Origin of the sequence: Kribbella pittospori (genome assembly GCF_004331465.1) — a bacterium.
In the GTDB taxonomy this organism is placed as follows: domain Bacteria; phylum Actinomycetota; class Actinomycetes; order Propionibacteriales; family Kribbellaceae; genus Kribbella; species Kribbella pittospori.
On the sequence record NZ_SJKB01000001.1, the window covers coordinates 282,861 to 338,774 of the forward strand.

Annotated in this window: 56 protein-coding genes (2 of these 56 running past the window's edge); 37 read left to right on the forward strand and 19 right to left on the reverse strand. The window is 68.4% G+C overall.

Going from position 1 to position 55,914, the window contains the following annotated elements; all coding sequences use genetic code 11:
- The 12 genes from E0H73_RS01395 to ligD form a co-directional block, all read left to right on the forward strand.
- Positions 1–585: the 3' portion of a glycine--tRNA ligase gene (locus E0H73_RS01395; RefSeq protein WP_131350157.1), read on the forward strand. 801 nt of this gene lie to the left of the window's left edge; 585 of the gene's 1,386 nt are visible here — the last part of the coding sequence; the start codon falls outside the window, past its left edge; it ends in the stop codon at positions 583–585.
- A gap of 1 nt (position 586) precedes the next feature.
- Entirely contained in the window at positions 587–1,279 is a 693-nt protein-coding gene (locus E0H73_RS01400; protein ID WP_131350159.1) for a hypothetical protein, read from the forward strand.
- Between the two features lie 3 nt (positions 1,280–1,282).
- Positions 1,283–2,404 (forward strand): tRNA dihydrouridine synthase DusB, encoded by a 1,122-nt coding sequence (gene dusB, locus E0H73_RS01405; protein ID WP_131350161.1) that lies wholly within the window; start codon positions 1,283–1,285, stop codon positions 2,402–2,404.
- Positions 2,405–2,719: 315 nt separating this feature from the next.
- Positions 2,720–3,574 (forward strand): helix-turn-helix domain-containing protein, encoded by an 855-nt coding sequence (locus E0H73_RS01410; RefSeq protein WP_165555449.1) that lies wholly within the window; start codon positions 2,720–2,722, stop codon positions 3,572–3,574.
- Positions 3,575–3,629: 55 nt separating this feature from the next.
- Positions 3,630–4,937, forward strand: coding sequence for an FAD-binding oxidoreductase (locus E0H73_RS01415; protein ID WP_131350165.1), 1,308 nt, complete (start codon positions 3,630–3,632; stop codon positions 4,935–4,937).
- Positions 4,938–4,955: 18 nt separating this feature from the next.
- Positions 4,956–5,552, forward strand: coding sequence for a dihydrofolate reductase family protein (locus tag E0H73_RS01420; RefSeq protein ID WP_131350167.1), 597 nt, complete (start codon positions 4,956–4,958; stop codon positions 5,550–5,552).
- Positions 5,549–6,469 (forward strand): NAD-dependent epimerase/dehydratase family protein, encoded by a 921-nt coding sequence (locus tag E0H73_RS01425; protein ID WP_131350170.1) that lies wholly within the window; start codon positions 5,549–5,551, stop codon positions 6,467–6,469. Before E0H73_RS01420 ends, E0H73_RS01425 begins: the two co-directional genes overlap by 4 nt.
- A 160-nt stretch (positions 6,470–6,629) precedes the next feature.
- Positions 6,630–7,013: a PPOX class F420-dependent oxidoreductase gene (locus tag E0H73_RS01430; RefSeq protein ID WP_131350172.1), complete on the forward strand. Its 384-nt coding sequence runs from the start codon at positions 6,630–6,632 to the stop codon at positions 7,011–7,013.
- 408 nt (positions 7,014–7,421) lie between these two features.
- Entirely contained in the window at positions 7,422–8,348 is a 927-nt protein-coding gene (locus E0H73_RS01435; RefSeq protein WP_165555450.1) for an acetylxylan esterase, read from the forward strand.
- Positions 8,349–8,351: 3 nt separating this feature from the next.
- Positions 8,352–9,200 carry an acetylxylan esterase gene (locus E0H73_RS01440; RefSeq protein ID WP_131350176.1) on the forward strand — a complete coding sequence of 283 codons (849 nt, stop codon included), beginning with the start codon at positions 8,352–8,354 and terminating at the stop codon, positions 9,198–9,200.
- Positions 9,197–10,498 (forward strand): hypothetical protein, encoded by a 1,302-nt coding sequence (locus E0H73_RS01445; RefSeq protein WP_131350178.1) that lies wholly within the window; start codon positions 9,197–9,199, stop codon positions 10,496–10,498. Before E0H73_RS01440 ends, E0H73_RS01445 begins: the two co-directional genes overlap by 4 nt.
- Positions 10,479–11,453 (forward strand): non-homologous end-joining DNA ligase, encoded by a 975-nt coding sequence (ligD, locus tag E0H73_RS01450; protein ID WP_131350180.1) that lies wholly within the window; start codon positions 10,479–10,481, stop codon positions 11,451–11,453. The genes E0H73_RS01445 and ligD overlap by 20 nt, the downstream gene beginning before the upstream one ends.
- Before the next feature lie 181 nt (positions 11,454–11,634).
- On the opposite strand, the gene mug is transcribed toward ligD, so the two are convergent.
- Positions 11,635–12,135: a G/U mismatch-specific DNA glycosylase gene (mug, locus tag E0H73_RS01455; RefSeq protein ID WP_202867162.1), complete on the reverse strand. Its 501-nt coding sequence runs from the start codon at positions 12,133–12,135 to the stop codon at positions 11,635–11,637.
- Positions 12,136–12,306: 171 nt separating this feature from the next.
- Between mug and E0H73_RS01460 the strand changes: the two genes are divergently transcribed.
- The 6 genes from E0H73_RS01460 to E0H73_RS01485 all read left to right on the forward strand — a co-directional run bounded on the left by E0H73_RS01460 (position 12,307) and on the right by E0H73_RS01485 (position 21,234).
- The gene (locus E0H73_RS01460; RefSeq protein ID WP_131350182.1) at positions 12,307–13,023 is read left to right on the forward strand and encodes a Clp protease N-terminal domain-containing protein; all 717 of its coding nucleotides are present in this window, start codon (positions 12,307–12,309) and stop codon (positions 13,021–13,023) included.
- A 9-nt stretch (positions 13,024–13,032) separates the two neighbouring features.
- Positions 13,033–14,310: a serine hydrolase domain-containing protein gene (locus E0H73_RS01465; RefSeq protein ID WP_131350184.1), complete on the forward strand. Its 1,278-nt coding sequence runs from the start codon at positions 13,033–13,035 to the stop codon at positions 14,308–14,310.
- A gap of 45 nt (positions 14,311–14,355) precedes the next feature.
- Positions 14,356–15,753: an ATP-binding protein gene (locus tag E0H73_RS01470; protein WP_131350186.1), complete on the forward strand. Its 1,398-nt coding sequence runs from the start codon at positions 14,356–14,358 to the stop codon at positions 15,751–15,753.
- A gap of 1 nt (position 15,754) precedes the next feature.
- Entirely contained in the window at positions 15,755–17,713 is a 1,959-nt protein-coding gene (locus E0H73_RS01475) for a vWA domain-containing protein (protein ID WP_131350188.1), read from the forward strand.
- A 285-nt stretch (positions 17,714–17,998) separates the two neighbouring features.
- Positions 17,999–20,653 (forward strand): pyruvate, phosphate dikinase, encoded by a 2,655-nt coding sequence (ppdK, locus tag E0H73_RS01480; RefSeq protein WP_420323413.1) that lies wholly within the window; start codon positions 17,999–18,001, stop codon positions 20,651–20,653.
- A 302-nt stretch (positions 20,654–20,955) separates the two neighbouring features.
- Positions 20,956–21,234: a YciI family protein gene (locus tag E0H73_RS01485; RefSeq protein WP_131350192.1), complete on the forward strand. Its 279-nt coding sequence runs from the start codon at positions 20,956–20,958 to the stop codon at positions 21,232–21,234.
- Here E0H73_RS01485 and E0H73_RS01490 read toward each other — a convergent pair.
- The gene (locus E0H73_RS01490; RefSeq protein WP_131350194.1) at positions 21,231–22,451 is read right to left on the reverse strand and encodes a type II toxin-antitoxin system Phd/YefM family antitoxin; all 1,221 of its coding nucleotides are present in this window, start codon (positions 22,449–22,451) and stop codon (positions 21,231–21,233) included. The two genes, E0H73_RS01485 and E0H73_RS01490, sit on opposite strands and share 4 nt — an antisense overlap.
- Before the next feature lie 175 nt (positions 22,452–22,626).
- On the opposite strand from E0H73_RS01490, the gene E0H73_RS01495 reads away from it, so the two are divergent.
- Entirely contained in the window at positions 22,627–24,153 is a 1,527-nt protein-coding gene (locus E0H73_RS01495) for a helix-turn-helix domain-containing protein (protein ID WP_131350196.1), read from the forward strand.
- On the opposite strand, the gene E0H73_RS01500 is transcribed toward E0H73_RS01495, so the two are convergent.
- Positions 24,118–24,972, reverse strand: coding sequence for an alpha/beta hydrolase (locus E0H73_RS01500; protein WP_131350198.1), 855 nt, complete (start codon positions 24,970–24,972; stop codon positions 24,118–24,120). The genes E0H73_RS01495 and E0H73_RS01500 overlap by 36 nt on opposite strands.
- Positions 24,973–25,056: 84 nt before the next feature.
- On the opposite strand from E0H73_RS01500, the gene E0H73_RS01505 reads away from it, so the two are divergent.
- Positions 25,057–25,683, forward strand: a complete 627-nt coding sequence (locus tag E0H73_RS01505) for a TetR/AcrR family transcriptional regulator (protein WP_131350200.1) — start codon at positions 25,057–25,059, stop codon at positions 25,681–25,683.
- Here E0H73_RS01505 and E0H73_RS01510 read toward each other — a convergent pair.
- Positions 25,623–26,885, reverse strand: coding sequence for an MFS transporter (locus tag E0H73_RS01510; protein WP_131350202.1), 1,263 nt, complete (start codon positions 26,883–26,885; stop codon positions 25,623–25,625). The two genes, E0H73_RS01505 and E0H73_RS01510, sit on opposite strands and share 61 nt — an antisense overlap.
- Positions 26,882–27,430, reverse strand: coding sequence for a winged helix-turn-helix domain-containing protein (locus E0H73_RS01515; protein ID WP_238163748.1), 549 nt, complete (start codon positions 27,428–27,430; stop codon positions 26,882–26,884). Before E0H73_RS01515 ends, E0H73_RS01510 begins: the two co-directional genes overlap by 4 nt.
- Before the next feature lie 72 nt (positions 27,431–27,502).
- On the opposite strand from E0H73_RS01515, the gene E0H73_RS01520 reads away from it, so the two are divergent.
- The 3 genes from E0H73_RS01520 to E0H73_RS01530 are packed head-to-tail and all read left to right on the forward strand — an operon-like array spanning position 27,503 to position 30,625.
- Positions 27,503–28,108 (forward strand): RibD family protein, encoded by a 606-nt coding sequence (locus E0H73_RS01520; RefSeq protein WP_131350206.1) that lies wholly within the window; start codon positions 27,503–27,505, stop codon positions 28,106–28,108.
- A gap of 32 nt (positions 28,109–28,140) precedes the next feature.
- On the forward strand, positions 28,141–29,367 hold the full coding sequence (locus E0H73_RS01525; protein ID WP_131350208.1) for a deoxyguanosinetriphosphate triphosphohydrolase: 1,227 nt from the start codon (positions 28,141–28,143) through the stop codon (positions 29,365–29,367).
- Positions 29,368–29,377: 10 nt separating this feature from the next.
- Positions 29,378–30,625 carry an NAD(P)/FAD-dependent oxidoreductase gene (locus E0H73_RS01530; RefSeq protein ID WP_131350210.1) on the forward strand — a complete coding sequence of 416 codons (1,248 nt, stop codon included), beginning with the start codon at positions 29,378–29,380 and terminating at the stop codon, positions 30,623–30,625.
- Here E0H73_RS01530 and E0H73_RS01535 read toward each other — a convergent pair.
- Both E0H73_RS01535 and E0H73_RS01540 read right to left on the reverse strand, forming a co-directional pair.
- The gene (locus E0H73_RS01535) at positions 30,622–31,485 is read right to left on the reverse strand and encodes a TolB family protein (protein WP_131350212.1); all 864 of its coding nucleotides are present in this window, start codon (positions 31,483–31,485) and stop codon (positions 30,622–30,624) included. The two genes, E0H73_RS01530 and E0H73_RS01535, sit on opposite strands and share 4 nt — an antisense overlap.
- A gap of 10 nt (positions 31,486–31,495) precedes the next feature.
- Complete coding sequence (locus tag E0H73_RS01540) at positions 31,496–33,130, reverse strand: glycoside hydrolase family 99-like domain-containing protein (protein ID WP_131350215.1); 1,635 nt, start codon at positions 33,128–33,130, stop codon at positions 31,496–31,498.
- Between the two features lie 64 nt (positions 33,131–33,194).
- Here E0H73_RS01540 and dnaG point away from each other — a divergent pair, with 64 nt between their 5' ends.
- Both dnaG and E0H73_RS01550 read left to right on the forward strand, forming a co-directional pair.
- The gene (gene dnaG / locus E0H73_RS01545) at positions 33,195–35,093 is read left to right on the forward strand and encodes a DNA primase (RefSeq protein WP_131350217.1); all 1,899 of its coding nucleotides are present in this window, start codon (positions 33,195–33,197) and stop codon (positions 35,091–35,093) included.
- Between the two features lie 45 nt (positions 35,094–35,138).
- Positions 35,139–35,546, forward strand: a complete 408-nt coding sequence (locus E0H73_RS01550; protein ID WP_131350219.1) for a VOC family protein — start codon at positions 35,139–35,141, stop codon at positions 35,544–35,546.
- Here E0H73_RS01550 and E0H73_RS01555 read toward each other — a convergent pair.
- The gene (locus E0H73_RS01555; protein WP_131350221.1) at positions 35,530–36,150 is read right to left on the reverse strand and encodes a nucleotidyltransferase domain-containing protein; all 621 of its coding nucleotides are present in this window, start codon (positions 36,148–36,150) and stop codon (positions 35,530–35,532) included. The two genes, E0H73_RS01550 and E0H73_RS01555, sit on opposite strands and share 17 nt — an antisense overlap.
- Before the next feature lie 22 nt (positions 36,151–36,172).
- On the opposite strand from E0H73_RS01555, the gene E0H73_RS01560 reads away from it, so the two are divergent.
- Together E0H73_RS01560 and E0H73_RS01565 are read left to right on the forward strand one after the other, a co-directional pair.
- The gene (locus tag E0H73_RS01560) at positions 36,173–36,643 is read left to right on the forward strand and encodes a GNAT family N-acetyltransferase (protein ID WP_238163749.1); all 471 of its coding nucleotides are present in this window, start codon (positions 36,173–36,175) and stop codon (positions 36,641–36,643) included.
- Positions 36,644–36,813: 170 nt separating this feature from the next.
- The gene (locus tag E0H73_RS01565; protein ID WP_238163750.1) at positions 36,814–37,239 is read left to right on the forward strand and encodes a DUF1269 domain-containing protein; all 426 of its coding nucleotides are present in this window, start codon (positions 36,814–36,816) and stop codon (positions 37,237–37,239) included.
- Positions 37,240–37,316: 77 nt separating this feature from the next.
- Here E0H73_RS01565 and E0H73_RS01570 read toward each other — a convergent pair whose 3' ends face one another.
- The 3 genes from E0H73_RS01570 to E0H73_RS01580 are packed head-to-tail and all read right to left on the reverse strand — an operon-like array spanning position 37,317 to position 39,868.
- Positions 37,317–38,441, reverse strand: a complete 1,125-nt coding sequence (locus E0H73_RS01570) for a CU044_5270 family protein (RefSeq protein WP_131350223.1) — start codon at positions 38,439–38,441, stop codon at positions 37,317–37,319.
- Complete coding sequence (locus tag E0H73_RS01575) at positions 38,434–39,069, reverse strand: RNA polymerase sigma factor (RefSeq protein WP_131350225.1); 636 nt, start codon at positions 39,067–39,069, stop codon at positions 38,434–38,436. Before E0H73_RS01575 ends, E0H73_RS01570 begins: the two co-directional genes overlap by 8 nt.
- A gap of 55 nt (positions 39,070–39,124) precedes the next feature.
- Positions 39,125–39,868 carry a helix-turn-helix transcriptional regulator gene (locus E0H73_RS01580; RefSeq protein WP_165555451.1) on the reverse strand — a complete coding sequence of 248 codons (744 nt, stop codon included), beginning with the start codon at positions 39,866–39,868 and terminating at the stop codon, positions 39,125–39,127.
- Positions 39,869–39,952: 84 nt separating this feature from the next.
- On the opposite strand from E0H73_RS01580, the gene E0H73_RS01585 reads away from it, so the two are divergent.
- Positions 39,953–40,720, forward strand: a complete 768-nt coding sequence (locus tag E0H73_RS01585; protein WP_131350229.1) for a phytanoyl-CoA dioxygenase family protein — start codon at positions 39,953–39,955, stop codon at positions 40,718–40,720.
- Between the two features lie 4 nt (positions 40,721–40,724).
- Here E0H73_RS01585 and E0H73_RS47875 read toward each other — a convergent pair whose 3' ends face one another.
- The gene (locus E0H73_RS47875) at positions 40,725–43,631 is read right to left on the reverse strand and encodes a helix-turn-helix transcriptional regulator (RefSeq protein WP_165555452.1); all 2,907 of its coding nucleotides are present in this window, start codon (positions 43,629–43,631) and stop codon (positions 40,725–40,727) included.
- 126 nt (positions 43,632–43,757) lie between these two features.
- Between E0H73_RS47875 and E0H73_RS01595 the strand changes: the two genes are divergently transcribed.
- The 3 genes from E0H73_RS01595 (at position 43,758) to E0H73_RS01605 (ending at position 45,474) form a co-directional block, all read left to right on the forward strand.
- Positions 43,758–44,585, forward strand: coding sequence for a methyltransferase domain-containing protein (locus E0H73_RS01595; protein WP_131350233.1), 828 nt, complete (start codon positions 43,758–43,760; stop codon positions 44,583–44,585).
- A gap of 10 nt (positions 44,586–44,595) precedes the next feature.
- The gene (locus E0H73_RS01600) at positions 44,596–45,099 is read left to right on the forward strand and encodes a pyridoxamine 5'-phosphate oxidase family protein (RefSeq protein WP_131350235.1); all 504 of its coding nucleotides are present in this window, start codon (positions 44,596–44,598) and stop codon (positions 45,097–45,099) included.
- Between the two features lie 147 nt (positions 45,100–45,246).
- Positions 45,247–45,474 carry a hypothetical protein gene (locus E0H73_RS01605; protein WP_131350237.1) on the forward strand — a complete coding sequence of 76 codons (228 nt, stop codon included), beginning with the start codon at positions 45,247–45,249 and terminating at the stop codon, positions 45,472–45,474.
- Between the two features lie 15 nt (positions 45,475–45,489).
- Here the strand turns inward: E0H73_RS01605 and E0H73_RS01610 are convergent, their stop codons facing one another.
- The 3 genes from E0H73_RS01610 to E0H73_RS45695 all read right to left on the reverse strand — a co-directional run bounded on the left by E0H73_RS01610 (position 45,490) and on the right by E0H73_RS45695 (position 48,021).
- Positions 45,490–46,854, reverse strand: coding sequence for a chloride channel protein (locus tag E0H73_RS01610; protein ID WP_131350239.1), 1,365 nt, complete (start codon positions 46,852–46,854; stop codon positions 45,490–45,492).
- A 251-nt stretch (positions 46,855–47,105) separates the two neighbouring features.
- Complete coding sequence (locus tag E0H73_RS01615) at positions 47,106–47,654, reverse strand: hypothetical protein (RefSeq protein ID WP_131350241.1); 549 nt, start codon at positions 47,652–47,654, stop codon at positions 47,106–47,108.
- A gap of 193 nt (positions 47,655–47,847) precedes the next feature.
- Entirely contained in the window at positions 47,848–48,021 is a 174-nt protein-coding gene (locus E0H73_RS45695) for a hypothetical protein (RefSeq protein ID WP_165555453.1), read from the reverse strand.
- A 139-nt stretch (positions 48,022–48,160) separates the two neighbouring features.
- Between E0H73_RS45695 and E0H73_RS01620 the strand changes: the two genes are divergently transcribed.
- On the forward strand, positions 48,161–50,512 hold the full coding sequence (locus E0H73_RS01620; protein WP_131350243.1) for an arylsulfatase: 2,352 nt from the start codon (positions 48,161–48,163) through the stop codon (positions 50,510–50,512).
- Positions 50,513–50,538: 26 nt separating this feature from the next.
- On the opposite strand, the gene E0H73_RS01625 is transcribed toward E0H73_RS01620, so the two are convergent.
- Complete coding sequence (locus E0H73_RS01625) at positions 50,539–50,988, reverse strand: MarR family winged helix-turn-helix transcriptional regulator (protein WP_131350245.1); 450 nt, start codon at positions 50,986–50,988, stop codon at positions 50,539–50,541.
- Positions 50,989–51,058: 70 nt separating this feature from the next.
- On the opposite strand from E0H73_RS01625, the gene E0H73_RS01630 reads away from it, so the two are divergent.
- Positions 51,059–51,496: a MarR family winged helix-turn-helix transcriptional regulator gene (locus tag E0H73_RS01630; protein ID WP_131350247.1), complete on the forward strand. Its 438-nt coding sequence runs from the start codon at positions 51,059–51,061 to the stop codon at positions 51,494–51,496.
- On the opposite strand, the gene E0H73_RS01635 is transcribed toward E0H73_RS01630, so the two are convergent.
- Positions 51,493–51,675, reverse strand: coding sequence for a hypothetical protein (locus E0H73_RS01635; RefSeq protein WP_131350249.1), 183 nt, complete (start codon positions 51,673–51,675; stop codon positions 51,493–51,495). The two genes, E0H73_RS01630 and E0H73_RS01635, sit on opposite strands and share 4 nt — an antisense overlap.
- A 71-nt stretch (positions 51,676–51,746) precedes the next feature.
- Entirely contained in the window at positions 51,747–52,301 is a 555-nt protein-coding gene (locus E0H73_RS01640) for a hypothetical protein (RefSeq protein ID WP_131350251.1), read from the reverse strand.
- A 280-nt stretch (positions 52,302–52,581) separates the two neighbouring features.
- Between E0H73_RS01640 and E0H73_RS01645 the strand changes: the two genes are divergently transcribed.
- Positions 52,582–53,298 carry a hypothetical protein gene (locus tag E0H73_RS01645; protein WP_131350253.1) on the forward strand — a complete coding sequence of 239 codons (717 nt, stop codon included), beginning with the start codon at positions 52,582–52,584 and terminating at the stop codon, positions 53,296–53,298.
- 51 nt (positions 53,299–53,349) lie between these two features.
- Here E0H73_RS01645 and E0H73_RS01650 read toward each other — a convergent pair whose 3' ends face one another.
- A complete protein-coding gene (locus E0H73_RS01650; RefSeq protein WP_131350255.1) occupies positions 53,350–54,000 on the reverse strand; it encodes a TetR/AcrR family transcriptional regulator in 651 nt (216 codons plus the stop codon).
- A 93-nt stretch (positions 54,001–54,093) separates the two neighbouring features.
- Between E0H73_RS01650 and E0H73_RS01655 the strand changes: the two genes are divergently transcribed.
- The 3 genes in view from E0H73_RS01655 to E0H73_RS01665 are tightly spaced (each overlapping or abutting the next) and all read left to right on the forward strand, a layout consistent with a single transcriptional unit that may run on beyond the window.
- Positions 54,094–54,591 (forward strand): (2Fe-2S)-binding protein, encoded by a 498-nt coding sequence (locus E0H73_RS01655; RefSeq protein ID WP_131350257.1) that lies wholly within the window; start codon positions 54,094–54,096, stop codon positions 54,589–54,591.
- Positions 54,588–55,577 carry an FAD binding domain-containing protein gene (locus tag E0H73_RS01660; protein WP_131350259.1) on the forward strand — a complete coding sequence of 330 codons (990 nt, stop codon included), beginning with the start codon at positions 54,588–54,590 and terminating at the stop codon, positions 55,575–55,577. The genes E0H73_RS01655 and E0H73_RS01660 overlap by 4 nt, the downstream gene beginning before the upstream one ends.
- Positions 55,574–55,914, forward strand: the beginning of a protein-coding gene (locus E0H73_RS01665) for a xanthine dehydrogenase family protein molybdopterin-binding subunit (RefSeq protein WP_131350261.1). It continues 1,942 nt past the right edge of the window; 341 of the gene's 2,283 nt are visible here — the first part of the coding sequence; it begins with the start codon at positions 55,574–55,576; its stop codon lies beyond the right edge, outside the window. The genes E0H73_RS01660 and E0H73_RS01665 overlap by 4 nt, the downstream gene beginning before the upstream one ends.

Consider the following 55,914-nt stretch of genomic DNA (forward strand, 5'->3'; position numbering starts at 1 on the left):
GACATCGAGTACAAGTTCAACTTCGGCGGCAAGGAGTTCGACGAGCTCGAGGGCATCGCGAACCGGTTCGACTTCGACCTGTCCACCCACTCCAAGCAGTCCGGTGCCGACCTGTCGTACTTCGACCAGGAGAAGGGCGAGCGCTGGACGCCGTACGTGATCGAGCCGGCGGCCGGCCTGACCCGCAACGTGCTCGCGTTCCTGCTCGACGCCTACACCGAGGACGAGGCGCCGAACGCGAAGGGTGGCGTGGACAAGCGCACGGTGCTGCGGTTCGACCCGCGGCTCGCGCCGGTGAAGGCCGCCGTACTGCCGCTGTCGCGCAACGCCGAGCTGTCCCCGAAGGCGAAGGACCTGGCCGCCGAACTGCGGAAGAACTGGAACGTCGACTTCGACGACGCCGGTGCGATCGGCCGCCGCTACCGCCGGCAGGACGAGATCGGTACGCCGTACTGCATCACCGTCGACTTCGACACCCTCGACGACCAGGCCGTGACGATCCGGGAGCGCGACTCGATGAAACAGGAACGGGTGGCCCTCACCGAGGTCACCGGCTACCTCGCCCAGCACCTGGTCGGCTGCTGACATGGCCGCTCGGCGGTTCCTCGGGCGTGAGCACGTGCGCTTCGGACTGACGGTCTTCGGCCTGTCCGCGGTGATGGTGTTCGTGCTGGCAGCATGCTCGGACTCCAAGCCGCAGGCGGCCGACGACAGCCCTGCTCCGTCGACGCCCCCGGCAAGCTCGAACTCGCCGATCCCGACCGCGTCCACGCCGGCGCTGACCCCGCTGCCGACGCCGTCGAAGCCGTGGCCGACGCCGAAGGTGACCGGCGAGCCGGCGAGCGACGCACCGCTGGCCGACCGGATCCGGTTCGCGATCGCCAAGCAGGCACAGATCGCGGCCGGCAAGTCCGCCACCACCACTGTGAAGTGCCCGGGCATCGAGGACGTGGAGAAGCCTGGCAATCACTCGTTGACGTGCACCGTCAGGTATGGCGGGAAGCCGTACACCGGGACGCTGACGGTCGACGCGAAGCAGTACTCGGCGTCGTACAAGTTCACCTCCGACTCGGTCGCGATCGTGAAGGCGAAGGTCGTGGACGCGGTGCTGCGTACGGCGCCCGATGCGGCCAAGGTGACCTGCACGATGGCTGATGTTGCCGTGGTCAAGCATTCCGGCGAGCCGATCGCCTGCGACGTCACCACGATGTCGAACGCGGTCCAGCCGTACAAGGCGCAGATCTCCGGCAACGGCCAGGTGCTGGTGGCGAAGGCCTGAACCATGCTGCAACTGGGCAACCTCACGATCGACACACCCGTGGTGCTGGCGCCGATGGCCGGCATCACCAATGCGGCGTACCGGAGACTCTGTGCGGAGCAGGGCGCCGGGCTGTACGTGTGCGAGATGATCACGTCGCGCGGGATCGTCGAGGGTGACCAGAAATCGCTCGACATGCTCACGTTCGACGAGCGTGAGGCCGTCCGCTCGGTGCAGTTGTACGGCGTCGATCCAACGTACATCGGCCGTGCCGTGCAGGTGTTGTGTGATTCCTATGGGGTTGCGCACATTGATCTGAACTTCGGGTGTCCGGTGCCGAAGGTGACCCGCAAGGGCGGCGGCGCCGCGCTGCCGTGGAAGCGCAACCTGCTCGGCGCGATCCTGCGCTCCGCGGTCCACGCCGCGACTCCGTACGGCGTACCGGTCACGATGAAGACTCGGATCGGTATCGACACTGACCACCAGACGTATCTCGACGCCGGTCGGATCGCGGAGGACTCGGGGGCTGCGGCGATCGGGTTGCACGGGCGTACGGCGGCGCAGGCGTACTCGGGTCAGGCGGACTGGTCGGCGATCGCTGCGCTGGTGGAGCACGTTGGTATCCCTGTGCTTGGGAACGGTGACATCTGGGAGGCCGGCGACGCGTTGCGGATGGTCGCGGAGACTGGGTGCGCTGGGGTCATCGTTGGGCGTGGATGCCTTGGTCGGCCGTGGTTGTTCCGGGACCTGGCGGTTGCGTTCTCGGGTGGGGAGGCGCTAAATCTGCCGACCCTCGGTGAGGTTGCTGTTGTGATGCGCCGGCATGGTGAGCTGCTGGCTGACTTGATGGGGGAGCCGCGGGGTCTGCGGGACTTCCGGAAGCACGTCCCGTGGTACCTGAAGGGCTTCCCGGCCGGCGGTGAACTCCGCGCCGCGCTTGGCATGGTTGAGTCGTTGGCGCAGCTGGACGAGTTGCTGTCCCAGCTCGACCCGACTGTCCCGTTCCCGGTCGCCGAACTCGGTGCACCCCGAGGTCGCCAAGGCAGTCCCCGCGACCACATCGTCCTCCCACAAGGCTGGCTCGACGACACCGACGGCCTGACCGCCGACCTAGCCGAAGCCGAACTAGGCGTCTCCGGCGGCTAACAAACGACACGGCCTTCGGCCGCGGTTGTTGCCTTGGCGCCTTCGGCGGGCGCGGCTCGTCACACCGCCGGAAGTGCTCGGCGGAACAGATCTGATCGTCGGGGAGGATAGGCCCTCCGCGGCGGCTGTTGCTTGCACCTCCGGCCCAACTGGTGCCTGAAAGGGCAGGCTTCGGTCAGGAAGTTGTTTGGGCTTGGGGGTTCTGTGATGGACGCGGTTTTGGCTGCGTCGAGGTCATGGCTTCCTGGGCATGCACGCTGTTCGAAGGGCTTGACGGTGGGTGGGGTTGGCCGGTTCAGTGCCAGGATGGCGGGTGTGGAGTCGTACGTTGAGCGGCCGCCGTTGCCTGGGTTGGCGGGGGTGGTGCGGACGGTTTGGATTCAGCGGACCGGCGAAGCGGCGTACGTGCAGCGGCATTTGCCGACCGGGGGCGTGGAGATTCACTTTCCGATTGGGGGGCGGCCGCAGTTGGTGGGGCCGCTGACCGGGCCGGAGGTTGAGGTCATTCCGGCGCACACGACGATCGTGGGCGTGCGGTTCCATCCGGGGACGGCGCCGCCCTTGCCGACGGTGCTGGATGACCTGGTGGATCAGCGTGTGGGCCTCGCGGACTTGTGGGGGAGTCTGGAGGACCGGCTTGTTGAGGCGATCGCTCGGGCTGCGACGCCCGAGCGGGCGTTGATGTTCTTGCAGGCCCACCTGCTGCAGGAGTTTCGGACTGCGGTGCGCGTGGATCCGTTGGTGGGTGAGGCGGTGCAGGCGTTGATGCCGTGGCGGCCGCTCAACATCGACACGCTGGCCAACCATCTGGCGCTCTCAGCTAGCCAGCTGCGTCGTCGGTGCCTGCATGCGGTGGGGATGAGCCCCAAGGTGCTCCAACGGACCTTGCGGTTCCAGGGGTTTCTCGCGCTGGCGCAGGCCGGCGCAACCCCCACAGGCCGGCTTGGTGCGGACGGTACGGCGGGACTGGCGATCGACGCCGGGTACGCCGACCAAGCGCACCTCAGCCGGGAATGCCTCCGCCTGACCGGCCTCACCCCGAGCCAACTCCTCGGCCTCAACCCGAGCCAGCCACTCGGCGGCACCGTCGACCGGTGCATGTGCGGCCACGACCACTCCGCGTCGTACAAGCCGTTCCTCGCCACCCGGAGGCAGCCGCTCCGGGTCTGACCCGTGCGCGATTCGTTCAAGACCCGGGCAGAGCGCCGGTCATAGCGTCGGACTCATGACCGACTGGATCGACGCACTCGACGGTGAGCTGTTCAGGCCCGAATCAACGGGCTACGACGCGATCCGTCGCCCGTTCCACCCCGCCTACCGGGACGTGCGGCCCGGGCTCGTGGCTCTGTGCCGCTCGGTCTCGGATGTCGTCAGCGTGATCAAGTACGCCGCGACCACCGGGGACCGCATCGCCCCTCGCGGCGGCGGGCACTGCTTCGCCGGCCGATCGTCGACGGACGGGATCGTGCTCGACCTGTCCGGACTCGACACCATCTCGGTGGCACCCGACGGGATCGCCACGATCGGAGCCGGCGCCCGTCTGGCACAGGTGTACGCCGCTCTGCATGCCCACGACCGAACCGTGCCAGGCGGATGTGGTCCGACCGTCGGCGTCACAGGCCTCACCCTCGGCGGCGGGATCGGTCTGCTCGGGCGCAAGTACGGGCTGACCTGCGATCGCCTCGTCGGTGCACAGGTCGTACTAGCGGACGGCAGCGTCGTGGAGTGCGACGCCGACCACGAACCAGATCTCTTCTGGGGCCTGCGCGGTGCGGGCGGTGGTCAGTTCGGTGTCGTCACCTCGCTGCGTTTCGACACCGTTCCTGAGCCGATCACCACCCGCATCGAGGCGCGTTGGTCCGGCATCGCTCTTCACGAACTGATCTCGGCCTGGGAAGACTGGGCACCGGACGCCCCGGACGAACTCACCGTCAACCTCTCCCTTGTGTCGGACCCCGGCGTACCCGTCCAGGCCACACTCTTCGGCGCGTCGATGCTCGACGAGCTGACGACCCGGGAGCTGATGCAGCAGTTCATCGATCGGGCGGGCGCGAACGCGACGATTGACCTGCGCGCCGGGCTGCCGTACGGCCAGCTGAAGAGCACCTTCGGCGACCCACTCGACGAACCCGAACGCCTCACCCGGCTCAGGTCGGAGTTCTTCTCCGACTCGATGGCCGACGGCACCATCGCGGCTCTCCTGACCCAGTTCTCACCGCCAACGGGCCGACGAGAGCTAGCTTTGACCGCAATGGGCGGGGCCTACAACAGGATTGTCGACAATGCGACGGCGTTCGCTCATCGCAGCACGCGCTTCCTGCTCGAGCACATCGCCGACGCGGACGATCCCTGGATCGACGAGTCCTGGGCGACCGCACACGCCGATGGGTCCGGCCGCGTCTACCCCAACTTCCCCGACAGCGCGCTCGACGACTGGGCATCGGCGTACCACGCGGGCAACTATCCGCGGTTGGCAGCGATCAAGCGCGCCTACGACCCGCACCGATTCTTCGACTTCCCGCAAGCCATCTGATCACCACGGAGGACAGACATGAGCAAGGTCATCAGTGCCCATTCGGTTTCGGTCGACGGGTACATCACCGGTCGCGATCCCGGCGCCGGGCGAGGGCTCGGCGACGGGGGAATGCTGTTCAACTGGTACTTCGACGGGGACACGCCGAGCCAGGTGTTCGACGGCTTCAAGCTGAGCGAGGCGAGTGTCCGGTTCTTCGACGCGAGTGCCGAACGCGTCGGCGCCAGCCTGGCCGGTCGCAACACGTACGACGACTCCGGCTGGGTCAACGGCGGGGCGCCGCACCCGACCGCGCCGCTGGTCGTCGTCAGCCACCGTCCGGTGCCGGGGATGAGCGATCCCCGTCAAACCCTGATCACGACCGGGATCGAGGACGCTGTCGCCGCGGCTCGCGAGGTTGCCGGCGGCAAGGACGTCGCCATCATGGGCGGCGGTGCGGTGACATCGGCGCTCGCGGCCGGTCTCGTCGACGAGGTGATCCTCCACCAGGTGCCGATCCTGCTCGGCGCCGGTCGCAGCTTCTTCCAGGAACTCCCGGAACACGTGGAACTCCGCCTGCTTGAAGCTATCCCAGCCCCCGGCGTGACCCACCTGCACTACGAGGTCGTCCGATGATCCTCGTCACCGGCGGGCTCGGCATGATCGGCGCCCACACCGCCCGCGCGCTCCTCGACCTCGGACAGGAGGTTGTCGTCACCACTCACCGCCGTACCGAGGTCCCGTCGTTCCTCGCCGGCCGGGTCATCGTCGAACCCCTCGACGTCACCGACCGGGACGCCTTCCTTGCCCTCGGCACCCGTCACGACATCAGCGACATCGTCCACCTCGCGGGCAGCGTTCCCGGCGAGAACCCGGTGGACTTCTTCCGCACGGATACCCCCGGCCTGCTCAATGCGCTTGACGCCGCCCGCGCGTGGGGAGTCCGCAGGTGTGCCGTCGCCAGCAGCCTCGGCGTGTACATCGGCCGGTCCGAGACCCGCTGGCGTGAGGGCCTTGATCTGCCCATGGCAGAGTTGCCGCACCTGATCATCGCGTTCAAGAAGGCCGTCGAACCACTCGCCATGCACAGTCTGCAGGGCAGCGGCGTCCAGCCCGTCGTACTCCGGATCGGGACCATCTGGGGACCGCTCGTCGACCCGGAATCGCCGTTCTTCTATATCCCGCCGTACATCAGCGCCGTACTCCGCGGTGAGGAGCCGAAGCCGCTGTACGCCGACGATGGTGGCGACTGCTGCTACGCGCCGGACGCCGGGCGTGCGATCGCACTCCTGACGACCGCGCAAACCCTGCCGCACAACGTCTACAACGTGTCCAGCGGCCGGCCGTACACCAATCGCGACTTCGCGGACGCATTGCAGACAATCACACCAGGCCTGCAACTCGACCTCCTGCCCGGCCGGCAGGGCGGTCCCGGTGAGAACCCGTACCTCGACATCACCCGGCTCACTGACGACACCGGCTTCACTCCCGCCTTCGACGTCGCCCAGTCCGTCGCCGACTACGTCGCCTGGCGCGCCAAGAACCCCCGCTGAAGAAACCCCCGCTGGCGGAGAACCCCCGCTGGCGGAGAACGCCCGCTGCCGGAGAACCCGGCTGGCGGAGAACCCCGGCTGAGCAAGAACCCCGGCTGAGCAAGAACCCCGGCTGACGGAGAACCCCCGCTGAGCAAGAACCCTGATGAAGGAGAGTCCCATGCTCGACCCGAAAGTACGCAGCGTCCTGGACGGCACCTCGATCGCTCACCTCGCCACGATCTGCGCCGACGGTTCGCCGCACAGCACTCCCGTGTACGTCGGCGCCCGCGGTGACCACATCGTCTTCTTCACCGGGCCGACCATGCGCAAAGCACGCAACCTGCGCCGCGACCCCCGGATGGCGCTGTCCATCGCACCTGTCGACAATCCGTTCGAGCCGGTCGTGATCCGCGGCCGGGTGGTCGAATGGATCGAGGGCGACGAGGCCTGGGAGATTGTCGACAATCTGGCTGTCAAGTACGCCGGCGCACCGTACCCCCGCGGCGAGGAGCGCGTCGTCGCCGTCATCGAGCCCGAGCACCAAGCGGTAGGAATCGGCTGAGGCCCAGCCGCGGGAGCCGGCTGACGTCCAGCCGAGGAGTCGGCTGGGGCGCCACCGCGGGGGTCGGCTGGGGCTCAACCACAGGAGTCGGCTGAGGCCAGCGACGGTAGTCGGTTGAGGCCCAGCGGCGGGAGTCGGCTGAGGTCCAGCGGCGGGGTCGGCTGAGGTCAGCCGAGGAGTCGGCTGGGGCCCCACCGCGAGGGTCGGCTTAGGCTCACAGGAGTCGGTTGAGGCCAGCGACGATAGTCGGTTGAGGCCCAGCGGCGGGAGTCGGCTGAGGCCTAGCGGCGGGGTCGGCTGAGGTCAGCCGGTCGGGGCTGATGAACTCGTCTTGGTTCGGATCGGCGGCGGTTGAAGGGCCGGGTGCGGACGCATGCTCTACCTAGCACCCGATCGAGAGGAATGCTCTTGAGAGACCCTGAGAACGCCATCGTCGAGGTCGAACTGCCGGACGACTTCGACGCCTTCTGGGCGGCCGGCCTGGCGGACTGTGCGTCGTACCCGCTGGAGCCGGTGCTCACCGAGATGCCGGCACTCTCCACGGACAATGTGATTGTCTACGATCTGCGCTACACCAGCTTCGGCGGATTGCGGATCGCCGGCTGGTACACGACCCCGCGCGACCGACCCGCGCCGTACCCGGCGCTCGTGACAATCCCCGGCTACATCTCCGAGCCGACGATCCCGAAGGAATGGTCCGACCTCGGGTACGCCGCTATCGCGGTGGCGCCCAGCGGCAAGCTCCGGTCGAACGACGTGTTCAACCCGGGCTACCCGGGACTGCTGACGCATAACATCGTCGACCACAACACGTACGGGTACCGCGGCTTCTACCTCGACGTCGTACGGGCGGTCGACGTATTGCTCGGTCGTCCAGAAGTCGACAATGCGCGGATCGGACTGCAGGGATCGAGTCAGGGCGGTGGGCTCGGGATCAGTACGGCGGCGCTGCGGCCCGACGTGATCAAGGCCGTCGCGGCCGGAGCGCCGTACTTGTGCGGGATCATGACCGCGCCGACGCTGACCCGGTCGTACCCGTACGAGGAGATCAACGAGTACCTGCGGGTGCACCCCAAGGACGTGGACCGGGTGCGGGAGTCGGTCGCGTACTACGACGGTCTCAACTTCGCGCCGAAGGTGCAGGCGCCGACGCTGCTGTATCTCGGGCTGGAGGACGACGTCTGCCCGCCGGAGACCGGGTTCGCGCTGCATCGGACGCTGACCTGCGAGAAGACGCTGCACACCTTCCCGCACTGCGCACATCACGCCGGGCTGCCGGGCGTGATGCGGATCGTGGAGGACTTCCTTGCCGAGCACCTGCAACCGGGACGGTGACTGATGGATTTCGACAACTACTGGGCCGCGGTCGACAACGAACTGGCCGCGATTCCCGCCCGTCCGGTGCTCGACGTCGTACCGGCGCGGACGACCGACGAAGCGACCAGCTACACCGTCCGCCTGACGAGCACCGGCCCGTACCGCGTTTTCGGCCACCTGAGCATCCCCACCGGTGACGGCCCGTTCCCCGCGCTACTGCAGACGCCGCGGTACGGCAGCGTCAACCACGTGCCGCATCCGAACGACCGGAGCCGGTACGTCGTGTTCGGTCTGATGCATCGCGGTCAGCGCTTGGCCGACGAGGGGTTCTCGGCATCGTACCCAGGATTGTTGACAATGGGCATCGATGATCCGCCGTCGTACATCTATCGCGGGATCGCGGCGGACTGTCTCCGAGCGGCAGAGTTCCTGCTGGGGTTGTCGGAGGTCGATCCGGCGCGCGTGGCGGTGACCGGCGACGACCTGGCCGTGCTGACGGCCGCGCGGCGGCCCGGTTTCACTGCGCTCCGGGTGACGGATCTGCTGTTCTACCGGGCGATGGAGGCGCGGTTGAGGTCCAGTTCGTATCCGCTCGAGGAGCTCCACGATCACCTGCGTGCCGGTTCGTCGGTGCAGATTGTCGACAACACTCTGTCCTACTTCGATCCGTCCCGGCATGCGCCCGCGGTGACGGCGACGAGCCTGGTCGCGGCGGACGATCCGGACTGGTGTGCGTCGCTGATCAATGCTCTGCCTGCTGCGAGTGTCTACAAGCTGACGCACCTCGATGGGACGGACAACGACTTCCTCGACGCGTGGTTGGCCGAGCTGTCCGGGGTCCGGCCGATGTCAAGGTTCCTGGTCTCATGAGCGATCCGCTCGAGACCGGTGAGGCGGTCGGCCTGCCGCCGGCCCGGCCGGCGGTAGATCCGCAGGCCGGGCCGGCGGTAGATCCGCAGGCCGGGCCGACGGTAGATCCGCAGGCCGGGCCGACGGTAGATCCGCAGGCCGGGCTGACGGTAGATCCGCAGGCCGGGCTGACCGTAGATCCGCAGGTCGGTCCGGCCACCACGGTGGGCGGGCTCGGCGTGCGGCCGGTGATCAATGCGTCCGCCACGCTGACCATGCTCGGTGGATCGTTGATGCCGGCCCCGGTTCTGAAGGCGATGAACGACGCGGCCGCTCAGTTCGTCGATCTCGACGAACTGCACACTCGCGTGGGTGAGCGGCTGGCCGAGCTGACGCACAACGAGGCGGCGTACGTGACCTGCGGTGCGGCGGCGGCGATCACGCTGACCGTTGCCGCCTGCATCACCGATCAGGCGCAGGCGTTCCCGGTCGACACCGAGGTGGTGATGTTCGCCTCGCAGCGGAACGGCTACGACTACGGCGTCCAGTTGACCGGAGCTCGGATCGTCGAGATCGGTCCGTCGGTCGACGAGCTGCGAGCAGTCCTCACTCGCAAGCCGGCCTGTGTCCTGTGGTTCGCCGGGACCCACTTCGCGGCCGGCGCGCTCGCCGTGGAAGACGTGGCCGGCGTCGCCGCGGAGGCCGGTGTACCGGTGATCGTCGATGCGGCCGCGCAGATCCCACCGGTCTCGACGCTGTGGCGATTCACCCGGGATGTAGGGGCGGACGCGCTGATCCTCAGCGGTGGGAAGGGGCTGCGCGGTCCACAGGCCAGCGGCCTCGTGCTGGGGCGCCGCTGGGTTGTGGACCGTTGCCGGCTGCATGCATCGCCGAACCAGGACATCGGGCGCGGCATGAAGGTCGGGAAAGAGGAACTGCTTGGGTTGCTCGCCGCGGTCGAGTGGACGCTGGAGCAGGACGAGGCGACGGTGCTCGCCGGCTACGAGCGGATTGTCGACAACTGGATCCGCGGATTGCAGGGAATGCCGGGGGTGATCGTCACCCGCGGCTATCCGAGTGAGGCGGGGCAGCCGCACAGCCGAGCGGTTGTGCGATTGTCGACAACCTCCGGCTGGACCCGGGACGACCTGGTCTCGGCGTTGTGGGACGGCGACCCGCGGATCGCGGTCGGCACCTTTCGGATGCCCGACGACGCGATCGCGCTCAACCCGCAGACGCTGGAGCCCGGCGAGGACGAAAAGGTTCTCGAAGCCCTCGTCGGCCTTCTAAGCTCTGGGAATGGCGAGCAAGCCGGATGAGACGCGGGACGGGGTCGACCTGACCAACTTGGATCAGCCGTTGTTCGACGGGGCTGACGCGACCAAGCGGGATCTGGTCGACTATCTGGATGCGGTGCACGAGCGGATCCTGCTCGAGTTGCGGGAGCGGCCGTTGTCGGTGATCCGGATCCGGCCGGGGCAGCCGAAGTTCATGCAGAAGAACGTGCCGAAGTACACGCCGGACTGGGTCAAGACGGTGCCGGTGTGGGCGGAGGCGTCCAAGCGCGAGGTGTCCTACGCGTTGTGCGACGACCGGCGGACGCTGCTGTGGTTCGCGAACCAGCGCGCGGTCGAGTACCACCCGACTCTGATGCGCGCAGACCACTGGGACCGCATCACGCATCTTGTGCTTGACCTCGATCCGCCGGAGGGGGACGAGACGTTCGCGAAGGCGGTGCAGGCGGCGTTCCTGGTCCGGCAGGCCTTGGCCGACGCCGGGCTGTCGGGTGCGGTCAAGACGAGCGGCGCGAAGGGCGTGCACGTGTTCGTGCCGATCGACGAGTCGGTGTCGATCGAGGACGCGGCCGCCGCGACCCGGGCGATCGCGGCGCGGGCCGAGCGGATCGACCCGGACGTCGCGACGACGGCGTACATCAAGGAGGACCGGGGCGGGAAGGTGTTCGTCGACTCGACGCGGTCCGGTGGGGCGACGGTGGTCGCGGCGTACAGTCCGCGGGTCCGGCCCGGTACGCCGGTGTCGTTCCCGGTCGGCTGGGACGACCTGGACCGAGTCACTCCACGCGACTTCACCGTTCGCACCGCGGTCGAGCAGCTCGGAGACGCCGACCGCTGGGCCGACCAGCTCCCAGCTCCCCAGTCCCTCCCCGAAGACCTCCTCGAGGAAGGCCGCGCCATCCCCATCGCCCGCGTCATCGCCATGCACGAAGGCAAACGCCGCAAACGAGCCAAGGAGAAGGCCGAGAAGGAGGACTAATCCTCGCTCGCCGTTGTCAGTTCGAGCGCGAGCTGACGTACGTCGACCACCGGGTGGTTGCGTAGGGCAACTAGCAACGCCCGCCACGTGGAGGGCCAGCCTGAGTAGCTCGCTCGCACGCATGTGCCCAATCCTGCCCACCCCTGGTGTCAGGCCAGTCGGGCAGGGTCGCGTCGGCCTCTCAGCTGACCCGCTCGAGTTCGGCGAACGCGGCGGAGAGCTTCGGCAAGGTGTAGTGCGCGTTGAGTCCACTCGGGTTCGGCAGGACCCAGACGCGGGTGTCGCCGATGATCCGGTCTTGCTTGCCCATGGCAGCCTTCCGCTCGCCGAAAGCATCCCGGTACGCCGTGACGCCGACGATCGCGAGCCACTCCGGCTGGACACGAAGGACCTTCTGCACCAGGTTCTTCCCGCCGGCCAGGTACTCCGCGCGACTCAGCTCGTCGGCGCGCGCGGACGGGCGGTCGACGACGTTGGTGATCCCGAGGCGGTAGGTCAGGAGCTCACCCTGCTCGTCCGGTCGCAACTGGCGCGGCGTGAACCCGCTCAGGTGCAACGCCGGCCAGAACCGGTTCCCCGGCCGGGCGAAGTGATGGCCGGTCTCCGCCGACATCAGCCCGGGATTGATCCCGCAGAACAGCACCCGCAGCCCGTCACTGATCACGTCCGGCAGAGGTTGCACGCGCCAAACCGTACCTAAGGACAGGAGGTATTGGCGGCCAGCAGGGTGGCTCACGCCTGGCGGGAGCGTCGGAGCGGCTCCGCGACCGACTACCTCCTGTCCTGAGGTACAGCTCCGGCGACGTCAACCCAGGGTTGACGCGGACCAGATCGTCAACCTAGGGTTGACGACATGACTCCTGGACCTGACCTGCAGCAACTCATCAACACGATCAAGGCGGACGCCGGCAGCGACGACGAACTCGAACAGCTGGCCGCCGCGGCGTCGACGATCAGCGAACTGACCAGCACCGGCGACGCGGCACTCGGGTTCTTCGTGGACCGCGCCCGCGTCGCCGGCAAATCATGGGTCGAGATCAGCGCGGTGCTCGGCGTGAGCAAGCAGGCCGCGCACAAGCGCTTCGCCGACTCGTGGACCAGTAAGCCGGCCTTCAATCGCTACACGAAGCGCGCGATGGCCGTCGTGAAGGCCGCGGCGGAAGTGGCCCGCTTCGACAACCACGACTACATCGGCACCGAACACCTGCTGCTCGCGTTCTACGCCGAGCCCGAGTCGCTGGGTACGAAGGCGCTGCTGCACCACGGCATCACGAAGGAAAAGGTCCGCGCCGCCGTGGACGAGGTGAATCCGGCGGAGGAGCTGACCGACCCGCCGAAGACGCTCGACGCTGAGCGACCGCCCTTCACCCGGCGGACCGCGCACGTGCTGCAGGGCGCGGTCGGAGAGGCGCTGACGCTGGGGCACAACTACATCGGCACCGAGCACCTGCTGCTGGCGTTCTACCGGGACTCGGCCGGCCTGGCGACGAAGATCCTGCTGGCGGAGGACTTCGACGAGACCGCTGCCTGGACTGCCCTCCGTGCGCTGCTGGAGGAGGCCACGAAGTAGGTTGGGCGTATGCCTGACTGGTCTGCGCGGTTGAGTGAACTGGCGGTGGCGGCGAGGGTTCCGGGAGCGGTGCTCGGGATCTGGCAGGACGGTGAGACGACGATCGCGCCGTACGGTGTGCTGAACGCGTCGACCGGGGTCGAGACGACCGAGGACTCGCTCTTCCAGCTCGGGTCGGTCAGCAAGCCGTGGACCGCGACGATGATCGTCCAGCTGGCCGCGGACGGGCGGCTGGAGCTGGACGACGCCGTGGTGAAGTTGTTGCCCGAGGCATCGATCGATCCACGGATCACTGTCCGTCACCTCCTGACTCACACCAGCGGCATCGACGGCGACGTGTTCACCGACACCGGCCGCGGCGACGAGTGCCTCGAGCGGTACGTCGCTCTGCTCGCCGACGTCGAGCAGTTGTTCGAGCCAGGTACGGCGTACTCGTATTGCAACGCCGGGTTCGTGCTGCTCGGCCGACTGATCGAGGTGCTCGACGGAGGCACCTGGGACGAGTCGCTGCGCAAGCGCCTGGTCGAGCCGCTCGGGCTGACCAGGACCGTCACGCTGCCGGAGGAGGCGATTCTGCACCGCGCCGCCCTGGGCCACCTGGGGACCGACGGGTCCCCGGTCAAGACGTGGCAGTTGCCGCGGAGCATCGGTCCGGCCGGAGGGGTGACCGCGTCTGCCGGCGACCTGCTCGAGTTCGCCCGGATGCACCTGACCGACGACCGCTACCGGTCGATGCAGGAGCCGCAGGTCCCCTACGCCGGCGGCATCGGCGGCTTCAGCAACCTCGGCCTGGCCTGGCGGATCTACGACTGGCAAGGCCGCGGCCTGTTCGGCCACGACGGTACGACGATCTCGCAGCTGGCGTTCCTCCGGATCGACCCCGAGGCGCGGCTGATCATGTGCCTGCTGACCAACTCCGGCAATGGAACGACCCTGTTCGAGCCGCTGGCCACCGAGGTCTTCACGCACTTCACCGAGGTCGGCCACCCGGCCTCACCGCAGCCGGTCGACGCTCCGGTCGACGATCGCCACGTCGGCCGGTACGAACGGGCCAGCGTCCAGCTGGACGTCGTACGACGGGACGACGCGCTGGTGATGGAGTATCGAGCCACCGGTGACCGGCTGTCGTTCGCCGAGCGGCCTGTGCAGGAGTACGAGCTGCGCCCGACCGAGCCCGCGGACGGCGATCATTTCGTCACCCGCGAGGCGCCGGACCATCCGTGGGTCCCGGTCACGTTCACTCCGAGTCACGTCTTCACCTCGGGCCGGGTCACGCCCAAGCGCTGAGATATTCGGGGTGCGTTTTGGGGTGACCGAGCTAACTTGTCACCTGTGACTAGTGCACCTGCTGAACTTCCTCGTAAGGCCGGTGACCTCCGGGCCGCCGGGTATCTCCCACGGTCGATCAAGGCCGAGATTCGTGACAACCTGCTGACAGAACTCCGGGCCGGGCGTGATCCGTGGCCCGGCATCGTCGGATTCACCCGGACGGTGATTCCGCAACTCGAACGCGCCCTGCTCGCGGGGCATGACGTCGTCCTGCTGGGTGAGCGCGGCCAGGGCAAGACCCGGCTGCTGCGCACCCTGGTCGGTCTGCTGGACGAGTGGACCCCGGTGATCGAGGGTGCCGAACTGCCTGAGCACCCGCTCGACCCGATCACGCCGGCATCGCGCCGCCGCGCCGCGGAGCTCGGCGACGAACTGCCCGTCACCTGGATCCATCGCAGCGAGAGGTACGCCGAGAAGCTCGCGACACCGGACACCTCGGTGGGCGACCTGATCGGTGACGTGGACCCGGTGAAGGTTGCCGAGGGCCGCAGTCTGGGTGACCCGGAAACCATCCACTTCGGTCTGGTGCCGCGGGCACACCGCGGCATCGTGGCAATCAACGAGCTGCCGGACCTGGCCGAGCGGATCCAGGTCGCGCTGCTCAACGTGATGGAGGAGCGCGACATCCAGGTCCGCGGGTACACGCTGCGGCTGCCGCTCGACGTGTTGCTGGTGGCAACGGCCAACCCGGAGGACTACACCAACCGCGGCCGCATCATCACGCCGCTGAAGGACCGGTTCGGCGCCGAGGTCCGGACCCACTACCCGCTCGACATCGACGCCGAGGTGGACGTGATCCGGCAGGAGGCCGAGTTCACCGCCGAGGTCGGCGAGCCCCTGCTGGAGGTGCTGGCCCGGTTCGTCCGGCACCTGCGCGAGTCGACGTCGATCGATCAGCGGTCGGGTGTGTCGGCGCGGTTTGCAGTCGCCGCGGCCGAGACGATCGCCGCCGCCGCGCTCCGGCGCAGCGCGATCACCGGCGAGGAGCCGGCCGTCTCACGACCGGTCGACCTGGAGGCCGTGCCCGCCGTACTGCGCGGCAAGCTCGAGTTCGAGCCCGGTGAGGAGGGGCGTGAGATCGAACTGCTCGAGTACCTGCTGCGCCGTTCTGTCGCCGACACAGCGCGGGAGCGGTTCGCGGGCCTGGACCTCAGTCCGCTGGCCAACGCTGTTGCTGATGGCAACCTTGTGACCACGGGTGAGCGGGTGCCCGGCCGGGACGTGCTGGCCGCGCTGCCGGAGCTGCCGGTCCTGCACGACGTCGCCGCGCGCGCCGGCGTCGAGCCCGACGAGTCGCCCGGCCGCATCGCCGCCGCGGTCGAGCTCGCCCTGGAGGCGTTGTACCTGTCCAAACGACTGGCCAAGGACGCCGACAACGACACAACCATCTACGGGATCTGACATGTCGGCCTCGATACCGGAAGGCTGGTCGTACGGGCCGTGGCATGACGGGCCTGATCCACTGAAGGCGCCCGCGGATCTGCGGGACGCGCTGGACGAGATCGGCCGTGACGTGATGAACGGCTCGTCGCCGCGGTCCGCGCTGGAGGAACTGCTCCGGCGCGGCACCCGGAACACCCAGGGCCTGGACGACCTCACCCGCAGGATGTGGGAGCGCCGCCGCGAGATCCAGCGGCGGCACAACCTCGACGGCACGTTGCGGGACGTCCAGCGGCTGCTCGACGAGGCGCTGGCGGCCGAGCGGCGCGAGCTGTTCCCGAACCCGTCCGACGACGCCCGGTTCAAGGAGGCCGAGCTCGACGCGCTGCCGTCGGGTACGGCGGCCGCCGTACGAGAGCTGGCCAACTATCAGTGGGAGTCGTCGGAGGCGCGGCAGAAGTACGAGGAGATCCGGGAACTGCTCGGGCGCGAGCTGCTCGGATCGCGGTTCGAGGGCATGAAGGAGGCGCTGCAGCAGACCACGCCCGAGGACGTCGAGCAGATCAACGAGATGCTCACCGACCTCAACGCGTTGCTCGCGGCGCACGCGCAGGACCGGCCCGAGGTGCCGGAGTTGTTCGACGAGTTCATGGCCAAGCACGGCGAGTTCTTCCCGGAGAATCCGCAGAACGTCGACGAACTGATCGACGTACTCGCGCAGCGGGCGGCCGCGGCGCAGCGGATGATGAACTCGATGACTGCCGAGCAGCGCGCCGAGCTGATGGAGCTGTCGCAGCAGGCGTTCGGCAGTCCGCAACTCGCTCAGCAGTTGGCACAGCTGGACGCGCAGTTGCAGTCGCTGCGGCCGGGGGAGGACTGGAGCGGGTCGGAGCGGATGAGTGGTGAAGACCCGCTCGGTCTGGCCGACGGTGCGAGGGCGATGTCCGACCTCGCCGAGCTGGATGCGCTGGCCGAGCAATTGGCTCAGTCGTATCCGGGTGCGCGGCTCGAGGACATCGACCTCGATGCGCTCACCCGGCAGCTCGGCGACGAGGCAACGGTGGATGCTCGCCGATTGTCCGAGCTGGAGCGACAGTTGCGCGACCAGGGATTGCTCGAGCGGGCGCCCGATGGTTCGTTGCGGTTGTCGCCGAAGGCTCTGCGGCAACTCGGGCAGACCGCGCTGGCCGACGTACTGCGGGCTGCGCGGGGTTCGGGCGAACGCGACGCTGCCAACGCCGGTGCGGCTGGGGAGCTGAGTGGCTCGTCGAGGCAGTGGCAGTTTGGCGATACCCAGCCGTGGGACGTGCCGAGGACCGTGCGGAACGCCGTACTGCGGAGTGCTACGCGCAGTGGGTCGGTCAAGCTCGATGTCGCCGATGTGGAGATCGCGGAGACCGAGCATCGGGCCCGGGCCGCGGTCGCGTTGCTGGTCGACACGTCGTGGTCGATGGTCCAGGAAGGCCGCTGGCTGCCGATGAAGCGGACGGCACTCGCGCTGCACCAGCTCATCTCGACCCGCTACCGCAACGACGCGCTCCAGCTGATCACCTTCGGGAGGTACGCCGGAGTCGTCGAGCTGCCGCAGCTGATCGGGATGGAGGGCGCCTGGGAGCAGGGGACGAACGCGCATCACGCCCTGCTGCTGGCAGGCCGCCACCTGCGTCGTCATCCGGACGCGCAGCCGGTCGTCCTGATGGTGACCGACGGCGAGCCGACCGCGCACCTGGAGCCGGACGGTACGGCGGAGTTCTCCTACCCACCCGAGCCGGCCACCCTCCGCAAGACGATCTTCGAGGTCGACCGCCTGGCCAAACTCGGCGCCTCGCTGACCGTCTTCCGCCTCGGCGACGACCCGCGCCTCAACGCCTTCGTCGATCTCCTGGCCCGCCGCAGCGGCGGCCGGGTCCTGGCCCCCGACCCCGACGGCCTCGGCGCGGCCGTCGTCGGCGACTACCTCCGGACCCGCCGGAAGTTGTAGCCGAGAAGGACCCAGACAAGCAGGGTGTTACCCGTCCGAAAGGCGGCTAACACCCTGCTCCTGCGTTTCGGTGAGAAATGTGCCGTTTGTCTCGCGTTGTCAACGAGGGAAGGGTTTTCCGGCCTTCGACCTGTGGGCAGAGTCACGTCGGCATCGTGAGACCAGTGTTCAACTGGACTGGTTTTTGGGCTTACTCTGAAGGCAACGCCCCCGCCACTGGAGTCGATGGGCCAGCGGGCCACCACACCGCGCTCAGAAGCACCGCCCGAACCACAGGGAGTGATCGTGCCGAAACTCGTCTACGACTTCGCCGAAGGCAACAAGGACATGAAGGAGCTGCTCGGCGGGAAGGGGGCGAACCTGGCCGAGATGACCAACCTCGGCCTGCCGGTGCCACCCGGATTCACCATCAGCGCCGAGGCCTGCCGGGCGTACCTGGCCACCGGCTCGGTGCCGCCGGAGCTGGCCGACGAGATCGACCACCACGTCGACGTACTGCAGCAGAAGATGGGCAAGAAGCTCGGCCAGGCCGACGACCCGCTGCTCGTCTCGGTCCGGTCCGGAGCGGCCGTGTCGATGCCCGGAATGATGGAGACCGTTCTGAACGTCGGCCTGAACGACGACTCGGTGAACGGGCTCGCGCACCACTCCGGCAACCCGCGGTTCGCCTGGGACGCGTACCGCCGGCTGATCCAGATGTTCGGCAAGACCGTGCTCGGCATGGACGGCGACGTGTTCGAGGACGCGATCGAGGCGGCCAAGGAAGCCAAGGGCACCCGTAACGACCTCGACCTGGACGCGGACGACCTGAAGCGCCTGGTCGAGACGTTCAAGCAGGCCGTGCACGATCACACCGGCCGCGAGTTCCCGCAGGACCCGCGGACCCAGATGGACCTGGCGATCGAGGCCGTCTTCGGCTCGTGGAACTCCGAGCGCGCGATCCTCTACCGCCGGCAGGAGCGGATCCCGACCGACCTCGGTACGGCGGTCAACATCTGCTCGATGGTGTTCGGCAACCTCGGCATGGACTCCGGCACCGGCGTCGCGTTCACCCGCGATCCGTCGAGTGGTCAGCCCGGTGTGTACGGCGACTACCTGCAGAACGCGCAGGGCGAGGACGTGGTGGCCGGTATCCGCAACACCGTCCCGCTCGCGGACCTGGAGCAGATCGACAAGACGTCGTACGACGATCTGATGGCGATCATGGCCAAGCTCGAGGGGCACTACCGCGACCTGTGCGACATCGAGTTCACCGTCGAGCGCGGCAAGCTGTGGATGCTGCAGACCCGGGTCGGCAAGCGGACCGCGGCGGCCGCGTTCCGGATTGCGACCAGCCTGATCGACGAGGGCGTGATCGACACCGACGAGGCGCTGAGGCGGGTCAAGGGTGCGCAGCTCGCGCAGTTGATGTTCCCGCGGTTCGACGCCGACGCGGACACCGACCTCATCACCAAGGCGATCGGTGCGTCGCCGGGCGCGGCGTCCGGCACGGTCGTGTTCACCTCGGCCGCCGCGGTCGAGGCCGCGGACCGGGGCGAGAAGGTGATCCTGGTCCGGCGTGAGACGAACCCGGACGACCTGCACGGCATGATCGCGGCGCAGGGCATCCTGACCAGCCGCGGCGGCAAGACCTCGCACGCGGCCGTGGTCGCCCGTGGTATGGGCAAGACCTGTGTCTGCGGCGCCGAGGAACTCGACGTGAATGTTGCCCAGGGCACCATCAAGGTGAAGGGCACGGTGATCGAGGCCGGCGAGACGATCTCGATCGACGGGACCACCGGCGAGGTGTTCCGCGGCGAGGTCCCGGTGGTTGCGTCCCCGGTGGTGCAGTACTTCGAGGGCTCGCTGGCGCCGGACCAGGGCGACGAACTCGTGGCCGCCGTACACCGGTTGATCACGCATGCGGACGAGGTACGGCGGCTCGGCGTACGGACGAATGCGGACACGGCGGACGACGCGGCCCGGGCGCGGCGGTTCGGGGCCGAGGGGATCGGGCTGTGCCGGACCGAGCACATGTTCCTGGGGGAGCGGCGGGAGGCTGTCGAGCGGCTGATCCTGGCCGACAACGACGGTGATCGCGATGCGGCCCTGGCCGAGCTCGAGCCGTTGCAGCGGGGCGACTTCCTGGAGTTGCTGGCCGCGATGGACGGGCAGCCGGTGACGATCCGGCTGATCGACCCGCCGCTGCACGAGTTCCTGCCGTCGATGGAGGACCTGGCGGTCAAGGTCGCGCTGGCCCGCGAACGCGGTGAGGACCCGGGTCACGATGCCGCGCTGCTGGCGGCGGTCGAGCGGCTGCACGAGGAGAACCCGATGCTCGGCCTGCGAGGTGTCCGGCTCGGTCTGGTCATCCCCGGGCTGTTCGCGATGCAGGTCCGAGCCATCGCGTCCGCGGCCGTCGAGCTGAAGCAGCAGGGCAAGCACCCGCAGCCGGAGATCATGATCCCGCTGGTCGGCGCGGTCCAGGAGTTGCACCTGGCCCGGGACGAGGTGGAACGCGTGATCGCCGAGCTGGGCGTCGAGTGGGACATCCCGATCGGCACGATGATCGAGCTGCCGCGAGCGGCGGTGATCGCGGACCAGATCGCCGAGGCGGCCGACTTCTTCTCGTTCGGCACCAACGACCTGACCCAGACCACCTGGGGCTTCAGCCGCGACGACGTCGAGGGCGCCTTCTTCTCGCGCTACCTGGAGAAGGGGATCTTCGCGGTGTCGCCGTTCGAGTCGATCGACCGGGAAGGTGTCGGTGCGCTGGTCCGTACCGGCGTCGACCGCGGCCGCGCCACCAAGCCGGATCTCAAGCTCGGCATCTGTGGTGAGCACGGCGGCGACCCCGACAGCATCCACTTCTTCCACGATGCGGGCCTCGACTACGTCTCCTGCTCGCCGTTCCGGATCCCGGTGGCCCGGCTCGAAGCCGGCCGAGCCACCCTGGACTGACCTCCGTCGCCGCCCGGTTGTGGGGCTTGACAGCCGGGCGGCGTGACGGACGGTGCGGGCGTACGGCGCGTCGCGGGCCGTGGCTGGGGATTTCATCACGAAGCGTCACAGGCCTGAACTGTCCGCAGTATTTCTCTTAACCAAACCCTTGCGTAGCGGTGGTCCGGCTGGTCAAAATGTCCGGGCGGGAAGGGAGATCACTCGTCGACTTTCGGGTCTGACCTGAACCAGCCGCTGTGGCGGCTCGTGACTCCCTTCCCGCACCAAATCCGTTGCACAGCAGGCCAGGTAGGGTTTCTGCCATGGCCCAATATGTCGTGCAGCTGCGCTTCGACCTTGCCGAGACCGACCGCCGGATGGACGTCCGTCCGGCCCATCGCGATTACCTCACCGAGCTGAAGGCAGCAGGCAAGCTGGTCGCCGCCGGACCGTTCGCCGACCAGACCGGCGCGTTGCTCGTGTACGACGTCGCCGACGAGACCGAGCTTCGCGAGATCCTCGCCAAGGACCCCTACACCCCGGCGAACGTCTACGAGATCGCCACCCTCGCCGAGTGGCAGCCCCTGTTCCCGCTCAGCTAAACGTCCGCGCCTTCGAGGTCCAGGTGGTCGACGTACGCCCAGAGCCAGACCAGCGGGGCGAGCACCAGTTCGGGCTCGCCGTCCTCGTCGGCCACGAACACCATTGACGCCTCGCCGTTGGCGATGTCCTCGATCACCGCGTCGCAGACCTCGAGCGCGGCCTCGAACGGCAGCAGCGGGGGCCCGTTCTCCCAGCGCGGCTGGGGGAGCGGGAGCACCGGCGCCTCATCCGTCCCGTCCAGCTCGACCGAGACCTTCTGCAGCTCTTCGTACAGGTCGTAGGTGATCAGCCCGGCTAGCGGGCGCCCGTCGAGACCGATCAGGTACGGATCGTCGGAGCCCCCGCGGAAGTTGTCCCGCAGGTCCGCGAACGCCGCCTTGAGGTCGGTCGCCTCCAGGTACGGCGCCTCGTCCAGCTCCTCGCCTTCATCCTCGACCATGGTCAGCCCGCTGCGCATCTCGTCGAACTGGTGCAGCAGCGTGTTCAGCTCGTCGTACGCACCGCCGCCGGGAGCCTTCTGCGCTCGCGCCTCCAGGTCACGCAGGTGCTCGAGCAGGTCGTCCTCGAAGTGCAGCTCGTATCGCGGCAGCCCGGGCTCTCGGCCGGAGTTGATCTGGGCGACCAGTTGAGTCGACACCGGTCCGAGCCGCTCGGCCAGCACCTCCAGCGGCGTGGTCGGCTTCTCCTCGTCGTCATGCGCGCAGGAGTCGTCCTCGACCTTCCCGCCCTCGAGCGCGAGCAGCACCTGGAACGCCGGGAACGCGACCAGCGCCGCAGTCGCCATCATCCCGTCGCCGATCAGCATCAGCGGGTTCGCACCGGCTTCGGTCCGGCGCAGATGGTCCGGCATCAGCACGGCGGCCTGCTCGACGTTCACCTGGCTGGCCAGGGACGACAACCCGTGGTCGGCGTCGACCCCGAGCAACTCGACCAGCCGCTCCGAGCTCATGTCGAAGTTCGAACGCAGGTAGTACCGCAGCCAGCCGGCGTCGACCGGGTTGGCGAGCAGCTCCGCGACCCGGGCGCGGAAGTCGGCCAGGTCGGCGATCGCGAGCACCACCAGCACCGGCTGGTCGCCGTCGCCGATCACCAGCGGACGGGTGTCGCCGTTCTGGAACCCGTCGATCACCTGATGCAGGCTGTCCGCAGCCGCATCGAGCGGCCACGACTCCGCCTCGAACTCGTTCACCACCGCGGCGGAGGTGTCATCTGCCATCTGCTGGTCCTCTCCGGGTGGCGGCGGGAGTTGGGGGTAACTCTAGGCGGCGGTGGTTTCGACGGACGGTGAGGGGCCCGTCCGGGGGCCGGTGCCGGCACCGGCGTGACATTGGCTACGCTGGCACCGGCGGGTCGATGCAGAGGTATCTCACATGTGAGATAAGGTCCGGCGCATGACCGATGACTACCTGAGCCGGATCGGAAATCTCATCCGGGACGCCCGCAAGCATCGCGGCTGGACACAGACGCAACTGGCGGAAGTACTGAACACCAGCCAGAGTGCGGTGAACAGGATCGAAAAGGGTCATCAGAACCTCACCCTCGAGATGCTCGCCCGGATCGGCGAGGCCCTCGATTCCGAAATTGTCTCTCTCGGTGGCGGTCCGGTCCACCTCCGCGTCGCCGGTGGCCGGCAGCTTTCCGGGTCGATCGACGTCAAGTCCAGCAAGAACGCCGGCGTCGCGCTCCTGTGCGCCAGCCTGCTGAACAAGGGCCGCACCACACTGCGCAAGGTCGCCCGAATCGAAGAGGTCAACCGGCTGCTCGAGGTACTGAACTCGATCGGTGTCCGGACCACCTGGCTGAACGACGCCGGCGACCTGGAGATCGTCCCGCCGGCCCACCTCGACCTGGGCAGCATGGACGCCGAGGCGGCCCGTCGTACCCGCTCGATCATCATGTTCCTCGGCCCGTTGCTGCACCGCGAGGACACCTTCCAGTTGCCGTACGCCGGTGGCTGCGACCTCGGCACGCGGACCGTCGAGCCGCACATGGCGGCGCTGCGGCCGTTCGGGCTGGAGGTGAAGGCGACCGGCGGTGAGTACCACGCGGTGGTGAATCGGGCGCTGTCGCCGGGCAAGCCGATCGTGCTCACCGAGCGCGGTGACACCGTGACCGAGAACGCGATCATGGCCGCCGCCCGGCACGACGGCGTCACCGTGATCCGCAACGCCAGCTCCAACTACATGGTCCAGGACCTGTGCTTCTACCTCGACCTGCTCGGCGTCACGATCGACGGCATCGGTTCGACCACACTGACCGTGCACGGCAAGCCGGAGATCGACGTGGACGTCGACTACGCGCCGTCGGAGGACCCGATCGAGGCGATGAGCCTGATCACCGCGGCGGTCGTGACCGGCTCGGAGATCACGATCCGGCGGGCGCCGATCGAGTTCCTCGAGATCGAGCTGGCGCTGCTGGAGGAGATGGGCTTCGACTACAGCCGCAGCGCGGAGTACCTGGCCGAGAACGGCCGGACCCGGCTGGTCGACCTGACCACCCGGCCGTCCAAGCTGCACGCGCCGATCGACAAGATCCACCCGATGCCGTTCCCGGGCCTGAACATCGACAACCTGCCGTTCTTCGCGGTGATCGCGGCGACGGCGACCGGGCAGACGCTGATCCACGACTGGGTCTACGAGAACCGGGCGATCTACCTGACCGACCTGAACAAGCTCGGCGGCCGGGTCAAGCTGCTCGACCCGCACCGGGTGATGGTCGAGGGGCCGACGCACTTCTCCGGCGCCGAGATCATGTGCCCGCCGGCGCTCCGCCCGGCCGTCGTCACGCTGATCGCGATGATGGCCGCGAAGGGTACGTCGGTCCTGCGCAGCGTTTACGTGATCAACCGCGGCTACGAGGAACTGGCCGCCCGGCTGAACTCGCTAGGCGCTCAGATCGAGACCTTCCGCGACATCTGACACCCGCGCGTCCTGCAGGAAGGCGACCGCCTCGGTGATCACTTCCGGATCGGTCATGATCCGGCGGTGACCGAGGCCGGTCGTCGCGAGGAAATGCGCTCGCGGCCCGTAGGCCCGCAGCAGCACCCGCGCCTGCTGGGGATCCACGACGTCGTCCTCGTCGTTGTGGATCACCAGCAGGTCCGCGTCGGCGGTCGCCACCGAGAACCTGTCCCAGATCCGGGCGTCGCCGTCGAAGTACCCGCGCTCGATCGACCGCCGGAGTGCCTTGTTGGTCTTCGGTCCCAGGCCGAGCTCCCGGCAGAACGTGTCGGCCAGGTAGCCGAACTCGGCGACGCCGCTGATCATGACGAGTCGCCGGGCAGCGACGCCTTCGCGGACGGCGTAGAGCGCGAACGGTACGCCGAGGGAGTGGGCGATCACGCCCTCGAACGGGCCGTGGTGTTCCTCCAGCCCGCGGATGATGCGCTGGTAGCCGAGGATCGAGACGATCGGGCCGGGTGTGTCGCCGTGCCCGGGAGCGTCGAACGAGACCGGGCTGTAGCCGAGTTCGAGCAACCTGGCGACGAAACCGGCGTACCGCGACGCGCGTGAGCGCCAGCCGTGCACGAGCAGGACCGGGCGGCGGCCGTCACCCCAGGTGTAGGTGACGACGCCGTCGACGACCTCGACCCGCGCGGCCTCGTGGATCGCCCGCTCGGGCTCGCGCACCCGGCCGCGGCCCAGCGGCCGGCGCCAGAGCGCGAACGCGAGTCGCCCGGCCAACCGGGGAGAGAACCTCTCGACGGTCGACAGTCCGGCCCGGATCAGCTGCTTCATGTCTCCTCCTCAACAAACTATACGAACGGTCGTATTATTAGTTTGTCCGAAGCGCGGCGTCAACCGGCACTAGGATCGTGAGTCGTGGAAAAGGTCGACGGGCGGTTGGTACGAGGTGACCAGACCCGGCGCGCGGTGCTGCGCCGGTCGGTCGACATCGCCTCGGTCGACGGGCTCGAGGGACTGTCGATCGGGCGGCTCGCGACCGAGCTGGGGATCAGCAAGAGCGGCCTGTTCGCGCACTTCGGGTCGAAGGAGGAGTTGCAGCTCGCGACGATCCGGGCCGCACGCCGGATCTACGCCGACGAGGTGGTGACGCCGGCGTTCGAGGTCGAGCCGGGCCTCGGGCGGGTCTGGGCGATCAGCGAGTCCTGGCTGGACTACTCGAGCAGCCGGGTGTTCCCGGGTGGCTGCTTCTTCCAGAAGGTGTCGCACGAGTACGCCGGTCGCGACGGCGCCGTACACGACGCGCTCATCGACGTCCATGTCGAGTGGATGACGCTGATCGAGGAGACCGTCCAGGCGGCCGTCGACAGCGGCGAGATTGATGCCGACGCCAACCAGTTGGCCTTCGACCTGAACGCGTACTACGAGGCCGCCAACTTCGCGTCGATCCTGCACGACGACGGCAAGGCGTACGACCGTGCTCGTCAGGCCATCCGGTCCCGGCTGGAATCGGTCGTCGTCGCCGGTACGACGCTGCCGTGGTGAGTGGGGAGATCGCGGCGCCGGCGAATCGGTGAGCAGAGCAGGACCAGGCCCGCGAGCGGGACTCCCGCGGTCGTGATCCAGAGCGCCGGCTCGAGACCGAGCGTCTGGCCGAGTGTCCCACCGAGGAGTGCGCCCAGCGGGATCGTTCCGTAGTTGACGAATGAGCTCGTCGCGGTCAGGCGACCGAACAGGTCCGGTGGGCAGTAGGACTGCAGGAAGGTCGCCTTCACGACGTTGCCGCCGACGACGCCGAGGCTGACGCCGAAACCGCCGGCCAGGTACAGCCAGGGGCTCAGCGCGCTCAGCGGGATGAGCAGGGCGAGGGTCGGTAGCCCTAGCTCACAGATCAGCAGTGCTCGCGCCGTACCGAAGCGTGCGGCAAGCCGACGGCCTGCGAAGGCGCCGGCGACGCCTCCGCTCGTTGCCGCGGCCACCAATGCGCCGACCGTGCCTGCTGTCAGGCCGGCTTCGCGGACGAGGAACACGACGACGATGGCCTGATAGCCCATCAGGGCGAGGTTCGAGACCGCTCCGAAGATCGTCAGTGTCCGCAGCCAGACATCCCTTGCCACCAAGGCGATTCCGGCCCGGATCGCACCTGCTTGGCGGCCGGATGTCGTACGGCGTTCCCGGAATCCGATCGCGGCCAGGCAGATGAGAGCGACCAGGAACGTTGCGGCGTCGACGAGTAGTGCGTCGGCCGGGCCGGCCAGTTGGACGACCAGGCCACCACAACCCAGACCGGCGATCTGGGCGGCAGACTCGCTGCCGTGGAGTTTGGCGTTGCCTTCGGCGTGATCGGCCGGGTCGACGAGGGTGGGCAGGTAGGCGGTGTACGCGGTCTGGAAGACGACCGCGGCGGCGCCGGCCAGCATCGCGGCGGCCAGCAGCAGCTGGATCGTGAGTACGTCGGCCCAGGCGGCGAGGGGGAGCGCGGCGAAGAGTACGAACGATGCGGCCGAGGAGCCCAGCAGGACCGGGCGACGGTGCACCCGGTCGATCCAGGCTCCGGCCGGCAGTCCGATCAGCAACCAGGGCGCCCAGGCGGCCGCGGTCAGCAGGCCGACCTGGAAGGTGGTTGCCTGGAGCATCGAGATCGCGATCAGCGGGAGCGCCACCGACGAGGTCGCCGACCCGAACCGGCTGATCGTCTCGCCGGTCCAGAGCAGCCGGAAGTCCCGGTGCCGCCGGAGCAGGCTCATGATCGGCGCGGGAAGGACTGCAGTTGCACGATCACCCGCTCGGTGTCCTCGCCTGCGGGTTCCATGCTGCTGTACTGCTCGACGACCGCGGCGATCTCTTCGTTGAGGTTGTGCAGCTGCGCCGGAGTGAGGTGCAGATCGCGCCAGTCCGACAGTGCGGCCACATGCTGCCACTCGGCGGACCAGTTCTCGTCGACGTACGCGCGGACGCGATCGAAGTACCGCTCGACCAGGTCGCTCAAGTAGACCTTCAACGCGCCGCTGGTTTCGGGATCGTCGCGGAACTCTCCCGGATCCAGGACTGTCTGCCGCGCCGCGAGTCGCCACCAGCGCTCGCGTTTGGTGCCGCGCTCGACGTCCTCCTCGAGGTAGCCGTGCTCGGCGAGCAGCCGCAGGTGCCAGCTGATCGTGCCGGTGCTCTCGCCCAGCCGGGCCGCCAGGCTGGTGGAGGTCGCCGGGCCGTCGAGCTCGATTGCCTCCAGGATGCTCATCCGCAGCGGGTGGGCGAGTCCGCGCAGACTGCGGGCGTCGATCCGTCGTCGCATGATTGCAGAGTAGTCTCTGCAAAGGAGTCTCTGCAACATCGGTTGTCGGTGGCGGCTCCTAGCGTTCTCAGCATGCGGCCTCAGGTGGTGGCTCAGGTGGCGGTGTCGCTGGACGGCAGGACGTCCGGATTCGACGCCGACCTCGCGCGGTTCTATGCGCTCGCGACGTTGTGGCAGGAGGACGTCACGCTGGTCGGCGCGGACACGATCCTGGCCCAGGAGGCCGCGGTTCGCGCCGCGCCGCATCCCGGTCCACGGCCGGCCGCGCCGCTGCTCGCCGTCGTGGACAGCCGAGCGCGCGTCCGCGAGTGGGAAGGGCTGCGGCAACTCGGCCACTGGTCCGACGTTCTCGCCCTGTACGCCGACCAGACGCCAGCCCGACCGCCAGATGCGATGATCCGCGAGCTTGTCACCGGATACGACCGAGTCGATCTGGCCGAGGTGCTCGATGTCCTCGGTGATCGTGGCGCCAAGACCGTCCGCGTCGACTCCGGTGGCACGCTGATCGCCGTACTGCTCGAGTTGGGTCTCGTCGATGAAATCGCGCTGCTGGTCCATCCCGTGGTCGTTGGGTCCGGACAGCGATGGTGCGGGTTGGAGGAGGTGCCGCTACGCCATGCCGGCACAGAGGTCTTCGAAGGCGGCATCGTCTGGCTCCGGTACTGCGTCTCCGCCTGAACTGTCGGTGCCGGCCGCTACTGTGAGCGGTGATGAGGAAGCAGCACGAGTGGTACGACGAGCATGACGCCGAGCGCTGGGTGGCGGAGCCGGTCAAACGACCGGGCCGGACTGCTTTCGCTCGCGACCGTGCGCGAGTGCTGCACAGCGCGGCGCTGCGGCGGCTCGCGGCCAAGACCCAGGTGGTGACGGCTGGGAGCGACGACTTCGTCCGTAACCGGCTGACGCACAGTCTGGAGGTCGCGCAGATCGGCCGCGAGCTGGCCCTCACGCTCGGCTGCGACCCGGACATTGTCGACGCGGCGTGCCTCTCGCACGACCTCGGCCACCCGCCGTTCGGTCACAACGGCGAGCGCGCGCTCGACCAGGTGGCGGCCGACATCGGCGGCTTCGAGGGGAACGCGCAGACACTGCGACTGCTGACCCGGCTGGAGTCCAAGACGTTCGACTCGGCCGGCCGCAGCGTCGGCCTGAACCTGAGCCGCGCCACGCTGGACGCCGCGACGAAGTACCCGTGGTCCCGCCGCGCCGGCGAGCGCAAGTTCGGCGTGTACGACGACGATCTCGCCGTCTTCACCTGGTTGCGCCAGGGCGTCGGTGAGCAGCGGTGTCTGGAAGCGCAGGTGATGGACTTCGCCGACGACGTGGCGTATTCGGTGCACGACGTCGAGGACGGGATCGTTGCCCACCACATCGACCTGGCGCAGGTCGGTGCGGACCGGGCGCCGTACTGGGAGACGGTCCGGCAGATGTATTTGCCGGAGGCAACGGATGCGGAGTTGGATGCGGGTTGGCGGCGGCTGACGTCGCTGGCCTACTGGCCGGCGGCTCCGTTCGACGACAGCCGGCGCGCGCTCGGCGGGTTGAAGGATCTGACCAGTCAGCTGATCGGCCGCTTCGCGACGGCAGCCGAGCAGGCGACGCACGCGGTCTTCGGCCGCTCGCGGCTGATCCGCTACGAGGCGGATCTGGTCGTGCCGGACGGCATCCGGGTGGAGATCGGCCTGCTGAAGGGCGTCGGCATGTTCCACGTGCTCAACTCGCCCGAGCGGCAGGCACGGCGCGCCACCCAGCGCGAGTTGCTCACCGAGCTCGTCGAAGCCCTGTGGAAATCCGCTCCGCGACACCTTGACACCGCGTTCGCCGCGGACTTCGCCGAGGCCGAGGACGACGGCGCGCGGCTGCGCGTCATCGTCGACCAGGTCGCGTCGCTGACTGACCCGTCAGCTCTTGCCTGGCACACGTCGTTGAAGGGTTAATCTGCTGGGTATGAGTGACGCAGACCAGCAGCCCATTGTCATCGTCGGCGCGAGTCTCGCGGGTGCGACCGCGGCCGAGGAGCTTCGGAACGACGGTTGGACCGGAGGCATCGTCCTGATCGGCAGCGAGACCCGGCTGCCGTACGAGCGACCACCGCTGTCCAAGGGGGTGCTGCTCGGCAAGGACGAGACAGACGTCGCGCAACTTCACGACCAGCAGTGGTACGACGACAACAAGATCGACCTGCGGCTCGGCAAGACCGTCACCAGCATCGATGCCGCCGGCCACACCGTCAGCCTGGACGACGGCTCGCAGGTGTCCTACGGCAAGCTCCTGATCGCGACCGGCAGCCGGGTCCGGCGTCTCGACGTACCCGGTGGTGACCTGGCCGGGATCCACTATCTGCGGACGGCCGAGGAGTCGCAGGCGCTGGACGACGCGTACGTCGCCAAGCCGCGCGTGGTCGTGGTGGGCGCGGGCTGGATCGGCCTCGAGTCGGCGTCGGCCGCTCGGGAGCGCGGCTCCGAGGTGACGGTCGTCGAGCCGCAGTCGACCGCGTTGGCGTCCGTGCTCGGTGAAGAGGTCGGCGAGTTGTTCGCCGAGTTCCACCGCCGGCACGGGGTGCAGTTCCGGTTCGGCACCGGGGTCGAGGGTTTCGAGGGCACCGACAAGGTCACCGGTGTACGGCTCTCCGGTGGCGAGGTCATCCCGGCGGACCTGGTGGTCGTCGGCGTCGGCGTACAGCCGAACACCGAGCTCGCCGCCGAGGCCGGCATCGAGGTCGCGACCCGGGACAACGGCTCCGGCATCGTCACCGGCTCCGACCTGAAGACGTCGGTCGCGGACGTCTACGCCGCCGGCGATGTCGTGCGCTGGGACCACCCGCTGTTCGGCCGGTCGGTCCGGGTGGAGCATTGGCAGAACGCGAAGGACAGCGGTGTCGCGGCGGCCAAGGCGATGCTCGGCCAGGAGGTCGCGCACGACGCGATCCCGTACTTCTTCACCGACCAGTTCGACCTCGGCATGGAGTACGCCGGTGAGATTCCGCGCGGGACGTCGTACCAGGTGGTGCTGCGCGGCGACCCGAAGTCCGGTGCCTACTTCGCGTTCTGGCTGGACGACGATCGGCACGTCCTGGCCGGCATGCACGTCAACAACTGGGACACGATCGACGCGATCCAGGACCTGATCCGCTCGGGTAAGCAGGTCGACCCGGCCCGCCTCGCGGACCCCTCGGTGGAGCTCTCCGAGGTCTAAACCGGATAGGCGACGTACGCGAAGGACAGGCTGTCCGGCGACCAGCTCGGCACGTTCATCGTGCCCTGGCCGCCGAACAGCGTCCCGAGCTCGCGGATCTCGCCGCCGGGGCTGAGCAACCGAAGGCGTACGTCGTCCACATCCGCGGGATGACCCAGCGTGCCGGACGGGAAGCTGACGTAGGCGATCACCGACCCGTCCGGTGCGGGGTGCGGGAACCAGTTGACCCGCTCGTCGAACGTCAACTGCTCGACCTCACCCGTACTCACCGAGATCCGGAACAGCTGTGCGTGCCCCGGCTCCGTTGAGGCACGCTCAGAGTTGAAGTAGATCCACTTCCCGTCCGGGCTGTACTCCGACCCGTCGTCGGCATGCTCGTCGTTCGTCACCTGAACGTCGGCCCCGCCGGCGGCCGGGATCGTCCACACGTTGGCGATCCGGCGCGCGTCGACCTGCTCCAGGCCGATGTACGCCAGCGTCTTCCCGTCCGGCGACACCCCGTGCAGGTAGTGGTGGAAGCCCGGTCCGCGGTCGTTGGTCACCCGTCGTCCAGGCCCGCCGCTCAGCGGTACGGCGTACAGGTGACCGTCGTCGGCCGACACGTACACCGTCGTCCCGTCCGGGCTCACCACGTGATCGTTGTTGATCGCCGGAACTCCGCCGAGCTCGATCTCCTCGAGCTCGCCGGTTCCGAGGCGAAACAGCCGGCCGTCGCCGTTGACGATCAGCTGTCCGTCGGGCGTCCAGTTGGGCGCTTCGAAGAGCAGGGTGGATGAGCTGTGGACCAGCCGGCGATCGCCAGTGGCGATGTCGACGACGTACAGCTCGGAGCGTTGACCGGGGCGCAGGGTTCGTGGCACGGCACCCAATCTATGCCGGGGGAATTCCTTCCGGCACAGCGACACAGCCCGGGCCGTGGAGTTGGAGCTCGGTGTGGAGGATGTCGAGGTACGCGCAGCCGTCGCGTTCGTTGGGCTCGATGATCCCGCCCTCGTGCCACTCGTTCCACGCGTAGAGGAACAGGTAGTTGTCCACAGTCGACGGCCGGGTCGAGGTCGCCATGTCGGCAGTCGCGTTGCGGACCGCCTGGCGGTAGCCGTCGAACGACTGGTCCGGCATCCACCGGATCGCGTTCACGTCGGGCGTCTCGATCGGGTACCGCGGCCGCTCGTCGAAGTCGGACAGCACGCAGCGGCCGTACGCACCCGGCGCCTGGTTGTAGAACGCTCGCTGACCCTGCAGGTACGTCGCGTACGAGCGGCTCTCCACGGCCGGACCGTCGGTCGTGCAGTACGGCGCATCGGCGCCGGCGGCCGGCACCTGCTTCGGGTCGAAGCCGGCCTGGTTGATCATCACGTAGATGTCCTCGCCGAGCTGGCTGCGAGCCTTCGCCCGGACCGCGTCGACGAACTGCTTCACCTGCGCGTTGCTGCCGTCGCCGAGTCCGCGGGCGTCGCAGATGTTGAGGATCTTGCGGCCGTCGTTCGTCCGCAGTGTGTTGTCCTGCCCGAGGAAGCGCATCAGGTTCGTGGCCACTGCGTCGTACTGCGTGGTCGGGATCTTCAGCGTGTCGTACGGGTGGGCGCAGACGCCGACGGTGAAGTCGATGCTCTCCTTGTTCCGGGCCTGCAGGAACGCGTCCAGCGCGGCCGCGGTGACGGTCTGCTGCTGCTTGGTGTTGTCCCAATACCAGTAGAAGTTGAAGAAGCTCAGCCCGGCCGACGTCGCCTGGGTGATGTGCTTCTCCAGCGTCGCCGGCTGCGAGTCGTCGTAGTACCCGATGGACGGCTTCAGGTACGACCAGTCCTCGCCGGGCCAGTTGTCGGTGGCGTAGTGGGTGCCGTCGTGGAAGTCGCGGACGCCGCCCCACCAGTCGTTGTCGCGTCCGTAGATCTCCTTGGTACGAGCGATGATCGTCCCGTGGCCGTGGATGTTGAACATGCCGAAGTACACGGCGCCGGCGCGGATCCAGGTCTGGTGGACGTACCCGACCGGGCCGTCGAGCGTGTAGCCGGCGTTCAGGAGTTCGGTGGTCTTCGACTCCGGCGCCAGGCGCCACTCCTTGCCGTTGGTGAACCGGCGGAGCTGGATCAGGCCGGGGCCGGGCTGCTGGGCGACGTACCCGGCGGTGCCTTCGAGGATCCACTTCTGCTGGACCAGCGCGTCGCGCTCCTGCGTGGAGGAGGTGAAGAGCCACTTGGTCGCGGTCGCCGTCGGCTTGAGCCGGAAGAGCGGCGTCTCACCGGTCTGCTGCACCTTGCCGAGGAACCCGACCTGGCCGGGCTGGCGCTTGTACCCCGCACCGGTCGCCGCGGCGAGTTCGCGCGGATCGGCGGTGTAGAGGCGGCCGACGCCGCCCGGGGCGACGAGTTCGACGAAGGGTCTCGGCTGGGCCGGGCGGGTGGCCGCCTGGGCCTGCGGTGGATCTTGGTTCTGGTCCGCGATCGCGGGTCCGGCGGTCAGGATCACGGCGGTGAACGCCGCGGCAAGAGCAAGAAGGCGCACGTACTTTTCCCCAGTTCGTCCTCCCGTGGCCGGGAGTGCTTGCCGATGATCGTAGACTCACGGGGTGGCAGGCCGGATCAAGGACGAGGACATCGCGCTGGTGCGCGAGCGCGCCCGGATCGACGACATCGTCGGCTCGTACGTGACCTTGAAGAACGCCGGCGGTGGTTCGCTGAAGGGGTTGTGCCCGTTCCACGACGAGAAGTCGCCGTCGTTCAACGTCACCCCGGCCCGCGGGTTCTTCTACTGCTTCGGCTGCCAAGAGGGCGGCGACGTCATCGACTTCATCCAGAAGATCGACCAGATCACCTTCAGCGAAGCGGTCGAGACGCTGGCCTCGAAGGTCGGCATCCAGCTCCGGTACGACGACTCCGGCGCGCCGATGCAGCGCGGCCCGGGGAACCAGCGGCCGCGGCTCGTCGAGGCGCACAAGGTCGCCGCGGAGTACTTCGTGGAGCAGTTGTTCGGCGCCGCCGACGCGGCGGCCGGGCGGCAGTTCCTGGACCAGCGCGGGTTCGACAAGGACGCGGCCGTGTACTTCGGGGTCGGGTTCTCGCCGCGCGGCGGTGAGGCGCTGACGGCGCACTTGCGTGGCCGCGGCTTCACCAACGCCGAGCTGGTCGCCTCTGGGTTGTCCGCCGACGGCCAGCGCGGGCTGTACGACCGGTTCCGCGGCCGGCTGATGTGGCCGATCCGGGACGCGTCGTCCGACGTGATCGGGTTCGGGGCCCGCCGCCTGTTCGATGACGACCGGATCGAAGCGAAGTACCTGAACACGCCCGAGACGCCGATCTACAAGAAGTCCAAGGTCCTGTACGGCGTCGACCTCGCCCGCCGGGAGATCGCGAAGGGCCGCCAGGCCGTGGTCGTCGAGGGTTACACCGACGTGATGGCGTGTCACCTGGCCGGGGTGCAGACGGCGGTTGCGACCTGCGGGACGTCGTTCGGCGACGACCACGCCCGGGTGCTGCGGCAACTGCTGCTGGATCACGACCAGTTCCGCGGCGAGGTGATCTTCACCTTCGACGGTGACGAGGCCGGCCAGCGAGCGGCGCTCAAGGCATTCGCGGGCGACCAGGCTTTCGCCTCGCAGACGTATGTCGCAGTCGAGCCGGACGGGCTCGACCCGTGCGACGTGCGATTGCAGAAGGGTGACGCCGCGGTTCGGGAGCTGATCGGCCGGCGTGTGCCGCTGTACCGGTTCGTGCTGACCAACGTGCTGTCGAAGTACGACCTGGACCGCGCGGACACGCGAATCGACGCGCTGCGCGAGGCCGCCAAGCTGGTGGTCAGCATCCGCGACCGGTCGAAGGTGGACTCGTTCACCCGCGAGCTGGCCGGGCAACTCGGCATGGAGGTCGACCAGGTCCGGTCCGAGGTCTACCGCGCTGCGTCGCGAGGGCCGGAGCCGGTCGGGGACCGCCGTACTCCGGTGGGTCAGCCTGAGGTCGCGGCGCCGCCGCCTCGCGTCGACATCCCGTCGCCGCGGGATCAGCGGTTCGTGATCGAGTGGGACGTTCTGAAGATCGCGATGCAGCATCCCGCGCTGGTCGGGGTCGCGTTCGACGAGTTGGACGATCACGACTTCACCCATCCGTGGCTGGCCGCGGTTCGGTCGGCGATGTCGAAGGCCGGTGGGCCGTCGGCCGCGCCGGCGGCTGAGGCGTGGGTGGTCGCCGTACGCGATGCCATCGGCAACGATCCTGCCGCCGCGGTCGTGAGCGCCCTCGCGGTCGACCCGCTGCGACTGGGTCGTGAACCGGATGAGGCTTATGCGTTGGCGTTGCTGGCTCGGCTGCAGGAGCTGACGTGTGCGCGGCGGATCCAGGACCTCAAGTCCAAGCTGCAGCGGACGAACCCGATCGACCGAGCCGACGACTACAACAAGATGTTCGGCGAGCTGATCGCCCTCGAGGCCTACCGCTCCGACCTCCGCAAGAAGGCTATCTCCGGGGCGCTCTGACGTCCCTCTGTGTGAGCATTCCGGCCGCGTGATGGATGCTGGGGTATGCCCGATGACGGACTCCTGCGACGAGTCGACGCCGTACAGGTCCCGGTCCCGAGCCTGGACGAAGGCCTCGCCTTCTACGTCGAAGCCCTCGGTCACCGCCTCCTCTGGCGGAACGACGACCTGGGCCAAGCCGGCCTCAAACTCCCGGACGGTGACAGCGAACTGGTGCTGACCACGACCAGTCCCTACGAGCCCAACTGGCTGGTCGACGACGTACCCACGGCCATCACCACCATCACCAAACACGGCGGCACCGTCGTGACCGGCCCCTTGGACATCCCCGTCGGCCGAGTAGCCGTTGTCCAAGACCCTTTCGGCAACCCCCTCGTCCTCGTAGACCTGTCCAAAGGCCTCTACGCCACCACCCCCGACGGCACCATCACCGGCGTCAGTCCAGGGACTTGATCCAGGGATGGTCGGGGCCCTTGGTTTTCGTCAGCGCTGCTGCGAGCCAACTGCGTGCGTTGGCATCGAGTTGGGGTGCGGTGGCTTCGAAGTCGGCCTGGTCCTTCGGGCGGGTTTGCAAGCCCTTGAAGAGCAGGACGAGCTCTGGCCGGAGGTATGGAATGCCGTCTGGGGTGTAGGCGATCGACTCGTCGTACGGCTTGTGGACGGCGCGGTCGAGGGCGCAGATCCAGTTCGCGCCGTCGTCCGGACAACGCATCACGTCGACGCGCCACTTCCCGGTGGCCGGATCGCGCACCATCGTCTGCTGGTACTCGAAGTACGCGCCACCGGCGCCGTCGACCGGCCAGAACCCTTCCCGTCCAGCGACGAAGAACTCGTACGCCGACAGCCGCTCCCGCAGTACGTCGAAATCCCATAAGGGCGTCGCGATCTCCAGATCCTCATGAGCGCGTGTCTGGTGTCCGCGGAACAGATCCAGCGCCCAACCACCGACCACACACCACCGCGCGTCCACTCCCGCAAGCAGCTTGGAGATCTCGTCGGGCCGCCACGCGTCCCACGTCTCGGGTCCCCACTCCAACTGCACCGGCTCAGCCAACATCCCGCGAGCGTAACCTTCGAGGGTGGCGGACGTGACGATCTCGGCGGCGGTGGAGGCGGACGAACGAGCGAGCACTACCGCGCGGCTCCTGAGTCAACTGCCCGCCTGGTTCGGGATGGCAGACGCAAATGATGCCTACGTGAAAGCAGCGCGCGAGCTCCCCGCCCTGATCGCCCGGGCCGGAGGCGAGACCGTCGGCATCCTGCTGCACCACCGGCATTTCCCCGAGGCAGCCGAGATCCACCTGATGGCGATCTCGCCGGCGTGGCACCGTCGAGGCATCGGCAGCGCCATGATCGGGAAGCTCGCTGCCGACTTACGTCTCGACGCCTGCCAGATCCTGCAGGTGAAGACGTTGGGCCCAAGCCACCCCGACCCCAACTACGCCAGGACCCGCGCGTTCTACCACTCCGCCGGCTTCCTCCCGCTCGAGGAAACCTCAGCCCTCTGGCCGGGCAACCCGTGCCTGCTGATGGTCAAACTCCTCGCCTGACGACACCGGCGGAGGTGTCACCCGAGTGGGGTGAGGCGATCGGGGCAGTACGGCGGGAGGCTGGCGACGATCGAGCAGTCGAGGGGAGCCGTGCGCGATGTCGACACTGACCGTCTGGAAGTTCTCGACCTGGGACGGGGGCCAACCAGGCGATCGGCACGTTGGAGGGGTTGGCCAAGCAGGGACTGATCAGGGTGCACGACGCCGCATCCGTGTCGTGGCAGCCGGAGGCCAAGAGGCCCAAGACCCGGCAGTTGCGCAATCTGACCGGCGCTGGTGCGCTCGGTGGGATGTTCTGGGGCATGCTCTTCGGGATGATCTTCCTGATGCCGTTCGCCGGCGCCGCCATCGGAGCCGCGTCAGGCGCCATCGCAGGATCGCTCGCCGACGTGGGCATCGACGACGACTTCATCAAGTCCACCCGCGACGAGATCACGCCCGGCACCTCGGCCCTGTTCCTGATGTCGAGCGAAGCAGTTCTGGACAAGGTCCAGCAAGCCTTCGAAGCAACCGGCCTCAACGAGGCAGCCCGCCTCGTCCAGTCCAATCTCTCCACCGAGCAGGAAGCAGCCCTCCGCGACATGTTCGGCGGCTGACCCAGGCACAGCTGACCCAGGCACAGCTGACCCGGCAGCCAGGCTGCCGAGTCAGCTGTGTGGGTCAGCTGTGTGGGTCAGTGAACTACGGGGCGGTTCGGGGTGATGCGGGTGTTGATCGAGGTCCAGCTGACGACGTCGCCGCGCACCAGCGGTTGCCGATCGCCGTCGAAGTTCGGTGGTGCGGTGACGGTCGCGACTTCGCGGAGGCCGAGGAACTGGCCGGTCTCGGCGTCGATGATCAGGTCCTGGCGCACGCCCAGGAACTGCACTCGGCCGATCGCCCGTCCGGTCTTCCCGTCGAGGTTCACCGCCTCGGCCTGGAGCTGGATGCCGGGCATCTTGCGGGCAGCCTGGTAAAGGGCGGCTCGGAGGTCGGCCGGTGCGATACCGGACGCCATGACGGTGGCGACACGGTCGAACGCCTGGTTGTCCACCGCCTCGGCCGATCGGGCCGCCGGGATGCCACAGTCGGGATGCCCAGGCGGGCAGTGTGCCGGTCGCCCCGGGTCGTCCGCGCGCAGCGCCGCCAGAAGTTTGTCGGGATCACGCGGCAGACGGGCGACGAAATCAGCAGAAGGCATCCTCCAACTGGGAGTGCAGAAGTTCTTCCCGTCCTTCTTCTGGAGATGGATGTATCCGCCGTTCGTGCCCACCCCGCAGGCGTAGGGCGTCTTGATCGTCTGCGGCTTCACGTTCAAGGGGTCGAGCTTGGCCCAGAGCGCCTTGGCCGCTGCGCTGGAGAATTCCTTCTTCGCACTGAGCACCGAGATCGCGGTGTACGGCGGCGTCTGATCGGCTGGGATCCACCACTCGCTCACGTCGTGGCGGGTGCCGACGTACGAGTTGTGCGGGCCGAATCTCCACGTCCCCTGGCTTCGCTGGGTGACCTGGCGGTACTGCCCCGGCGGGATCGGCGCGTCCGGGTTGGCGCTGGTGAGTTCGGCGGCGTTGGCCAGGAAGGTGTTCGCGTCGGCGATCGCGCCGGGCTTCGGGGCGCCGTCCTTGATGACCACGTCGTTCACCAGGAAGCCGACCGCCAGGGTCGCGGCCACTGCGCCGGCAACCAGCACCCGTCGCCGGCCGACGGAGCGGCGTACGGGAGAGGGTGTCAGCAGACGCTGACGGGCGCGGGCCAGTGCGATGGGGTCAGGCGGGGGTACGTCGTCGCGTACCCGCTTGAGCAGGTCGATCTCATTCATCAGGGTTCTCCTGGAAGTCGGGGCCGAGTGCTGCGCGCAAGGCGCGACGGGCTCGGTGCAGGCGGGACCGGACGGTCCCGATCGGGATGTCGAGGGCGTCGGCGATCTCCGGGTAGCTGAGGTCTTCCCACGCGAAGAGCAGCAGGATGTCGCGGTCGGCCTGGCGCAGACCGGCCAGTACTCCGGCCAGGGCGCGCGAGGCCGATTGTGCGTCGACCCGGGCGGCAACCTCCGCCGCGAGCAGGTCCGCGCCGTCGAAGGATCCACCGGGATCCGAGCGCGAGTACGCGCGGTACTGGCGGACCTCGTCGCGCCGTCGTCGGTGGATCAGATTGGTGGCGATCCCGTAGAGCCAGGGCAGCGCGCCCGCCGAGGACTCGTGGTAGCTGTGCCGGCGTTCGAAAGCGACCAGGAACGTCTGCCCGACCAGGTCCTCAGCTTCGGTGGTGCCGAGCCGACGGGCGACGTACCGGTGGATCGCGGCGGCATATCGATCGAACAGCAGGGCGAAGTCCTCCTGACTGGAGGACACGAGCTGGGCGTCGGTCCTGAGCGCAGCCTCTGGCGGTGGGCCTGGTTCGGGTGGCAGGCGCTCGCGGGAGAAGGCGGCCGTCTGTATTCGGTTCACGCCTGCTTCTGCCCGATCCCCAGATATCGGTTCCCACCCACCCGGAAAGCATGACCTAGTCCCTGGTGCGGAGCGCGCCCGGGGCCGAACCGGTCGCGGCCTTGATGTGGCGACTGAGGTGGCTGACCGAGTCGTAGCCGGTCAGGTCTGCGATCGCCTGCAGCGGCAGAGTGGAGTTGCGGATGTGGCCCAGCGCGTGCCGGAGCCGTACGTGCTGCAGCGCCGTACGCGGGCTCATGCCGCGCAGCCGCGCGAAGGCCGCCCGCAGGCCGGATGGCGAGATGCCGAGTTCGGCGGCGACCGAGGCGATCCGGACTCCCGAGGCGAAGCGTTCCTCGAAGATCCGCTCGGCCTGTGCCACCAGTTGCTCCGCCGCGGTCACCGGCTCCGCTGCCGCGCGGCGCAGCAGCAGGTCGAGTTCGCCGAGGAGCAACGAGCAGAGTTGGTCGCTGTCGTCGCTGGGCTGCGTGCTCTCGCGGACGAGCGAGTCGAAGACCCGGCCCAGGTTGCGGTCGCCGTCGTCGAAGCAGACACGTGGCCAGGGCCAGCGCGGAGCCGCGTCGACCTGCAGGAAGCGGTTGGCGTAGCCGGTACGGCTGAGCTCGGCGTGCCAGGTCCGCGGTGGAGTGAGTAGCACGGTCCCCGGCGTGGCGGCGTACGTCTCGTCGCCGATCGGGCAGGTGATCCGCCCGCGCACGTAGTACACCAACTCCCACGAGGTGTGCGCGTGTAACGGGTAGTCCTTGCCCGGCCCGGCGGTGTGTACGCCGGCGCCGAGCAATCGAAGCGATTTGTGCATAACCGCTGTCGCCTTCTGCATTGTTTTCTTTGGACGTCGCGTCGATGCTGGCATCGATTCGTGCATCTGTGAAGGAGTGCTTGGATGGATATGGCGACCGCACTGCGCGACCTCGGCGTGACCGGCGACGTCCTCACGCAAGGCGAGAAGGACCAGCTCGACCGCGACGGATTCCTTCCGCTGGTGGGAATCCTCACGCCGGAGGAGGTGTCCGGGCTGAACAAGCGGATGGCGGAGCTGACCGCCGCCGAGGGCGACCGAGCAGGCCTGGAAGTCCATCAGGAGAACGGCACCGACCGGCTCGCCGACCTGGTCAACAAGGACCCGAGGTTCGAGGTGTGCTTCAGCCACCCGCGCGTCCTGGCCGCGATGCAGCACGTGCTCGGCGAGTTCAGGTTGTCGTCCCTCAACAGCCGCGCGGCGCTTCCGGGTCAGGGGCACCAGGGTCTGCACGCCGACTTCGGCCACCCGGTCGAGCCCGGTGCGTACGAGGTGTGCAACTCGATCTGGCTGCTCGACGACTTCACGCCGGAGAACGGCGCGACGCGCGTCGTACCCGGGTCGCATCGGCGCGGGACCATGCCGGGAGACGAGATGGCCAACCCCGGCGACGAGCACCCGGAGCAGATCCAGCTGACCGGCAAGGCGGGGACGGTCGTGGTCTTCAACAGCCATCTGTGGCACGGCGGCACTCTGAACCGCACCGACAGGCCACGCAGGGCGATGCACTCCTACTTCGCATTGCGCCACCTGCCGCAGCAGCTCGACCAGCAGGTGTATCTCCGGGTCGAGACCTACAAGCGGCTGAGTCCCGCACAACGCTTCATCCTCGACGTCTCCGGCACGAGCTGAGCCGTCAGTCTTCGGGCGACGCGGCCAGTTGGTGAGCGATCCGCGCTGCTTCGAGCCGACTCGAGACGCCGAGCTTCCGCAGGATGTGCGAGACATGGACGCTGGTTGTCTTGATGCTGATCGTGAGCTCGGCGGCGATCTCCCGATTCGTGTAGCCACGGGCAAGCAACCGGAGTACTTCGCGTTCGCGCGCCGTGAGACCGAGGGCGTCATCCTGGTCGCGGAGCGCGGGTTGATCCGCGAGGTCGAGGTGGGCCCGCCGCGCGAGCAGCTCGAGCTCGTTCATCAGCGGCCGCGCGCCGAGCCTGCTCGCAACCAGGTGCGCTTCGCGGGCGGGGACCGCCGCCTCCGCTCGCGAAGCGCCGGCTGCGACGAGCGCCTCGGCGTGCCGCCAGCGGCAGTAGGCGGCAGGGTACGGGCGCTCCAGCTGGTCCCAGGCTTTGCTGGCCGCCTCCCACAGCGCGGGCTGGGAGCAGCCCTCGACACGGGTGTGCTCGGCTTCGGCGATGGCGAGCCAGCCGGCCGCGTCCAGAGTCACTGCAGCCACATCGGCGGCCGAGTGGCGAGCGCGTTCGAGCAAGTACTTCGCGCGACGGCGCGCATCGTCGACACCCGCCGTGTCGCGGCGGATCGCCGCAAGCTGCGCACGGTCCGTCTCGGCCTGGATGGCCAGAGCGCACAGCCTCGGCTCGCGGATCTTCACGTCGCCTGTCGCGTCGAGTCGCAACGCGGCATCAAGCACACTCGCCGCGTCCTCAGGCCGCCGCTCCCACAGGGCGAGCTCCGCCACGAGGCAGGAGTACGCGGCTGTCAGCTGCGGCTCGAGCGCCGCCGGCGCCCCCGCTTCCAGGTGCTGCAGTGTGACGGCATACTCGCCACGCCGGAGCTCCAGCTCTGCGCGGATCAGGTGCACGCCCTCGGGCCGGAAGCTGCTGGCCAGGTGGAGCGCCGCGTCGAGCACCTCCTCGGCGCGAGCCCAGTCGCCCAAGCCGAGGAGCGCCTCCGCCGCGTTCGACGCGATGACGATGCCGCTGCTTCGCTCGTACCCGTACCGGCGAGACTTGGCGACACCCTCGAGTGCGTCCTGGGCCGCTTCGCGCAGCCGGCCGCCGATCAGGTGCACATCCGAGAGCACGACGTACGTTCGCAGCTCCTCGACCACCGCGCCACGCTTCACCGCGCGCCGGCGGGCGTCCAGAAGACACTCGACGCCCTCCGCGCCGCGCCCGAGGAGTTGCAGGTCCAGACCGAGGATCGCGAGCGCCCGTAGCGCGGGGAGGTCGTCGCCGATCGCGGCCGCGACCATCAACGCCTGCTCGCAGACGGTGCGCGAGTCGAGGGGCCGCCAGGACAGGCTCAGCGCGTTGGCGAGTGCGGAGAGGACGCGGGCTCGCTCCGCCGAGGGCGGCTGCTCCGGAACAAGCTCGACCGCCCGTTCGAACGCTGCTCTGGCGCCGTCCCGATCGCCGATCGGGAGAAGATACGTGCCGAGCCGTTCGTACATCAGCCCGAGCTCCGCGTCGTCATCAGCCAGCGAGATCGCCTGTCGCAGCAGCTCCGGAGCCCGTTGGCCGGCGCCGGCGAAGTACGCGACCTCGGCCGCTCGGGCCAGTACTGCGCCGAGCTCGTGCCCGGCCGCGGACTCGGGGTCCTCGACCTGCTCCCACAGCTCGAGCGCGCGGTCGAAGTGCCGGAGTGCCTCCGCCGGCCCGGAGACGGCCTGCGCGTTCAACCCCGCCTCGATCGACGCATGCAGCGCCTCCACAGGCTTGCCGGCCGCCGACCAGTGGTGCGCCAACTCGGCCGCTGTCGCGGGCTCGGCGCGCAGCGCACGGGCGAGCCGCTCGTGCAGTTCCTCGCGCTCGCCCGGGAGCAGGGTCGCATAGACCGCCTCGGCCAGGAGCGAGTGCCGGAACCGGAAGGAGCCCGCCATTTGATCAGGCACGAGTACGTCGTACTCGACCGTCTCGCGTAACGCCTCGACGAGTCGTTCCTCGGGCAAGCCTGCGACCGCGGCGAGGAGCCGGTACGGGACGTCACGCCCAGCGGCGGCGGCGATGCGGAGGAGCGCGCGGCTCTCACCGTCGAGGCCGTCGAGTCGCTGCAGCAGTACGTCGCGAAGTCCCCGGGGAAGCGTCTGCTCGCCACGGACTGCGGCCGCTAGGAGCTCCTCGGCGAAGAACGGATTCCCCTGCGAGCGCTCGTAGATCTCGTTCGCCAGCTCCGCCGGGACGGGCGCCTCCGCGGTCTCCGCGAGCAGTTGCGCAACCTCGTCACGCCCTAGCGGCTCCAACTCCAACGTAGTTGCCGCCCGCGCGCGCAAGAGCTCTCCGACGAGGCGTCGCAGCGAGCTGTCCGGCGTGAGCTCGTCGCTGCGGTACGTCGCAACCAGCAGCAGCCTCCGCTCACGCGCAGCATGCGCAAGGAAGGACACCAGATCCAGCGTTGATCGGTCGGCCCAGTGCAGGTCCTCGACGACGAGGACAACCGGCGCTTCGGCACCGAGGTGCTCCATGAGGGCGAGCGTCTCCTCGAAGAGTCGGAGCCGCGAGTCAGGACCGCCGACAGCTGCGGTGGTCTCCGTGAGCTCCGGGACGAGCCGCGACAACTCCGGAAGCGAGCAACCCATGACCGCCGGTGATCCACGCAGCGGCCACAGCGCCTCGACAAGAGGGAGATAGGACATGCCGCTACCGACGAGATCGATGCAGCGTCCGCGCAGTACGGTTGCTCCCGCCCGCTGCGCCCGACCGCTGAGCTCGGACACGAGTCGGGTCTTGCCGATGCCGGCTTCGCCCTCGACCAGCACCGTGCAGCCATGAGCGCGTGCCGCGGCCGCGAGCGTCGCATCGAGGCGTTGCAGCGCGTCGGCCCGCCCCACGAACCTCGGCCACGCCGGTCCTGGCTCCATGTCTAGTTCGAGTATGCGCCCGGGATAGGACGTCGGCCGCCGGGAAGTAAGGCGGACCTCCCGATTGTGCGGGCCCCACCCGAGGGCCAGCATCGAAGGCGGGACGAGCCATGCCGGGGAGGGGCGATGACTACACAGCAGCAGGTTCGGGATGCGATGCAGTTCGTCAACGAGCAGGACGCCGCGACGGTCGAGCGCTTCATCGAACGGCTCGAGCTCCGCGGCAAGGATCCGACGTTCGTGGCCTACCGCGAGGCGTACGTCGACGCGATGGACCTGCCACCGACGGCCAGGGTGCTGGAGATCGGCTGCGGTACGGGCGTGGTGTCCCGCGCGATCGCCGCCCGCGATGGCTTCGCCGGCACAGTGATGGGGGTCGATCAGAGCCAGGACTTCATCGCCGTCGCCGACTCTCTCGCGGCGAGCGAAGGCGTTGGCGACCGAGTGGAGTTCGCGGTCGGCGATGCGCACAAGCTCGACCTGCCGAGTGCGAGTTTCGATGCCGCCATCGCCCACACTCTCGTCAGCCACGTCCGCGATCCACTCGCGGTATTGAAGGAGATGGCGTGTGTCATCCGCCCTGGTGGCGTCGTTGCTGTCTTCGACGGCGACTACGCGTCACTCACCTTCGACTGCGCTGATCAGCACCTCGGCAAGGCTGTCGAAGGCGCGCTCGAGGCGATGATCATGAGCTCGTCACGAGTCATGCGCGAGCTCCCGCGCCTGCTGCCGCGGGCCGGACTCCGACTGCTGGTCACGCAGGCGAACGTCTACGCGGAGACCGGCACGAGCACGTTCATGCTGAACCTGGCCGAGACCTACGCGCCGCTGATCGCCGTACAGGGCCTCCTGCCCACAGCCCGGGTCGACGAGTGGCTTGCGCACCAACGCCGTTCCGCCGCCGACGGGACCTTCTTCGCTGCCTGCAACTACTACGCCTACCTCGCCCGATAAGCTCCGGCGGGTGGAGGATCCCGAGGTCGCGGTCTGGTTGGGGCAGTTGCAGGATCAGTCGTTCGACCGGGCGGGGTCGGCTACGCGTACGGCGTACCCGCCGGAACGACGGATGTCCGGACGCCAGTTGGCCGGATACTTGGAGCGCCGGAGCTACGCGCTAGCGTCCTCCACGCGGCCCGACGGTCGTGCACACGCCGCGCCGACCCTGTTCTCCATCTACGCGGAGGCGTTCTGGCTTCCGACGGTCGGCGGCGCGGTCCGGCTTCGCAACGTGGAGGCACATCCGTGGCTGGCTCTGTCGGTCCTCGAAGGTGATCACGACGAGCACGCTGCGGTGCTCACGGAGGGGCCGGCCGAGGTGCTGAGCGTCGTACCCGACGAGGTGTGGGAGCTGACGCGGCGCCGCAATGACGGCGGCAGCGTGGACTGGGCCACGGCCTGGCTGCGGATGACCCCGCAACGGCTGTTCAGCTTCGCCGAGGTCGCCTGGCAGGAATCCGGTAGCTCCTGACGACCTTCGTGCATCCGCAAGGTCGACGTGCGAGAACGCCTTCGATCGTGGTGGTGAAGGCGGTCCGACGCCGTTCGTCTCGCCTTCAATGCGACGAGCCGCCCTCATACCGTTGAAGGTGCTCGAACACGAAGGGAGCACCCGGACATGACGATCTTCATCCCCGGCAACACCGCCGTCGAGAACACCCGCACCCTGGCCCAGTCGGCACTACCCAACGCCCCGGTCGTCACCGACGAACCCCGCACCCGCGTTGAGATCCGCGCCCGAGCCGGAGCCCTCCTCCGCACGGCCGCCCAGCGTCAGCAACGCCTGGCCGACCGCATCGACCCGATCCGCGATGCATCATGCAACTGGCACGCACCCGCCACGTAGCCGGGGTCAACCTGCCTAGTGCTGGTGTGCGGCTGGTTTCGGACCTGGGATCGGGAGCACGTTGGTGAGGACGAAAGCCACTGCTACAGCGACTATGACCTGTGGTGTCACCGATATCCCGTCGGTGCCGAGTAGCAGGGTCGCCAGCAGGGTGGAGGTCAATGGCAACCGCAGCATCGCGGCGCACATCGCTCCGATGCCCATACCGATCGCCGGCGCCAGACTCATGCCGGGCAGGCCTGCCGCGGCGATCCCCAGGACCGCACCGATGAACATGGCGGGGAAGACCGGTCCGCCCCGGAACGCGCTGAGCGAGAGGCCGTACGCAAGCAACTTGCACACGGCGAGCACGATCAGCACCCAGACCGAATAGTTTGCGGCGTCTTTGACCAGCGCGGGCAGGGCATCCTGGCCGGAGAACAGCACCTGATTGAAACTCCTGTCAGAGATCAGCTGGTAGGCCATGGCGATCAGCCCGATGAGCAGGCCCAGAGTCGCCGTCACCAGCACCCGATTCAGGTGCACGACCGGACGCAGCGACAGCCCGATCCAGCGGATCACCCAGCCCAGCAAGGCCCCAGCCGCGCCCATCGCCAGAGCCCAGGCCATCGTGGCCACCGTCGGATCCACCGCGGGCGGCACGGAGGGGAGCGCCAGCGAGAAGCTGCCGAGTCCCGTCCAGTTGTCCAGACCGACGAACACCAGAGCGCCGACGCCGGAGGCCAGCAGGCCCGGCAGAGCCACCAAGCTCAGCGTCGCACCGCCGATACCGGCGACCTCCATGATCAGGAACGCGCCGAGCACGGGGGAGCCGAGCAGCGTACTGATCGCCGCGAAGCTGCCGGCCGACGTCATGATCGTCAGCGCCATCGGTGGCGCGTCCTTCTTGACCAGACGCACGGTCAGCGCCGCGAGGCCACCACCGATGGCGATCAGGGGAGCCTCGGGCCCGAGGACGGCGCCAAGACTGAGGGTGGTCAAGGCAGCCAGGATGATGCCGACGAGCTCCTTGTCGGCCGGTGGACCTCCACCGGTCTTGAACCCGAACGCGGGTGAATGCCCTCCGTTGCCGGGCAGATACCGAATGGTCAACCCGGTCAGCAATCCGCACAGGACCAACCAGGGCACCGGCCACCACGCGGGTGTGCCCCCGCTGAATAGTTGCTGCGGAAGATCGTCGAACACCGCCTGCTGGATCGTGCTGACCAGCGCCAGGAAACCGTACGCGATGGCCGAGATCGGGATACCGAGGATCGCGGCGAGCAGCAGCGCGGCGAGGTACGGCTTCGAACGGATGACCTCGGCCGGGTCCATCGCCGGGGGACCGCCCGACGGCCGCTCAGCCGTGCGTGCTGCGGCCGCTGGCCGCGAGTCGGTCATGCCTCACCATCCGTATGCGAGGTTCCCGGCCACATCGTCCCGGCCGGATGATCAACGAGAACAGCAACCCACGCGGCCGGCGCCGGACCGGCACCGACCGCGGGACCTTCGACCATCACGACGATGGGGCTGCTACCTGCGCCGGCGGGAGACACGCCGCGCGGTGCGGCGTCCGGTTCGACGCGCGACCCTGCGTGATCCAAGCATGGGTACTCCTCCTCCCTGGGCGATGGCGAACGCGGGTCGCCCGGTCAGCGGGCGGCGGCCGCCGTTTCCATCTCGTGCAGTTCCTTGGCTTCCTCGGCCGACACCAGCCCGATCTCGATGAGGTCCAGTGGACTGATGAAGCCGTCGCTGATCCGGAACCCTCCGGCCCGCGCAATGGCGTCGCGCAGCGGAACGGCCCAGTGGTGTTCCAGCAGGATGAGCGCGGCGGCGGAGTCGTTCGGGATGTCTTCGAGCACATCCCAGGCTTCCTCGTCGTTGAGCACGTTGATCCCGCCCTGCTCGGCGACCGCCTCGGCGCCGGCTTCCGCGCCGGCCACCATGCCCTCTTCGCCCTCGAAGCCCAGGCCGATCAGCGCCCCGATCTTGCTCCCCAGCTCGATCGCTTCCTGCTCGGACAGGTTGCTGAGATGCTCTGCCTCCAGCTCGCCGTCCGCGCTCTTGTAGACCGCCAACGCGTCGATGACGCGGACGGTGTCGCTGGCCCGAAGCCGTTCCAGTTCGGCGATGACCTCGCCGTGGAAGTCAGGGTGCCGGAAGCCGAGCGCGATGAGCTGTACTGGTCCGATTGCCATGTTCGCTCTCCCCTCTCTCCTGAGCGCCCGCCCACAGGCTCCAGTCCTCTCGGGCAGCGATCCGCAAGGACTGTCAGGAGACATCGATGTGCCTGCGCTCCACACTGCCGCGCTCGCCACCCTGACGCGTCACCCCCGACGGATGAGCGTGGCGGCCGTCGTCTCGTCACGTCGGGCACGAGCGGTACGACGGTCAGCGGCGGCGGCCCCAGCGACGCCCCGCTCCAACACCGGCCAAGTGCAGCGCAATGCAGAGCAGGCCGGCCATCAGCAGCGTTTGAGGCGTGAACGCATCACTCACGCTGGCGTTGGCCCAGTCCAAAATGAGTGCCAGCCCAAAGATCACAGCGGCGATGATCGCGAACATCGAGTGCTCCTTCGAATGATCGGGCGGAAGTAGCCATCAAGTACCCATCGGCCAACCGCGGAGGATCACCCCACCCGGAGGATGCGACGCGGGCGGCGTTCGGTTGAGGTGGTTGGACATTCTTGCGAGGGGGACACTGATGGCGCTGAACGAGTACGACGCCGGCACCGGATTCACCGGCACGATCGGCAGGACGGCGGACGAGTCGACCCCCGCGTGGCCGAAGCCCACGCGCGCCGCGCCAGGTGCTCCCAACGTGCTGATGGTCGTACTCGACGACACCGGCTTCGGTCAACTGAGCTGTTACGGCAGCCCGATCGCCACCCCGAACTTCGACAGCCTGGCCGCCGCTGGGCTGCGCTACAACAACATGCACACCACGGCGCTGTGCTCGCCGAGCCGTTCGTGCATCGTCTCCGGACGCAACCACCACAGCAACGGGATGGCGTGCATCACCGAGTTCGCCACCGGCTATCCCGGGTACAACGGTGTGGTCCCGTTCGAGAACGGGTTCCTGTCCGAGATGCTGCTCGGGCAGGGGTACAGCACGTTCATGGTCGGCAAGTGGCACCTCACTCCGAGCAACCAGGAGACTGCGGCCGGGCCGTACGACCGTTGGCCGCTGTCGCGTGGCTTCGAGCGGTTCTACGGATTCCTCGGCGGCGACACCAGCCAGTGGTACCCCGACCTCGTGTACGACAACCACCAGGTCGAGCCGCCGGCGACGCCCGAGCAGGGCTACCACCTGACCGAGGACCTGGTGGACCGGTCGATCCAGTTCGTCGTCGACGCGAAGCAGGTCGATCCGGACAAGCCGTTCTACCTGCATCTGTGCTTCGGCGCGACCCATGCGCCGCACCACGCCCCGAAGGAATGGGCGGACAGGTACGCCGGCCAGTTCGACGACGGCTGGGATGCGTATCGGCAGCGGGTGTTCGCCGAGCAGAAGGCGCTGGGGATCGTCCCCGACGACGCGGAGCTGTCCCGTCACGATCCCGACGTACCCGACTGGGACTCCCTGCCCGCACCGGCCCGCCGCCTGTACAGCCGGATGATGGAGGTCTTCGCCGGCTTCCTCAGCCATACCGACCACCACCTCGGCCGCCTGCTGGAGTTCCTCCGCGAGCAGGGCGAGCTCGACAACACCATCGTCATGGTGATCTCCGACAACGGCGCCAGTGCCGAAGGCGGCCCGACCGGCACCACCAACGAGGCGCAGTTCTTCAACAACGCCCAAGAGTCGCTCGAGGACAGCCTCGCGGTCATCGACGAGATCGGCGGTCCCAAGCACTTCAACCACTATCCGTGGGGCTGGACGTGGGCCGGCAACACGCCGTTCCGCCGGTGGAAGCGCGAGACCTACCGGGGCGGGAGTTCCGACCCGTTCATCGTCAGCTGGCCGCAGGGCATCCGGGCCAGGGGCGAAGTACGAACGCAGTACGCGCACATCATCGACATGGTGCCCACTGTGCTCGACATGCTCAGCCTCGAGCCGCCGGCCACGATCCGGGGCGTCACGCAGTCGCCGCTCCAGGGGGTGAGTTTCGCGCACACGTTCGACGACGCGGACGCACCGACGAAGCGCCACACGCAGTACTTCGAAATGCTCGGTCACCGCTCGATCTACCACGACGGTTGGCGAGCCGTTTGCCCATGGCCCGGCCCGTCGTTCAGCGAGGCCGGAGCAGGTTTCGGTCAACCCATCTCGGCGGACAAGCTCACCGAGCTCGACGCGACCGGCTGGGAGCTGTACCACGTGGCCGACGACTTCGCCGAGAACGACGACGTCGCGGGCAAGCACCGCGACAAGCTCATCGCACTCATCGGCATGTGGTACGCCGAGGCCGGCAAGTACGGCGTACTGCCGGTGGACGGAAGTGGCGTCGCGCGGCTCCTGGTCGACAAGCCGCAGGCCGCCGTACCGCGGGACAAATACGTCTACCGGCTGGACACCCAGTCGATCCCGTTCAACGCCGGCCCGCGGGTGCTGAACCGACCGCACAGCATCACCGCCGACGTGGACCTGCCCGAGGACGGCGCCGAGGGAGTCCTGCTGAGCCAGGGCACGGCGGCCGGCGGATACTCGCTGTTCATCAAGGACCGCAAGCTGCATTACGTGCACAACTACGTCGGCCGTGGCCTGTACAAGGTGTCCACACCGGACGTGCTCCCCGCCGGTCCACACAAGCTGCGCTTCGAGTTCGCGCCGACCGGAGAACCGGACATGGCCAACGGTCGCGGAACGCCGGGAATGATGCAGCTCTACGTCGACGGCAAGCTCGTCGCGGACGCTGAGGCCCCGGTGACCACACCCTTCATCCTCAACCCCGGCGCCCTCACCTGCGGCGCCAACCCCGGCTCCCCGGTAACCCCGGACTACCCATCCCCGTTCCGCTTCACCGGCACCCTTCGAACCGTCACCATCGACGTCTCCGGCGACCTGATCACCGACACCGAAAGCGAACTCCGAGCCGCCATGGCCCGCCAGTAGTGGGGTCGCCGGCGGTACGAGCCTTGTCAGGCTGGCGCCTCATTGAAGGCGACTGCGTTGATCGTTGCCGGGTCGGTTTCGGCGAGTTGTTGGAGGAGGGCGCGGGCTGTCTCTACCTGGGTCGCGTCGAAGAGGCTGAACACCCGACCGCTCGCCGTGGCGATCCGATCGCGGACGGATGTGTAGCGGTCGGCGCCTGCGGGGGTGAGGTGGAGTTGCTCGTCGCGGTCCTCGATGAGTCCGCCTGCGGCGAGGCGGCCGAGCATTGCGTCGGCCCTCGGGCCGTCGTACCCACTGGTGGCGAGAAGCTCCTTGACGGTCTTCTTCGGGGTAGTGCCGCGCAGGCCGAGAGCATTGAGCGTGAACCATGCGCCGGGCTCGAGGTCCTCGTCGGTGAGGATCCGGGTCAGTGGACCGCGCAGGTTGCGCTCAGCCAGCGCCATCGCAGTACCGAACGGGAGTGTCGGTGCGTTCACCGTCGTGTTCCTTCCTAAGATAGACAGGTAACTGTCCACCACCGTAGGCGAAAGACAGGAGACTGTCTATATGTCCGGGCATCCCCAACCACTCATCGGGTTGCTGCTGCGCCTGGCGAACCAGCGCTGGTCCACGGAGATGGACGCGGAGCTCGAGAAGCTCGGCGTCCGCGGCCTCACTGCGGCGCACGCACGGGTGATCCCGTTCGTATCGCCCGAGGGTGTCAGCGTCCAAGCGCTCGCGACCATGGCCAACGTGCGCAAGCAGACCATGGCCCAGAGCGTCGAGCAGCTGATCGCGGCCGGCCTGGTCGAGCGCCGTCCGGACCCCAACGATCGGCGCGCGTGGCTCGTCGTACTCACCGAGGCCGGCCTTGCGATCCGACCGAAGTCTCATAAGGCGGGGGGCACTGTCGAGCGCGCGTGGGCCGACGAACTCGGCGAGGATCGACTGGAGGCCCTCCGGGCGGCGCTGATCGAACTGGTCGGGTACAACGCGGAGGCCTAGCCGGCCGCGGCCGATTGCTGGAGGGATTGCCTCATCGCGGCGCGATCCGGATAGCCGTGCCGGGCACCAACTCTGTAGACGTAGTGCCGGTCGTTCTTGGTCACCGCAGCGACGTACCAAACGGGGTTGCCCGCGGCCAGCATCGCTACCATCGTTCGGTGTTCGGGTGTCGTGAACATGCTGACCCTCCTCAGCTCTGTGGTGGGATGTGAGCCGGTTGGCGGCCCGGCTCACACAGTGCTTGCTGTGCTCAGAAGCACGCCTCGGCGTAGTAGCACGGTTGCCAGTACCACGGCTCCGGCGGGGGCGGGTCCACGAAGAAGATCCGGAAGTGCGCCTGGTTCTGGATGAACTGCCCCGAGTTGCCCGTGAGGTAGTTCGCGCGGACCGTCCAGACCTCCCCGGCAACGGTGTGCCTGGCGAGGCCGACCGTCGTCTCGTTCGCGACACAGTTGCCTCCGGCAACTCGGCCGTTGAAGACGAACGACCCGCTGACGTTGCTCTCCACCCTCCACGCCGGCGACGTGTACGGACGAAGCCCGTTGCCGCCGACCTGGAACGACGTCGAGTCCCCGGCGAACATCTGGTAGTCGTCAGTGCCACCGTCCACCGGCTGGTTCTCAAACCGGTAGCTGGACGGGTACACCGACGTCAGATAGACGTGGGCGTTGGTCCGGCACCCCGTCGCCTGAGCAGGCCCCGCAGTAACGACCGAAACCACCGCCAACGGAACCAACACGGCCGCCACAGCCGCAACCCGTCTCACCACCCGCCGCCAGCGCCCGACTGTGCGCATGTACTCCATGACTGTTCCCTTCCTTCAAGCTGCGGATCGGTCGACCGGTCGATCGAATGAATCGCCCAACCTTCGAAACCACCCACCCCCCGGATGGCCAACAACCCCACCACCACCCGCCCAAACTCGCGGGTTGCTGCTTCAGGCAGTCCTACGCCCACTGAGATCCGTCGTGGCCCCTTGTTGGCGGCCGGGGTACGGACGCATGCTCGGACTGAGGCCAGGGCCGGATCTTGGTGCGTGCGGCACCCACCTCCGACGGACCGTGGCCGCGAGCGGGGGAGGCGGCATGGACGAGTCACGAGCTCTTCGGCGCGCGGGGTGGGCGGGTGCTGCTTCGGTGGTGCTGCTCGTCATCGGGGTGGCGCTGGGCTACTTGGTCGGCGTCGACGACCCAGCAATGTCGGACTCTGACATCCTCGAGCGGCTCAACGACGACGCGCGGCAGGCGGCCGCCGGCTTCGCGCCGCCTGTGCTTGCTGCGGGGGTCGCGTTGCTGCTGTGGTTCGCCACCGGTCTGCGGCGGGTGCTGGACCGGCTGTCTGGCGGCGACCCGCTCGCGCATGCGGTCGTGCCGGCCGCAGCGCTGTTCGGCGGGCTGATGATCACCGGTGTCTCACTCGATGTGGGGAGCGCGTTCGCGGCCTGGTCGGACGAGTTCACCGCCGACCCGGATACCGTCCGCGCGCTCGGCATGTCGGGACAGGTCCTCGGGCTCACTGGGCTGATCGGCTGCGGCGTGCTGGTCGCAGTCACGGCGCGGATCGCTCAGCAGGCAGGCGCCCTGCCGATGTGGGCAGTCTGGGTGTCCTACGCGGTCGCGGTGCTGTGCCTGTCTGGCTTCTGGAGCGGAGGCATGGCGTCCGTGGCCTTCGCACTGTGGCTCATCGGTGCTGTCATCGTGTTACTACGCATGGCGCGACCGACACCCCCTGCGCCAGCCGTCCCGCCGCAGTCCGCCGCTCCCGAGACGACCCGCCCACCCCCACCCACCACCAGCAGCTGACGCCCCAGTCGCCGGTCGCCCACACCCCGGCAGACCTGCAAGGGACTGTCGTCAGCGGAGGGTGGGCAGGCCGGCAGCAAGTGCGGACAGCACTCGCACCAGGGTGGGCAACACGTCGGGCCGGGAGGCAGCCAGCTCGGGGTCCTCGGCGTAGAGCTGGGTGAGCGCAGGAGGCGGGTTGGCTGCTGGGTAGAGCGTACCGGCGAGGGCGGTGGCCAGCGCGACCAGCTCGCCCCCTTCCCGCGCGGTCAAGTCGGTCGCACGGGCGACCTCGGCGCCGGTGGCGGCGACGAGATCGTGCACGGCGTGCTTGAAGGCCCGGGCGGCCGGCACGGAGACGTTCTGCTCCAGGCTGGTCGAACCGTGGCTGAGCAGGTCGCAGAACAGGCGTCGCTCCACGAGCGTCTCCGCCAGCACCGCTACCGCTGCCGGGGTTCCGTGTGCGCCGTCAAGCCGATCGGAGACGGTGCCGGCCCAGTCCTGCCACTCCTCGGCGAGCAGCTCGAGGTAGATCTCCTCACGGGTCCCGAAGTAGCGGGAGATGTTCGACTTCGCCAACCCGACCGCGTCGGCGACCGCACCCAGAGACACATTGCGTACCCCGGACTCGCGGGCGAGGTCGCGGGCGGCGTCCAGGATCGCGTCACGTCGCTGCTGCTTTTGCTCCGGCCGTCTGGCCCGGACGAACACCGATCCTGTCATGTCGCGCTCCAGCCTATCCAGAACAATGCAGGTGACCACCGTTCTCTTGTTAAGGAAACACTGTACTGTTAACTTGGCGGACGGGAGGGTCACGTGGTCGAAGTCCAGCTGAAGGTGAACGGCGCCGCCGAGACGGTCGATGTGGAGCCTTGGGTCAGCGTGTTGGACCTGCTGCGGGAGCGGCTCGGGATGACGGGGACCAAGAAAGGCTGCGACCAGGGTGCGTGCGGCGCGTGCACGGTGCTGGCCGATGGGCGGCGAATCAACTCCTGCCTGGCGTTGGCGGTTTCCTATGACGGCAGTGAGATCACCACCATCGAAGGAGTCGCGAATCCGCTGCAGGAGGCGTTCATCCGCCACGACGGTTTCCAGTGCGGCTACTGCACCCCGGGGCAGATCTGTTCGGCACTGGGCATGCTGGCCGAGTACCGGTCGGGTATGCCGAGTGCGGTGACCGACGGCGACCGCCCCGCCGACGGGTCACCCAGCGAGGCGGAGATCCGGGAACGGATGAGTGGGAACCTGTGCCGCTGCGGTGCCTACAACGGGATCGTGGCCGCGATCCACGACGTGGCCGAGGTGACCCGGTGAGGCCGTTTGTCTACGTCAAGCCGAAGGATGTCGAGTCCGCGGTTCTGGCCGCCGCCGCCCCGCGTTCGAAGTTCCTCGGCGGCGGCACCAACTTGGTCGACTTGATGCGGGAGGGCATCGAAACCCCCGACACTGTCGTCGACGTCACCGGGCTGCCGCTGGACACCATCGAGGAGCTGCCCGCCGGCGGCTTGCGGATCGGGGCACTGGTGCGCAACAGCACCCTGGCCGCGGACCGGCGGGTGCGCACGGGCTATCGAATGCTCTCTGAGGCCCTGTTGTCCGGCGCCTCGGGTCAGCTGCGGAACATGGCCACCGTCGGCGGGAACCTGTTGCAGCGGACCCGCTGCCCCTACTTCTACGATCATTCGGCTGCCTGCAACAAGCGCGACCCCGGCAGCGGCTGCGACGCGCTGGACGGATTTCACCGCGGCTGCGCGGTCCTCGGAGTCAGCGGCAGCTGCATCGCCACCCACCCGTCCGACATGTGCGTGGCGTTGGCGGCGTTGGACGCGGTGGTGGAGGTCCGCGGTGCCGCCGGGATCCGGCGGGTCCCGCTGGCTGAGCTGCACCGGCTGCCGGGGAACACCCCGAACCTGGAGAACACCCTCGCTGCGGGGGAGCTGATCACGGCGGTCGAGCTGCCGGCGCCGTTGTCGGCCCGTTCGGTGTATCGCAAGGTACGCGACCGGGCGTCGTACGCGTTCGCGTTGGTGTCGGTCGCCGCCGTGTTGCAGGTCGACGACGGGACCATCAGCCAGGTCCGGCTGGCGCTCGGCGGGGTCGGGGCGAAACCGTGGCGGGCCCATGAGGCCGAACGGCTGCTCCTTGGCGGGCCTGCCGACGAGGATGCGTTCCGCCGGGCCGCCGAGGCCGAGCTGGCCGCCGCGACCGTCCGGCCGGAGAACGCGTTCAAGGTCACTCTTGCTACGTCGACGATCGTGGCCGTGCTGGGTCAGCTGAGCGAGAACGGAGCCCGGGAATGAGTATCAAGGAGGCTGTGACCGAGGCCCAGACCGCGACCGCGACCGCAACGACCCGGTACGTCGGCCAGTCGGTCGCTCGGTTGGACGGCCCGGCGAAGACGACCGGCCAGGCCCGCTTCGCCGCCGAACATTCCTATCCGGATCTGGCGTATGCCGCGTTGGTGTACTCCACGATCGCGCGGGGCCGCATTATCGCGATCGACACCACGGAAGCTCGTGGGGTGCAGGGTGTGGTTACGGTGCTCACCCATCAGAATGCGCCGGCGATGAGCCCGCCGGGCAAGATGAGCCTGCTGCGCCCCAGTTCGATGGCGGTCAGCGCGTCGGTGAACTACCT

Bases quoted from the DNA above. Each gene is read 5' to 3' on its own strand.
- E0H73_RS01400 (WP_131350159.1), top strand. From the start codon at position 587: ATGGCCGCTCGGCGGTTCCTCGGGCGTGAGCACGTGCGCTTCGGACTG.
- dusB (WP_131350161.1), top strand. From the start codon at position 1,283: ATGCTGCAACTGGGCAACCTCACGATCGACACACCCGTGGTGCTGGCG.
- E0H73_RS01415 (WP_131350165.1), top strand. From the start codon at position 3,630: ATGACCGACTGGATCGACGCACTCGACGGTGAGCTGTTCAGGCCCGAA.
- E0H73_RS01420 (WP_131350167.1), top strand. From the start codon at position 4,956: ATGAGCAAGGTCATCAGTGCCCATTCGGTTTCGGTCGACGGGTACATC.
- E0H73_RS01425 (WP_131350170.1), top strand. From the start codon at position 5,549: ATGATCCTCGTCACCGGCGGGCTCGGCATGATCGGCGCCCACACCGCC.
- E0H73_RS01430 (WP_131350172.1), top strand. From the start codon at position 6,630: ATGCTCGACCCGAAAGTACGCAGCGTCCTGGACGGCACCTCGATCGCT.
- E0H73_RS01440 (WP_131350176.1), top strand. From the start codon at position 8,352: ATGGATTTCGACAACTACTGGGCCGCGGTCGACAACGAACTGGCCGCG.
- E0H73_RS01445 (WP_131350178.1), top strand. From the start codon at position 9,197: ATGAGCGATCCGCTCGAGACCGGTGAGGCGGTCGGCCTGCCGCCGGCC.
- ligD (WP_131350180.1), top strand. From the start codon at position 10,479: ATGGCGAGCAAGCCGGATGAGACGCGGGACGGGGTCGACCTGACCAAC.
- E0H73_RS01460 (WP_131350182.1), top strand. From the start codon at position 12,307: ATGACTCCTGGACCTGACCTGCAGCAACTCATCAACACGATCAAGGCG.
- E0H73_RS01465 (WP_131350184.1), top strand. From the start codon at position 13,033: ATGCCTGACTGGTCTGCGCGGTTGAGTGAACTGGCGGTGGCGGCGAGG.
- E0H73_RS01475 (WP_131350188.1), top strand. From the start codon at position 15,755: ATGTCGGCCTCGATACCGGAAGGCTGGTCGTACGGGCCGTGGCATGAC.
- E0H73_RS01485 (WP_131350192.1), top strand. From the start codon at position 20,956: ATGGCCCAATATGTCGTGCAGCTGCGCTTCGACCTTGCCGAGACCGAC.
- E0H73_RS01490 (WP_131350194.1), bottom strand. From the start codon at position 22,451: ATGGCAGATGACACCTCCGCCGCGGTGGTGAACGAGTTCGAGGCGGAG.
- E0H73_RS01495 (WP_131350196.1), top strand. From the start codon at position 22,627: ATGACCGATGACTACCTGAGCCGGATCGGAAATCTCATCCGGGACGCC.
- E0H73_RS01500 (WP_131350198.1), bottom strand. From the start codon at position 24,972: ATGAAGCAGCTGATCCGGGCCGGACTGTCGACCGTCGAGAGGTTCTCT.
- E0H73_RS01510 (WP_131350202.1), bottom strand. From the start codon at position 26,885: ATGAGCCTGCTCCGGCGGCACCGGGACTTCCGGCTGCTCTGGACCGGC.
- E0H73_RS01515 (WP_238163748.1), bottom strand. From the start codon at position 27,430: ATGCGACGACGGATCGACGCCCGCAGTCTGCGCGGACTCGCCCACCCG.
- E0H73_RS01520 (WP_131350206.1), top strand. From the start codon at position 27,503: ATGCGGCCTCAGGTGGTGGCTCAGGTGGCGGTGTCGCTGGACGGCAGG.
- E0H73_RS01525 (WP_131350208.1), top strand. From the start codon at position 28,141: ATGAGGAAGCAGCACGAGTGGTACGACGAGCATGACGCCGAGCGCTGG.
- E0H73_RS01530 (WP_131350210.1), top strand. From the start codon at position 29,378: ATGAGTGACGCAGACCAGCAGCCCATTGTCATCGTCGGCGCGAGTCTC.
- E0H73_RS01550 (WP_131350219.1), top strand. From the start codon at position 35,139: ATGCCCGATGACGGACTCCTGCGACGAGTCGACGCCGTACAGGTCCCG.
- E0H73_RS01555 (WP_131350221.1), bottom strand. From the start codon at position 36,150: ATGTTGGCTGAGCCGGTGCAGTTGGAGTGGGGACCCGAGACGTGGGAC.
- E0H73_RS01570 (WP_131350223.1), bottom strand. From the start codon at position 38,441: ATGAATGAGATCGACCTGCTCAAGCGGGTACGCGACGACGTACCCCCG.
- E0H73_RS01580 (WP_165555451.1), bottom strand. From the start codon at position 39,868: ATGCACAAATCGCTTCGATTGCTCGGCGCCGGCGTACACACCGCCGGG.
- E0H73_RS01585 (WP_131350229.1), top strand. From the start codon at position 39,953: ATGGATATGGCGACCGCACTGCGCGACCTCGGCGTGACCGGCGACGTC.
- E0H73_RS47875 (WP_165555452.1), bottom strand. From the start codon at position 43,631: ATGGAGCCAGGACCGGCGTGGCCGAGGTTCGTGGGGCGGGCCGACGCG.
- E0H73_RS01595 (WP_131350233.1), top strand. From the start codon at position 43,758: ATGACTACACAGCAGCAGGTTCGGGATGCGATGCAGTTCGTCAACGAG.
- E0H73_RS01605 (WP_131350237.1), top strand. From the start codon at position 45,247: ATGACGATCTTCATCCCCGGCAACACCGCCGTCGAGAACACCCGCACC.
- E0H73_RS01610 (WP_131350239.1), bottom strand. From the start codon at position 46,854: ATGACCGACTCGCGGCCAGCGGCCGCAGCACGCACGGCTGAGCGGCCG.
- E0H73_RS01615 (WP_131350241.1), bottom strand. From the start codon at position 47,654: ATGGCAATCGGACCAGTACAGCTCATCGCGCTCGGCTTCCGGCACCCT.
- E0H73_RS45695 (WP_165555453.1), bottom strand. From the start codon at position 48,021: ATGTTCGCGATCATCGCCGCTGTGATCTTTGGGCTGGCACTCATTTTG.
- E0H73_RS01620 (WP_131350243.1), top strand. From the start codon at position 48,161: ATGGCGCTGAACGAGTACGACGCCGGCACCGGATTCACCGGCACGATC.
- E0H73_RS01630 (WP_131350247.1), top strand. From the start codon at position 51,059: ATGTCCGGGCATCCCCAACCACTCATCGGGTTGCTGCTGCGCCTGGCG.
- E0H73_RS01635 (WP_131350249.1), bottom strand. From the start codon at position 51,675: ATGTTCACGACACCCGAACACCGAACGATGGTAGCGATGCTGGCCGCG.
- E0H73_RS01640 (WP_131350251.1), bottom strand. From the start codon at position 52,301: ATGGAGTACATGCGCACAGTCGGGCGCTGGCGGCGGGTGGTGAGACGG.
- E0H73_RS01645 (WP_131350253.1), top strand. From the start codon at position 52,582: ATGGACGAGTCACGAGCTCTTCGGCGCGCGGGGTGGGCGGGTGCTGCT.
- E0H73_RS01650 (WP_131350255.1), bottom strand. From the start codon at position 54,000: ATGACAGGATCGGTGTTCGTCCGGGCCAGACGGCCGGAGCAAAAGCAG.